The following is a 56,968-nucleotide window of genomic DNA, read 5'->3' on the forward strand; positions in this document are numbered from 1 at the left end:
CCCCCATGCTAAGTATATCCACTCAATGTTAAAGGAAGAAGCCTTGGATCTGATCGTGTATTTGTGGAGCGACGAGAACAGTATGAGAAGTAGTACAAATATGACCAAATAACCAACTTTTTTATTTCCTCCCCTGCGGGCAGACATTTGCAGCACCAGCTTCATCTACCGTTAAGCATGTAGTAGATGGTTCTTAGTGGAATACCAAGCTCCCTACTTATCTCTTTTGGGCTCTTTCCCTGAGCCATGAGCTCTCTGATTCTGAGAAGAACAGCTTCGTCATACTTTCTCGGCCTGCCTCTCGATTTTTTGATCGGTACTACCTCAATACCCATCTGTCTTAGTGCTCTTATAACTCTTTTTGAGACCTTTGGGTACAGGCTTGGGGGGCAGCCTATGAGTTTTACGTTTGGAGCATTTTCCAAGATTCTCACAAGTATTTCTTTTGTGGGTCTCAGGTTTATATAAACTTCCCTCACATTCTCATTAAGGAGCTCATCTATTTTTCTCAGCAACTCCTCGTTGTTTCTCGCAGTTATCTCAACCCTCACAACCTCTCACCCCTGGAGAAGCTCCAAAAACCTCTTTGCTTTGTCGCTCTTTGGCATAAACTTCTCAAACTTCTCTAAGTTAGTAAAGAGGGACTTATGAAGACCAGAAAGGACAAGCTTTCTGATAGCTTCAACAAGCCTATCCAGATCCAATTCGAGGAGCTCTGCAACTTTTTTCTCATCAAATGGGCTTACACCATACAGTATTGCCCCACCAAGCAGGTAGTTCGGTATGTTTGAGATCTCGCTTCTCTTTCCGCTGAGCATCTTTTCAATTTCGCATTTCTGAATTATCATCATGCTCCCGAATCCGGTTCTGAACTCCTTTTCTTTCATAAACGGCAGGTCAAAGATTGAATAATGACAGTCAATGCAGAGCTTTATGTCAGGATACAACCCAAGGCTTTCCCTTTCTTTTTCTGAAGTTAAAAAGTAGTACCTGAAGAGGTCAAGCCCCAAAAGCTCTGGCCCCTTTTCAGGGTCGAATGCAGCATAGGCAAGAGCCAGATTATCAACAGTATAGTGGTTGTTGATAAGGACGCCTTTCGTTTTCACATAACTTAAAACTCTCCAGCGGAAGCGTTTTCCAAACCTTTTTCTAAGCTCACTTTCTATATCTGCATCCGTAGGAATATCAAGCCTTGTCTTTCTCAACCTGCCCTTATCCCAGTACTCCACCTCAATTCTGAAGCTCTTCTTCCTTACAACTCCTTTTTCCCTCAGCTTTGATTTTATGAGCTTAAATGCTTCTCTAACTTCTACATTCTCCTGCCCAAGAAGCCTTAAAACATCTCCAGAATATGCTAAGTGAGGCAGCACGTCAATTCTTCCCAGGACTGTAGGTTTTTTAACTACTTTTATCTTTTTGATCTCTTCGTGTTTTCTAATTGTTTTTGGATCAATCTCCCTGTTTCCAAGGTAAAACGAATAGTTCGCTGAGATCAAAGCCAGTGCCATTTTGTGCGCTACTATTGCACTCCTCAGCCTCTCAAGAGCCAGAATCCTGTTGTGCTTCTTTTTGTACAGCCATCTTATGTGGGGATCCTTTTCCTTCTTGTCTATCCCTCTAACTGAAGGCACGGTTTCTCCAACCCTTCTTGAGAGCTCTTCCTCGAACTCTCTCAGAATCTCAAGGTTTCTGTTAAGGTAGAAAACAAGAACGGGAATATCGAGATTTTCAAATAACCCCATCATATCAATTCCAATATCGTCCAAAATCTTGTTCACCTGAGCGACCAGCTCCTCTGTGGTCGTCATGGCAGCAACTCCTCGTTCGCAATTTTTTCAGGCAGGTACTTCTTGGCGACGAACTCTAAGCTTTTGTTAGCCAAAGCCTGCTGTTCTATCCTAACGCCCCACTGTAAGGCAAGCTTTAATTGTCTCTGCCACTCCTTGGTTTGGAACCACGGATAGTTCATTTCTTCGATGATCCTCTTGTAATCTCCTGTTGGGCCGCCTTTCTTATTCGGCGGAATTCCCTTGAGCTTTTCTGTAACGTTCTCTAAGCCATATTTCTTGATGTCATCCATGGTCATCCCGACGAACTTAGCCTCAGGTGTTGCAAGCTTCTCGCTGAGATAAGCGAGATTAATTGAACCCTGCTTTATTGTTGAATAGATATACCAGCCGTAAGGGTCTCCATCTGTGAAGACTATGATTGGCAAGCCTTCTTCATAATGCAGACGGTGGATTAATCTTCTCACACCTCTTGAAGCCTGTCCTTGAGTTGCAATGATCAAAGCTCTCTCCTTCTTCGGGAACTTTTCTTCAATCAGACGGTCTGCCATAGCCGCTGTCTCTACAACTAAAGCGTAGTCAACGTTTATATCAACGAACTGAATGTGTTCAACTGTTCCTGGAACAGCCCAGCCACCCATACCGAGCTTTGAGGTGTTAAATTCATCTTCGCCGTCTCTGATTGTTATATCTCCATAAACGTAACCTCTTCTATCTGCTGTCAGGTGCATTTCTTCTCTTAGAACACCAAGCATCCTCTCTAAGTCTTCGATAACTGGGTCGCTCTCGCTCTGGTCTTCAAATGTGTTTTCCTTAGTCCCTGGAATTGTGTGCTTGTTGGCATAGTAGGCTTCTCTCAAGCTCGCGTGCTTTCCTTCACTCACCAATCTTTTTACGTAAGCTGCTATTAGCAGGGTCTGCATGAACTTTCTCGCATGGGCGACGTTGAGAAAGTACCTCCTTGAGAGCTTGTTCCCCATCCTGATGACTCTCTTGACCTCATCAAAGTAAACGTTGTTAAGTCCCCTTGTTGGGATATCAAGGTAAGGGTTCTTTCCTTGTCTGACCTCTTCGAGGATTTCTTTTCCAAGCTCTTCCAATTTACGGAGAACTTTCTGTGGATCATATGCAAAGCGTTCCTTCGGCATTTCACGCTTCAGCATCTGCTTCAACCTCCGCTGGCTGTTCTAATGCTTCCTCAACAGTTTCAAACTTCCTTTCAATCAGGCTGATGAAGTATTCCTTAACTTTCTCCTCAGGCTCACCTGTTAAAATGCTTAAAGCTCTCGCTATTTCGGGAACATACTTCTGAAGTGTTTTCTTTCTCTTAACCTGATACAGCTTTCTGTGTTTGCCGCTTAAATATGTCTGCAGTCTTCTTGCGGCTTCCATTATAGCCAATCTTATCTCCTCATAAATTTCATCTTCATTGGCTATGCTCTGCTTCCCTGTTGAGGTGTAAGGAACGTGGACGCTGATGACATTGATTAGAAGTGTTAGAGGTGCCCTATCCAAATCTTCAACCTTATACCGCTTCCAGTCTATGCTCCTTGCTGCTGTTGTTGTTACACATGCACCTGCATCGAATAAGAGCGGAACCCTGTTGGCGTATCTGAGCAGATTAAATGAGCTTTCAAGCTCACCGCCATATGCTAAGCCAATTTCAACTTGGAATGGGATACCGCCGCGGTAAACTTTGGGCGGTCTCGTAACTGCTGTGACAAACTCTGGCTTGAGGATTCCCGTGAGACCTTTAACGATGTTTTCCTCCCCAATTGGTCTCAAGCCGTGGGTTGGTGGTGCTAAGAACTTAATGTACTTAAATGCTTCAACTATTTCTTCAGCCTCATGCCAAGTGAGCTTCTCTGGGGGTTTATCCATAAGCTTTTGGACCTCTCTGATTACTTTCTTCGCCCTCCTACCATAGCTCCTCAGAATTAAATCCACTTCGCCCTTAGCTAATCTCTCAAAGAGCTCATCTTTTATTCTCTTGTCCTCTTCTCTATTAATGAGCCTGATTGCGGCTATGTACTTGATGAGCTCATCTATCTTCCTATCGCTGATTCTTGAGAACTCAGAAATCAAAAACCTTTTTACAGTGTTTTTTCTTGTTCTCTTTGCCATTCTGTAGACATCATCTGTCATGACTCCCCTTGGATGCGGCTTCATCTCTACGGGAGGTTTTGGAACTTCTTCACTTGAGCGTGGGAAGACAATAAGCTTCCCATCAGGTTCAATTAACTCAATGTGAGCGTGGGGATTTGCTATAGCAGTGAGCTTGAGATACCAGAAGACACCCTGCTTTGAGCGAACATACTTAACGTTCTTGACCTCCAGCTCTATTCTTGTTCCCCTCCAGCCTGTTGGATTTGGATGCTTAATCTTCTTGACGATTTTACCCTCATTCTTTTCAACATCAATCTTAACCCATGCCTCTATTATCTCGTCTCCACCCGTTGAAGTTATTACACGTGTTGCCTTTCCGCTTGTAATTTGAGCAAACATCACTGCACCGCTGATGCCTATACCTTGCTGACCTCTGCTCTGTATATTTCTGTGAGCCTTTGTACCGGCAAGCATCTTTCCAAAAACGTGAGTTATGAATTTCTCCGGAATCCCGGGACCGTTGTCCTCAACGATTATCTTGTAGTGCTCCTTTCCGAGCTCCTCTATTTCTACTCTCACATAAGGCAGAATTCCTGCTTCCTCACATGCATCTAAAGAATTCGTGACAGCTTCATGAACCACTGTCGTAAGTGAGCGAATCTTCCCAGTGTAACCTAACATTGCGGCGTTTCTTCTGAAGAATTCGCTGACGCTCTGAATTTTAAATTCTTTAAAGAGTTCTTTAGCCTTTGCCATAATAAACGCCTCCTTCAAGCTCCAAATCCTTCTTTCTTCTTTCCAGATACTTATACACCGTTCCGTGAGGGGAACCCTTCGCCAGCTTTTCTATGGCAGTTTTGGCAATCTCAACTTGAATAGGGTTCCCGATGATAGCAACTGTTTTACCGTAAACACTAATATCAGCACCGCTCATTTCCTCAATGATTTCCCTTGTCCTGCCTTTCCTACCAATAATCCTCCCTCTGATTCTTGGCAGGGCATTCTTTTCGTTTCCGATGATTATGTCGCTTAAGTTAATTATCTCAAGAACTTCACCTTCGTTGAACAAGCGGAAAGCTCTCTCGGGTGAAAATCCCCTACCAATAGCCATTACAACATCTCTTGCTTTCCATACTGCTAATGGATCGTCTGTTTTTTCAGTTGAGCTTATGAAAACTTCACCAGTTTCACTATCTACTTCAATTTTGGTCTTTGTAATCTCCTCGATCTTCTTTTTGATTGAGCCTTTCTTTCCAATGAGAACTCCAATTCTCTCTTTAGGAATTCTCACAAATTCTTCCTGCTCGCCGAAGGCTTCATAATCTATGCTCTCCCCAAACTCACTTCTTCTCTCCCCTTCTTTATCAACATATTCATACTTTTTAACCAGCTTATCAAACTCATCTCCCATATCAATCACCTGTCAGCTCTTTGAACTTCTCCTCAAGATCATCAACAGCAACCCCTTTCCTACCGAAGTAATTGATGATATTCCTCAAATCACGATGCAGCAGAGTTAAGCTCATCCTGTTTCTCTTCACAGTTGCCTGAGACCAGTCAATTATTACAGGCTTTTCCCAAATTAAGATATTATACTCGCTTAAATCGCCGTGAACCATATCCCCTCTCTTCCAGAGCCTCTCTATTGCACTCATCGAGAACTCATAAAGCTCTTCGAAGTCTCTCTTTTCCAGTACCTTCTCCACATCTTTTAAGCGCGGTGCAGGAGTTTCATCTCCAATGAACTCCATTATTAAGATGTTGTTGCGGAAAGCAATTGGCTCTGGGGCTCTAACAGCATATTTCATTGCTCTCTGCAGATTCTTGAACTCTCTCCTTGTCCAGATAAAGACGAGCTTTCTTATGTCCTTGGGAAGGTAGCCAACCCTTGGATCAGCTGCTAAATACTCCCAGATTCTTCTGAATTCCGTTGTGTAGGTGCGGTAGATTTTAACTGCTATCTTGTTGCCTTTGCTGTCAGTTCCCATGAATACATTTGCCTCTTTACCTGTTGAGATCACTCCAAGGAGCTGCTCTATTTTGCCCCTTCTGTGAAAGTAGCTTAAGGTTTCAACGGTTGTTTTGTCAAATACCTCGCTGAAAACTTTGAACAATTCGCTGTCCTTTTCCCTACGCTCGTCTAATCCAAGTATCTCTGCAATCTCCCTATCAAATCTCTCCATAGAACATCACAGCGTTAATCCACCGGTTAAAAACTCCTGACTTATCTTTCCTTTTCTTATAAGCCAATCGACTTGGGTTCTTGTATATCTATATACAATATCGCCTCTCTTGTCCGTTTGCACAGGCCAGGGCTGGACTATCACCAAGTCCCCGACCTTAATCCACATCCTCCTCTTAAGCCTTCCGGGAATTCTGCATCTCCTGATTTTTCCGTCTTCGCATCTAACATCCATCCATCCAGCTCCTAAAGCCTGTTCAACAACCCCAAAGAGCTGGTTTCCTTCCGGAAGGGGAACCCTGATAACCTCATCCCCTTCAACTTTTCTATTATCTCTTCTGGGTCTTGCCATGAGCATCACCTCCAGTGATTAAAACTTATGCATTTATAAGCATAAGCTTTGCAAAAATTTTCCACAGAAACATAGATGCGAGACTTTAAAAATTTTTGCATGCATAAAATTGGACATAAGAATAGGGAATAGAATTCATTCTCCAAAGATCTTCTCGATCATCCACTTTTCATCGAACTCTTTTAGGTCATCATACCCCTGCCCAATGCCCACAAAGAGTATCGGTGCCCCAATTGCATGGCTTATACTTAACGCTGCTCCTCCTCTTGCATCGGCATCAAGTTTTGTAAGAATTACCCCATCGATCTTCACGGCTTCATTGAACTGCCTCGCTTGTTCAATTATAGCATTTCCTGCCAGGGCATCGCCAACGAAGATTACCAAGTCAGGCTTTGTAACCCTAACAATCTTTTTCATTTCATCCATAAGGTTCCTGTTCAGCTCGTTTCTTCCAGCAGTATCGATCAAAACAACATCAATGCCCCTCGCTTTTGCGTGCTGGATTGCATCGTAAGCCACAGCAGCTGGATCAGCGCCATAGCGGTGCTTAATTACCCTAACGCCAACCCTCCTTGCATGCTCCTCTACCTGCTCAATTGCTCCAGCTCTAAATGTATCACTTGCCGCTATCACTACACTTAAGCCGTGTTTCTTGAGCCAATGAGCAAGCTTGGCTATAGTTGTTGTCTTTCCAGAGCCATTAAACCCAACAAACACTATGACAAAGGGCTTCTCTTTCTTGGATTTTATCATTTCAAGAAGGTTGATTTTTCTTTCGGGTGTAAGAACTTCAAGAACAGCTTTCCTTACAGCGTCTTCGACGATCTTTTTCTTATCAGTCCCAATCTTGACTTTTTGCCCAACCAACTGTTTCTTGATTTTCTCCTTCAGCTCTTCGACGACCTCCAATGCAACATCTGCCTCTAAAAGCTCCAGTTCTAAATCCCATAGTGCCTCTTCAACGTCTTTTTCCTTTATTTCAGTTTGAGCAACCTTATCAACAAATGAGCTTAACTTCTCTTTAAGCTTTCCAAACATATTTCACCACCAGAACTGAATTGGGTGGGAGGTTTATAAGGACTATGGATTAGGTTAATCGGCTGTCGGCGATAGCTGGTGTCATCACTTCTCAGTTCCGAAACCGCTCGTCATCCAGCATATACATACTTGTTCCAAACTTTTTTAAGGGTTTGTATAACTTAGTTATAAAATTTCACAAAAGAGTTATAAACATTATGCGAGGAGTCTATGACGGTGAGCATTATGAATGGAGGGTATGATATAAGACCCACATCTGAAAGAACTTTCACATTCCTAACGCTCTTTGCAATCTGGTTCGGTGCTGGAATAAGCATTGCAGAGTTCTGGGCAGGAGCTTTGCTGACTCCAGCTCTGTCTTTGCTCACAGCAATAGCGGTGATAATAATTGGACATCTAATTGGCAATGCAGTTATGGGGTTAATAGCGATTGAAGGCGAAGAAACCGGAGTTCCAACGATGGTGCTTTCAAGAGGGGCATTAGGAATAAAGGGCTCAGTCCTTCCTTCAATTCTAAACTACCTCCAGCTCATAGGCTGGACTGCAATAATGCTGATCGTTGGAGCAAATGCAATGAATGCCGTCTCGAAGCACTTTGGTTTTGAAAGCTATGCTCTTTGGGTGGTTCTTCTCGGTTTGCTGGTAACTGCATGGACTTACATTGGACCAAAGAACTGGGATAAGCTGGAAAAAGCGGCGGCAGCTTTGCTCCTTGTGCTGAGCATTTGGCTAACTTATGTAACGCTGAAGCAGTTCTCACTCAACGAAATCTTATCAAAGTCCGGAACGGGCGAAATGGGAACGATGCTGGCTCTTGACTTAGTTATTGCAATGCCCCTTTCATGGGCACCCCTTATAGCAGATTATTCAAGATTCGCTAAGGACAAAAGTTCGGCATTCTGGGGAACTTACATAGGCTACTTTATCTCGTCAGTGCTGTTTTACTTCGTTGGAGCGCTGACAAATATGGCAATAGGGGAGAGCGACCCAATTGGGATAATAGCGGCATATGGAATCGGAATTCCCGCAATGCTGATAATAGTGTTCTCCACGGTGACCACGACTTTCCTCGATGTTTATTCAGCGGCAATAACCTACAAGAACATCTCACCAAGAGCAGATGCAAGAAAGCAAGTTCTGCTTGTTGGAGCATTGGGGACTTTGCTGGCTCTGGTATTTCCAGTTGATCAGTATGAAAGCTTTCTTCTGCTAATTGGGGGAGCATTTGTGTCTCTAACCGCAATAATGATAACAGACCACTTCCTCGTCAAGAAAGGGTACAATGCTGAAGAGCTTTTGGATGAAAACGGGAGGTTTGCAGGATACAATGGAAAAGCCCTGATAATCTGGGCGTTGGGATTTGTGTTCTACATGCTGCTTGCAGTTGAAGGGCTGTTTAACATCTACATTCCAGTTTTGAGTGATGTTGGCTTTAAGCTCGGCTCAAGCATTCCAACCTTCGTTTTGGTGAGCGTTCTTTACTATCTATCGGAGAGGTGGTAACATGGAGTGGATAACTAAAGCTTTGGAAAAAGTTAGAAAAAGAAAACCTCTCGTTCAGAACATTACAAACTTTGTAGTGATGAACACAACCGCTAACGTCCTCTTGGCCCTTGGAGCTTCACCTGTGATGGCACATGCCAGAGATGAGCTTGAGGATATGCTGAGGATAGCGGATTCCCTTGTGGTTAATATTGGAACCCTCGATGAGCATTGGATTTCCTCAATGGAAAAAGCTGTTAAAATTGCCAGTGAGTTGAAAAAGCCCATAGTTCTTGACCCAGTTGGAGCTGGAGCCACTAAGCTGAGAACCGAAACAGCTCTAAAACTCCTTGAGATAGGCAGTATAACGATCCTCCGCGGCAATTTTGGTGAAATAGCGGCTTTACTTGGTGAACATGGAAAAACAAGAGGTGTTGATTCAGCAGCATATGAAAAGGATAGAGCTAAAGAATTGGCTTTCATTGCGGCAAGGGAGTTCAACACTGTTGTGGCTGTTACTGGGCCCGTTGATTATGTGAGCGATGGCAAGGGAGTTTACGCAGTATATAACGGCAGTGAGATGTTAGGGAGGATCACGGGAACAGGGTGTATGGTCACTGCAATAACCGGTGCCTTTGCAGCTGTTGAAGAACCTCTGAGAGCTGCTGTATCCGCCTTGGTAGTCTTTGGAATCGCGGCTGAGAAAGCCTATGAGGAAGCCAAATACCCGGGGAGTTTCCATGTAAAGATCTATGACTGGCTCTACAGAATAGACGGGGAGTTAATAATTGAACGGGCGAAGGTGAGGAAAGTTGAACCTTAGGAAAAGGCTCAGGCTTTATGTTATTACTGATAGAAGGCTCAGGGACGAGATAGAAACTGTGAATGCTGCACTGGAAGGAGGGGCGACTGCAATACAGATGAGGATCAAAAATGCACCGACTGGGGAGATGATAAGAGTTGGAAAAGAGCTCAGGAAGATAACAAAAGAATACGACGCACTGTTTTTTGTTGATGACAGGCTTGATGTGGCTTTAGCAGTTGATGCAGATGGCGTTCAGCTCGGTCCAGAAGACATGCCAGTTTATATAGCCAGAGAGCTTGCTCCAAACTTAATTATCGGGGCTTCAGTCTACAGTGTGGAGGAAGCTTTGAAAGCAGAAAAAGAAAAAGCCGATTACCTCGGCGCTGGCTCAGTCTTCCCAACAAAAACAAAGAAAGATGCCAGGGTTCTGGGTTTGGAGGGATTAAAAAAAGTAGTTGAATCAGTAAAAATCCCGGTTGTTGCGATAGGTGGGATAAACCACGAAAATGTTAGAAAAGTTCTGGAGATTGGTGTTGATGGGATAGCGGTTATCTCTGCCATAGTTGGTGCTGAGGACGTGAAAAAGGCAGCTGAAGAAATGAGGAGGATAATTGATGAATATCTGGGAGGTGAGTAGTGTGGATGAGAGGAAGTATGTAAAAACAGCTCTAACGATAGCAGGGAGCGATAGTGGGGGAGGCGCTGGCATTGAGGCTGATCTTAAAACTTTTTCGGCCTTTGGAGTTCATGGCTTGGTGGCAATAACCTCTGTCACAGCTCAAAACACTCAAGAGGTTAGAGCGATTTATGATGTATCTCCAGAGGTTGTGGCAAAGCAGATTGAGGCGGTTGCAGATGATATTGGAGTTGATGCGGCTAAGACAGGAATGCTGAGCAGCGCTGAGATAATAAAGGCTGTCGCAAAGACTGTGGAGAAGTATGAATTCCCACTTGTGGTTGATCCAGTGATGATCGCTAAGAGCGGAGCTCCTCTTTTGAGAGAAGATGCAGTGGATGCCCTTATCGAATATGTGATACCTTTGGCAGCACTTGTAACGCCAAATAAGCCAGAAGCTGAAAAGCTGAGCGGTATTAAAATTGAAACTCTCGAGGATGCAAAAAAAGCTGCAAAGATTATTGTTGAAGAGCTGGGAGCGAAAGCGGCAATAGTGAAAGGCGGGCACTTAAATCTCAGTGAAGCCGTTGATGTGCTGTATTATGATGGGAAGTTTAGGGAATACAGAGCTCCTTTTGTTGAAGGCTGCACTCATGGAACCGGTTGCTCATTCTCAGCGGCGATAACTGCAAACTTAGCAAAGGGGAAGCGCTTAGAGGAAGCAATTAAGGTTGCAAAAGAGTTCATAACAATGGGCATCTTTTATGGTGCAAGAATTGGGAAAGGACACTGCCCAGTTAATCAAAACGCCTGGATTGAAATTCCAGCGGAGAAATGGCGGGTCTATGAAAGCCTAACAAAAGCTGTAAGGGAGCTCGAGAGAATCGGAGACAGAATTTTACCCCATGTACCAGAAGTAGGCATGAACTTTGTTTATGCGTTACCAAGGCTTTATGCAAGAACCCCCAAAGACGTGGCTGGGGTTAAGGGGCGTATTGTAAGATTTGGAAATACAGTAAAAGCAGTTGGCAGTGTAGAATTTGGAGCATCAGGCTATCTGGCAAGGGCAGTCTTAAAGTTCATGGGGTTTTATCCGGAGATTAGAAGTGCCCTTAATTTAAGATACAGCGAGGAATTGATAAAGAAAGCCCAAAAAAATGGATTTAGAATTTCATTCTGTGATAGACGGGGAGAGCTGGAAAAAATAAAGGTTAAAGAAGAAGCGACAATTCCCCGAGACATTGAAACAGCAATAGAAAGGCTGAGTGAAAGACCGGACATAATATGTCCTCTTGGCAATTGGGAAGGGAAAGCACTGATATTGATATTTGGGGAATCCCCAGAGGATGTGCTGAGGAAACTCAAAATTATTCTATGACCTTCTCACATAGCTTTTCTTCTCAACTACCCTTCCTTCTTCGAACTTGTAGACATCAATCCTCTCAAATCCGAGTGTTTCTCTTTTGTATGCGATTAGATAATCGATTAATTCTTTAATTCCATAACGAAGCACGGAATCTTTCATGTATTTAGTCTCATAGATTAAAATCAGCTTATCATTGTGCTCACTTATCCATTCATAAACTCTTGCTCTTTCATTTTTTGGTCGAGAGAGGAGATTGTATATTAAATACCCATCAAATTCCATTCCTTTATTTAAACGTCCTATGAAAACATTCCCTGGATATTTTACATCGAAAGGTAGGTGCTCTGCCAAGAACATCATCCCATTTGAAAGCCAAGCATTAAGGAAAATTTTGGTAATTTTTCTGGCATCTCCAGTGATCAATATTACCCCTTTACTTAAGTGTGCTATTTCCCTCAGCATGTAATGAAATGTGAGAGATGCTTAATAAATTTTTCGAAAAATTTTCGAAAAACCTAACAAAATACACCACAAAGTATATATTTGCATGTGCGGTTCTTCATGAGTGAAACAACTTTGCAGGGGGTTACGACATGAAGAGGTCAGTGCTTGCTTTGTTTTTAATCGGTGTTTTGGCATTTAGTGTAGTTGCCAGTGGATGTATCGGTGGTGAAAAAACAACAACACCTACACAAACTCAATCATCTCCAGCAGCCTCCTCACCTGCACAGACAACAACAGAAGAGAAGCCGAAGCTTAAAGGTGCCATTGCTGTGGTTTATGACATTGGTGGTAGAGGAGATCTAAGCTTTAACGACATGGCGTACATGGGTGCATCAAAAGCAGCAAAAGACTTTGGTCTTGAACTTAAAGAAGTCCAGAGCAAGTCTGAAAGTGATTACTTGCCAAATCTCAGGCTACTTGCCCAGAGCGGTAAGTATGATCTAATCATAGCGGTTGGTTTCATGATGACTGATGCCGTCAAGCAGGTGGCAGATGAGTTCCCCAACCAGAAGTTCGCCATAGTAGATGGATTCATTCCGGACAAACCAAACGTTGTTAGCATTCTGTTCAAGGAGAATGAGGGTTCCGCGCTGGCAGGTGCACTTGCTGGGCTTATCGCTGCAAATGACGGCAAGGATAAAGTAGGTATTGTTCTTGGTATTGAAATCCCAGTTCTCTACAAGTTCGAAGGCGGTTACAGATTTGGAATCAAGTGGGCCGAGGATTACTACAAGAAGAAGACCGGAAAAGACGTTAACATTGAAGTTCTGTACACCTACACAGGCTCATTCACCGACCCAGCAAAAGGTAAGACCGCTGCCCAGGCTCAGCTCGGACAGGGTGCATGGGTTATCTACCAAGTCGCTGGTGCTGTAGGATTGGGTGTCTTTGATGCCGTCAGTGAGTACCTCAAGAGCCAAGGAAAAGAGATGGGACCACCATTTGCCATTGGTGTCGACTCAGCACAGGACTGGATCAAGCCAGGAGTAATCATTGCATCAATGATGAAGAGAGTTGATGTCGGTGTCTACAAGGCAGTTGAGATGGTCGTTAAGGGCAAATGGAAAGGAGGAATCATGGAGCTTGGCTTGGCTGATGGCGGTGTAGGCTTAAGCACAATTGATGACGTTAAGGCAATGTTCAACTCACTTCCAGAGGACGTTAAGAAGAAGAAGCTTGAGGAGCTTGGCTTGAAGAGCGAGGATGAGCTCTTTGCAAAACTTGAGCAGACAAGAAAGCAGGTCCCAGACTGGATCTGGCAGGCAGTGGATGAGCTGAAGCAAAAGATAATCAGTGGCGAAATAGTAGTTCCAAAGGCATTCAACAAAGAACAAATTGAAGCTATTAGAAACGCCAAGACTTGGCAGGAAATGGAAGAACTCGCTAAGAAGTGGGAGAAGAGCTCTTGATTTCTTTTCTCTTTTTCTTGGAGGTGAGCTTATGGAGGAAGTTCCCATCATAGACATGAAAGGCATTGTTAAAATCTACCCGGATGGAACTAAGGCTTTGAAAGGTGTAGATTTTTCAGTTAAGCAGGGTGAGATTCACGGTCTTTTGGGTGAGAATGGGGCTGGTAAAACAACTTTGATGAAAATTTTATCGGGAATGCTCCCACCAACAGAGGGTAAAATCTATGTTAAGGGTAGGGAAGTTCAATTTAAGAGCCCCGCTGATGCTCTTGCAAATGGTATTGGTATGGTTCATCAGCACTTTACCCTTGTTGAGGTTTTTGATGCTCTCCACAACATAATCCTCGGGATGGAGGGACACGGGCATTTTTCAAAAATAGATGTAGATAATGCCAGGAAAAAGCTTCAAAAGCTTATGGATGAATTGAACTTTCAAGTTCCCCTTGATGTTCCAGTTGAAAATCTCCCTGTTGGTGTTCAGCAGAGGATTGAGATCTTAAAAGTTTTGTACAGGAATGTTGATGTTCTTATACTGGATGAGCCAACTGCTGTGCTAACTCCTATTGAGGTTAGGGAGTTGTTTGATGTCTTGAGAACACTTAAAGAACAAGGAAAGACGATTATATTCATCAGCCACAAGCTCAGAGAAGTTATGGAAATAACCGACAGAGTCACCGTCCTCAGAAAGGGAGAAGTTATCGGAACAGTTAATACAAGCGAAGCAACCCCTCAGCTCTTGGCAAGGATGATGGTTGGCAGAGATGTCGTGCTGAGAATCCAAAAGCCCCCAAAAGAACCAGGGGAGCCCATTCTAAGAGTAGAGGACTTATGGGTGAAGGGAGACAGAGGAGAAGACGCCGTCAAGGGACTAAGCTTTGAAGTTAGGGCGGGAGAGATATTCGGAATAGCCGGTGTTGAAGGCAATGGCCAGACAGAGCTTATCGAAGCAATAACCGGACTGAGAAAAATTGAAAAGGGGAAAATAATTCTGAACGGAAAAGACATCACAGGCAGACCTCCAAAAGAGCTCTACAACCTTGGTGTAGCACATATTCCGGAGGATAGAACACATATGGGACTCATACTTGACATGACTGTTGCAGAAAATGCCGTTCTTGGACTGCACTGGAGGGAGGAGTTCACAGGGATACTAAACTCTATCAGGTGGAGCAATGTCAAGGAGCATGCTAAAAAGCTTATTGAGAAGTTTGACATAGTCGCTCCCGGTGTTGATGCACCTGTCAAAAGCTTAAGCGGTGGGAATCAGCAGAAGCTCATAGTTGCGAGAGAGGTCAGTAAAAATCCTGAATTAATAGTGGCATCCCAGCCAACCAGGGGAGTTGATGTTGCATCAACCGAGTACATCAGGAACTACCTTGTTAAGCTTAGAAATGAGAACAAAGCTGTCCTGCTTGTCTCTGCAGATCTGGATGAAGTTCTCCAGCTGAGCGATAGGATGGCTATAATGTATGAGGGTCAGTTCGTTGGCATAGTGAAGCCTGAAGAGGTAACAGAAGAACAGATTGGACTTATGATGGGAGGTATCAAAGATGAAAGCTGATAAGCTGTCAAACATTATAAAACCCCTACTTGAAAGCCTCATTGCAATCATTATTGGGGTTGTTATTGGAGCAGTGGTACTGAAGGTTTCCGGCTACAGTCCAGTGGAGGCATACGTTGCTCTTGTTAAAGGCGCTGTGGGATCTATTTACGGATGGTCGATGACGCTCAGCTCGGCCACCCCCATAATTCTCACTGGTTTAACTTTTGCAATAAGTGCCAGAACTGGAATATTCAACATAGGTGCTGAAGGTACAGTATATTTCGGTGCAATAGCGGCAATAGTCTTCACAAACATGTTTGCAAATCCTGTTCTGGGCTTGATAGGTGGAATAATTGCAGGGATACTGTGGGCTTTGCCAGCAGCACTCCTAAAAGTGTACAGGGGGGTCCACGAAGTCATATCCACTATCATGCTGAACTGGATTGCATTTTATACAGCATTGTATCTCGTTTTAGGGCCCTTAGCAAATCCAAATGACCCCAATAAAACCCTTGAAGTTCCTACAAGTGCGAGATTGCCGTTGCTGATGAAGGGAAGCGAGCTTTCACTTGCCTTTATCATTGCAATAGTGGCAGCGATCATAACTTACTACATCCTGTGGCATACGGTTCTTGGCTTTGAGCTGAGAGCAAGCGGGTACAATGAAAGGGCAGCACAATACGGTGGAATAAACCCAAAAAGGGCTATAATCTGGTCATTTGTCATCGGTGGAATAATGAGCGGACTTGCCGGGGCTACTGAAGTCATGGGGAGACCTCCAAGCTATGCTATAAGTCAGGGAATGGCAAACATATACGGGTACGGTTTCGATGGAATAGGTGTTTCTCTGGTTGGAAGAAATCATCCAATTGGCATAATCTTCAGCGGTATATTCTTTGGTGCACTTAAAGCTGGAGCAACATATATGCAGATAGATGCAGGGGTTCCACTTGAAATGGTTAAAGTTGTTCAGGGTATAATTGTTGTTGCCGTGGCAGTTCCGGGACTGTGGGACTTGGTTAAGAAGGTGGTGAGAAGATGATTGACATGGTGGTATCAATCCTCCTCGGTTCATTAACGGCAATGGTTCCAACTAGTTCTAACAAGTACCGGTGCAGTTGTAAGTGAAAGGGCTGGAGTTGTCAACATTGGATATGAGGGAATACTCCTCATGGCAGCCCTTTTTGGAGCAATGTTTGCAGAAACAAGCGGCAATGCATGGATAGGCCTTTTAGGCGGGGCTTTTATTGGCATGCTTCTTGGCATGCTTCATGGTGCTATAACCGTTTATTTAAAGGGAGATCACATAATTCCAGGTATCGGCGTTAATATCCTCGCTCTTGGTGTAGTTGCCTTCGGAATTCCAGCAATATGGGGAACAGCAGGACAGCATCAAGTCCCCACCAACTTCAGGATTCAGCCTCTCATAAATACCCAATACGGCAGCTTGAGTCCAATGATCCCCATAACCTTTGCAATAGTGTTCATCACCCACTGGGTTCTCTTCAACACACCTCTTGGCCTTAGGATTAGGGCAGTCGGTGAGAATCCAGAGGCAGCGGATGCCCTTGGTGTTAACGTTGAGAGGTATAGATTCTTGGCAACAGTCTATGGAGCAACTTTAGCTGGACTTGGAGGAGCTTATTTAAGCGTGGACTGGCTTGGAGTTGTTACAAAGGAGATTTCATCGGGTAGAGGTTTCATAGCATTAGCTAACATGGTGTTCAGCGGATGGAACCCAGTCAGGGCATTGATTGGAGGATTTATCTTCGGATTCTTCGACAACCTTTCAGTATGGGTCAGGACAAATCCAGCCATATCCCAGATAATACCGTGGCAGTTCGTTGCAACACTGCCATACATAGTGACAATAATCATTGTTGCAGGAATAATCGGAAAGGTAAGGCCACCGAAGTGGGATGGAAGGCCATACAAGAGAGAGTAGCTTTATCTTTTCTTTCTTCCTTTAGTTTGGATTATTTTGAGTAGCAAAATAATCGGAAGCAGTATTGCCACCAAAAATAGGAGATAGTTTCTTGTATATTGTTTACTGGTCTGGATAGTTGAAGTGTTGAGTGTTTTTGACGTGATACCCACTTCATGTGTTTCCGAAATAGGTTCTTTTTTAACCCCTTTCAGCGGTGAGCTCTTGCAAAATATGACATCTTTTCTCTCCAAGAATGCCCCCATAAGGTCGTCTGACAAATCCTTAAACGTTCCATTATATAGAACTATATTCTGAACTCCCCACAGCACTATGCCGTGTCTTAGAGGAGTCATATGAACACGATAGAGTTTAACAGGCAGCTTTAAAGATTTTAGGAAACCGCTGACTTTAATCAGATGAGTTCCGTTTGACAGATACAGTTCTCCTTTCCAAAAAGTATAATCAAAGACGTCAGTCCCTTTAAACTCTCCAAGCAGCTTCTTACTGGATGTGAAAACTTTATAGGAGCAGCTCACTTTTATTCCGTATATGCAACTCTGAGCAACGACTGTCCCATTAATATAATAATACACAGTCCGATCTTTGGGCTCGAAAAGAACCCTGAGTTCCCTATTGTAAGCGTATATTCCTCTAAATGGAGAATTCGGTGCATAAATTCCATGCGAGCGATAACCCAGAATAATGCTGTCATTCTTGTAGTCGAGTGGAATTAAGAAACGATGAAATTCTGCAATCTTAGTGAGGTTCCATCTGTAAACCGTCGTGTTGAACTTGTAAATGGGAGGCTCTTCCTTGTTTTTCCACTCCATACTCATGTACTTAGCGTGCACTATCAGCAGAGATTCATTGAGATAAGTAACAGCGACTTCATTGTTGTTCCTTCTCTCAAAGGGCAGCTTATGGAATGCCCTCCCATCAAAAACATAAACTCTTTTAAATGCTTTTTTGTCAAGAAAAACAGGATAAGGGCCAGCCTTATACCAAAAATAAAGGGTTTCATTGACTACAGCGATGCCTTTCAGTTTATCACCCTCTAAGACATAAGCCTGAGTAGTGGTCCCGTTCACTGCAATCAAAATTCTCCCACCAGTATAGATTCCCTTAAATGGAAGGTTGTATATGCACGAGCCGTTGTAGATATGAGAGTAGCCTTTGTAGTTGTTGATGATGTAAAACCTTCCAAACTGTCCCAGCGGATAAAAGAACCTCCCGACATACTTAAAGCTTCCATTGTAATGAAACAGCTCGTCATGTCCCTCAGAAGGGGTAAGATAGACAAGGAATGTATCCCCCCAAGCCTTAATATTAGAAATATGATAGTAAACCGGCTTAGGCTTTTCACAAAGGGCTTCAAGTTTTTGAGTTAGATCTACAAGTTCTCCGTTTTGGTACTTTAAAAGTGCTGAGTCTCCGTCTTTTATGTAGCGTAAGAGGACCAGGTATCTCTTTGTGGGAATTATCGCATAGAGGCCGAATTTGTCGTTGAGCGGAATCTCTGTTGTGGTGTTGTCTTTTACAATCACAAGCTTTCTGTCTCTTTCATATTCAACATAAGCAACGCTACCATTGAAAGGAGCAGGCTGTGGAGTGAGCCAATGCTCCATCATTTCGGTATAATAGTATATGCTCAAGTCAGTGTCAGCTACTCCTTTCAGCCAGATTATTTTGCTTTCAACTACAAGCGCTGGAGTTCCGGAGAAGCGAGAGAATGCTGAGACGAATTTAGTTGAAACCAGCTTGAGACTTCTGTTTTCAAGCTTATACAGATGCCACCAGTCCAAGCCGCCTCCCCCAAGATACCAGCTCTGATTCCACCCGTAAACCTTTAGGGGATACCTAAACTCAGTAGTGTTCAAAATGAGCTTTTCATCTGTAAAGTTCCATATATACACGGCATTCCAAAGTGTTCTGTTCACATATCCTCTATAAACGATGAGTACGTGAGTTCCGTTGAAGGAAAAGTCTGCAAAGTCAGCATTTTTTGAAAAATGGTATATTTTCCCTTCTTTTATTGCATAAACCCCTCCTCTATCACCATATCTGTAAACTAAAAACCACACCCCGTTTCCATAAAACACGTGATTAAACTCTTCCTTAATTACAATGGGTTCTGAAATTGTTCTCTTGAATAAATCAAAGAAGTAAATATGGTTGGTTCGTGGAAAACCATTGCGAGTTATGTGCACTATCATTACAGTTGACCCGTTTGAATACACCCTAACAAAGTTGTACCGTGTATTAGCACTTACATTCAATGAGAGCAACTTTTCTCTTTCATCAGCAGTGTATCTATAGAGCTCAAATGTTTTGGGGGCTCCTTTTTCATCTCTAACTATTCCCTCCAAAATCCAGCCGTTGTTCCAGAACAAAGGTGTTAAACCATTCAGATTTATCTCTTTAAATTTCTCTCCATCATACAGGAACCAGCTCAGCTTTCCCGCTCTATAGCAACCACCCATAGAGTAGCAGTCTGTAAGATGCTGATAACCAGCCAGAATCAATGCTTGATTTTCTCCTGGAATTACTGAAGCAATGGAAAATACAACTTTCCCCTCTTGGGCATGTATCTTTGGTGAAGGAAATAGGGCAAAAAGTATTATAATAAGAAGTATTCTTAACTTAGTTCCAGCCATTTTTGTCATGTAAACGCTTCTGCTGTGAAAAATTTAAACATTTCGCAACAGTTTATTTTAGCGAGTTAGAACTTAGTTAATCCTTAATCAAAGCTCCAACTGCCATCCCCAGCGAAATTCCAACGACCAATGAGAGAATAATATATGTAACATTAATGTTTTCTGCTTTTGTAGTTTGCTGAATGGGTGTTGTTTTATGGTTCAGCACATCCACTATGGCTTTGGAGTTTTCAATCAGAACTTCGGTATAGGGCTTGTTAACCCAGATTGTTGTTATGTCAGCTAAGGGCTTTCCAGACCTTTGAGCAAGTTCAATAGCAGCATTCTTTAGAGCCTCTGGACTTTTAGAGGAGTAAGCTATAAAATCTACAGCATTTGCTGTTTTTAACATTTCGTCAACACTTTTAGCAGGAACCTCTGCTTCAGGCTTTATAGATGCGACAGCCTTTACCCCAAGCCACTCAAGGGCATACTGCTGAGAGGGCAATTCGATAATGGCAGTTGAGTTCTCGGCCAAAGCTTTATACGCTTTAACTATTGCCAGAACTTTTGTTTCAAACCTCTCATACTGTCTCACATAGAGCTCTCGATTCTGCGGATATCTTTCTGATAATGCTTCAGCTGTAGCTTTTGCAATTGCCAGAGCATTGTATGGGTCAAGCCATATCCCATGTGGGTTGTTTTTATTATTGTACCATCTTTCAGGCAGAAATCTGAAGCCGTATTTCCTGTAATCCTCTGCAAACAGCACATCTGCGTTTATTGTTCCTTCTTCCTTAAGTTGCTTCATCTTCTGCTCTGCTGGTAGATGCCCGTTGGCTGTTACAACAACATCCGCCTTTTTGATGAGCTCAATCTGCTCAGGGGTAAGCTGGTACTGGTGAGGATCAGCTCCGGGCGGGACAATGTAAACGACATCTACAGAGTCCCCAAATACCTCTTTTATTATCTCCGCTAAGGGAGGTATGCTTGCGACTATAAGAGGCTTTTCAGCACTCACCTCGGGAGATAATAGTGAAGTGAGGATGAGTATGAGGATTAGTGACTTCGCCCTCATTTTTAGGTCACCCTAAAATCATTAATCTGTTTAGCTTTAAAACCTTGTGCAAATTTTTAAAGATAGGTTCAAAATCCTTATGGGTGGAGATCTGTGAGGAAGCTTTTGATTTTCTTAATTTTTGTGATTCTCACTTCTCCAGTCTATTCGTATCAGTATCAAACAGACAAGGTTTATGTTGAGATAGATCCAAATGAGGAGCTCTTGAGCATCGTTTATTACCTCGCTTTCGGGGCTGATGAGTTCGTCATACCCCATTATGACTACATCCAAGATGTTGAGACATATTTTGCCAGTTATAAGAACCATACTGCAGTTCAAATGCTGAGGCAATACTTCAGCGATGCAGAGACAATTCCTCAAAGGGATTACAAGCTTTTTGTCCTCGATGCGTATATCCTTCAATTTTCAAATCCTCCAGAAATGAAGAGGATTTATACAGGATGGCAGGACTCAGATTTGGACAAAATCATCGATGCTCTAAGGACATTTGCTCAGGATACGAACTTCATGGAGTTCTTTAAGGCACATGAAAGATATTACAAGCGAGATTTGGAAGTGTATACTTCTGCTATTCAGCTCTTGCCTCCAGATGAATTCATGAAGCAGTACATGAACCTAACAAATACCAGATTTGAATTCCATCTGCCGTACTTGGTGTGCATCCACGGGCACAGCTTTTATGCAGAGGACAATGGCGCCGAGATTTATGGCTCCGGTGGGATGCCGCCTCTTGTAAGAAGGGCTCCCCCGAGAACTTTATGGAGCTTAGAAAGGGCCAAGGATACCATATTTGGTCTTCCCCTTAATGCCGTCTATGTAAATAACAGGAAATTTGATGAGCTTTGGATTTTGGACTTTATCTACCATGAGCTTGGACATGACATCACCAGCGAGAAACTTGATGAGTATTACAGCTCTGAAGTTGAACCCCTCCACTATCTTGAGGACACAATAGAGGAGGATATGCCATATCTGGCGACTTATGATATCCACTTCTGGTTTGACACCATGATGATTTATGAGAGCTTTGCCGATGCTTGGGCATATTTCGCACTAAGCCATATAGACAAGGATTATGCCGAGTGGAACCTCCAAATGCAGAGGGCATGGGGTGAATTCTGGCAGGATTACATGATAAAGCTTTATCAAAAATACACAGCCCTAAGCATAAAAGAAAACCGGAGTTTTAGTGAATACATCCCCCTGATACTCAGGGAGCTTGCTGAAAAAGTCTCCCCTGAAAATACCAAGGAAATTTACGAGAAAAACGTTCTTGTAACACCCCTAAGAGCCTTGGATGATGTTGTCAAAGATGGAGGAGTAATAATTGTCTACGGCACTCAAAATCCAGATAAGAGAGGGTCTGAATATGATAGAGAAACTGCAGAGATAGTGAAAAATTATCTCAAAACATTTTACTCACAGTGGCATGAAGACATTAAAATTGAAGTCAAAGCTGATGTAAATATGACGAATGAGGACTTAAAGAAAGACTTAATCCTCATAGGTGGTCCTGTCAGCAATAAGGTCGTGCAACAGTTTGAGGAATATTTTCCATTGAGATTCGTCTACAAAAATGGTGCCTGGATTTTAGAGAAAAACCCAGAGTTCGGAAGTGTTAGGACATTTCTCATAACTCCGGATAATATAAAAGAAATCCCCTTCATGGAACTCTCCTACAGCTCACCTCAGACATCCCTATTGCTCGCCATAAGAAATCCCCTGAAAAAAGATAATTACATAATCTGGATTGCCGGTGCAGACAGGTATTCAACGAGAAGATACAGAAATCCAACCTATTATCTGGTCAGCTATGAAATTTATGATGGAGAAAAGATAGAGGATGGATTCTACGTTCAGCCGTTGCTTTCATCGTAACTCTCTCCATCCCCTCCTCCTTTGTTTTCCCCATTGTTGTCACTCTTTATGTACGGCTTCCCAATTGCAATGCTGAAGCCTTTGAATGAATCATCTTTTTTGTGGAACTCAATTGCTAAGGGCAAATCGTTGTCGTCATTTATGACAATCCTAACTATCCTTGCCCGTGAATGATCATTTAGATAATCCTCTTTCAGCTGCTCATAGTTGTCGATAGCATTGTTTATGCTCTCTTCGTGCATTTCATAAATTTCCCTTGAATAATTGCTGTGGTTTTTGATGGCTTCTATGGTTTTCTTCTTGTCCAAGATACCACAACCTCAAGGTTTGAGCCAGAATTCTCCTTCCTTCTTAAATATTTTTCTCTTCTCTGCTATGCTCAAAGCATGTTCAAGTCTTTCCTTTGGAACCTCAATACCATGAAGCTCCCTGAAAAGAGCTATGATTTCAGCTGTAGTGAGCCTTTCCCTCTCCTCAAAGAGGTTGTTTGTCAGGTTTATCATGTCTTCAACAAAATTCCATGGGAATACAATCCAGGCCCAGTCGATCTCCTCTCCGTAGTAATCGGGTCTGAACTTTGATGTCTTTATCACCAATAGGGTTGCGGCTTTAACCTCAGCTGGACTCTTGCTTTCAACATAGCTTTTAGCCAGAGTCAAGCTTTCCCCTGTGTCAGCTATGTCATCGACAATTAGGACTTTCTTTCCTTCAAAAGGATACTCTGTTCCATACTTTAACTTGGCCTTTCCATCTGGTGTTGCTGTAATTCCCCAGTGCTCAACTTTGATGCTCACTAAGTCTTTGATGCCGAGATAATCACAGTACAGCCTTGCTGGAACCCAGCCACCTCTTGCAAGCCCGACTACAACATCTGGCTTCCAGCCTTCCTCAAGAATTTTTTGAGCCCCTCCCTTTGCCCATCTCTCAATATCATCCCAAGAAGCGAGATATGCTGGAAACTTCTTCATGATTTCCCTTAACGGCGTTAATGAATTGGGCATATTTAAATGTTTCCATGAGAAAAATGAAATGAAAAAATCACTTTTTAAGCAGGTTCATTGCAACTTCTGCATAAATTTTGGGGAGCAGTTCAAGAGAATCAACGTCTGCATATTCATTAGGTCCATGAACATTTCCTCCTCTCGGTCCAAAATCTATGGACTCAACACCATAGGGAGTGAAATACCTCGAATCTGATGCTCCGGCACCTTCAACAGGTTTGGCTTTCTCTCCAAAGCTTTCTAAGGTCTTCATCATTGCCCTAACAAGCTTTGAATCTGGTGGTGTAAATAGGTATCCCGCCTTTTCATTGTGTCTAACAGTCAGCTTTGCATTTGGAATGTTAAACTCTAAAATTTCCTTGAGCACTTTTTCTATCTGCCCAGAGGAGTGGCTCATTGCCCTTATATCAAGTCTGAGCCTGTGAACTCCATTTTCAAATGAATATAAGTTGGGAGTTACTGAAACTCCAAAGTCGCTGTATCTTTCAGCACTTATAGGAGCTCTAACCAACGGAACTATGCTCTTTAAAAGCTCTGTTAAGCCCAGATCAGCCTCGACTTCTTCCCCACTCTCGCATGGCTCTACATATGTGAGCTCAACTCTGCTTGGCAGAACATTTGACTTCAGGAATTTACCCTCTAATTTCACAGCAAAGACATCGCTGTTTCTCAGGAAGTGAGAAAGGGCAACCATTGGATGCATATCAACCCCGGGCATGAAATAAGCGGCATGTCTTGTTTGAAGTACAGGCGTGTTTATGGTGAATGACCTTTTCATCACTTTGCCTCTAATTGTAATTTTCTGCTGGGGTATTTCAATTACAGCTCCAAACCCCTTTCTTCTCCTGATTATTGGGTTCATTCCAGCCCCATCGGCGTTGATTAGATATTGCGGAAGCTTATTCTCTTCCTTCAGCTTCTCTGCTATGTGCATTGCCAATTTGCCGCCAATCTCCTCATCTCCAGTAAAAGCAAAAATTACCCTTCCACCGAGCCTTTTTGTTGAAAGCTCCCTTAAAGCAAGCATTATCCCAGCTACATTGCCTTTGTCATCTGCACTCCCCCTTCCATAGGCTTTGTTCCCAACTACAGTCAGCTTGAACGGATCGGTCTTCCACTCCTCTACATTCACTGGAACGACATCAAAGTGCGCCATGAACATGATTTTCGGAGTACCTTCTCCAATTTCACCATAGACTGCATAGTACCCATCTTTCTCAATTATCTCGCTCTCTATTCCCCAGGAATTTAAAGTATCTCTGATGAATTTCGGACACTCTTTGTCTGGCTTCTTTCCTTTGGCTGGGTCATTTACGGTTTCAAACTCAATCAGCTGGGACAATAATTCCATCATTTTTAGCACCGTTAAGATTTCCATCGAAATGATATTTAACCTTTTAGCTCAAAGTTTTAAAAGGAACATCTGTAAATTAAAGCGGGGAGGTGGAAAAATGGAGCCAAGACCAATGATACTTGATGACAACCCAGAAATCATGCCCGGTGGAGAAGATGACGTTGGAGAAGAGGCTGAAACTGTGGAGCAGTTCTTTGCAAAGAGCCAGGGAAACACACTGTATTTCTCATATGCAACAACCCATGCCAAAATAACCATTGGAATCAGCCACGACAGCGCAACTCTTGAAGAGATGGTAAAAGCTGCGAAAGAGCTAATAAATGAGTTTAGAAAGAAAAAAGAGTAACTTTATGTCTCTTTTTTCCTGTAGAGGGTTAACGACACAGAGTTGTTCTCAAATTTTATCTCTGCTCTGTCTGTCATCATGCCAATAACCGAAAGCTCCGTGTCTTCTTCAACTTCCCCAACAAGCGTCCAGTAGTACTCACTGATTTCATCATGTTTTGGCAGAGATAGAAGCTTGGTAAGCTCCTTTACGAGGGGATCGTCCCTGTTTATCCTGTCAACGTGCAAGTGTATTCTAAAGGCATCACCTTCATCCTCAATGTGAATGCTCAGCTTTTTTGCCCCATGACGGAGGCAGAAGGTTACCAGCTCATCAACGATTTTTGCTATCTTTTTGGGCTCCTCATCCATTTTCATGCCTCCTTTCCGAATGCTCTGAGTATTGGAACGAGAATTGTAGCAACGATACCTCCAGAAAACCCGTTGTTGTACAGGTTTATTCCCCCATGGAGATAACCTACGTTAAGGACGACAAACATGTGCAGCATTCCTGCAGCTATCCCTGCCAAAGCTCCAAAAGATCCGGCTATTGGAGCCAGCGTTGTTCCAAAGAGTGCAGTTATTGCCAACACCGTTGGATGGATGTTTTTAAATATCAGGATTTCTCCAAGGAAAATGCCAAGAATGACTGGAAGCGAGTTGAGTGGATGCTTTCCAAATGCTGAAAAGCCAACAAGAGTTAGAAGGCCAGCCACAACAGGACCGTTAACTGGACTTTTCGCTAATGCAACCACAGCCAAACCCATCAGCCCCATGATCCCCATATTGATCAGTGAAACCTCAAAACCTTCAAGCTGAACAAAATCTGTGACAATTCTTCCGTTGAGTTTCATTATCCTTCCGTATCCCTTAAAACTTCTGCCGTTTAGGTAAACTCCTAAGAACAGGAGAAATAAAAAGAATGCGCTGAGGAGGACCTTCAGCTCAAGATTGTATTCGCTGCTCAATATAAACTGCTTTTCTGGTTCAATTCCCAGACCCCTCTTCACTGCCATTAATACTCCCCCAAGAAGTCCGCCCGTGAACCCTATGTTGTACAAGTTGTATCCATCGTGAACCCTGAGCATGTGGGCTGAGAGAGGTGGCATTATGAAACCCACGATTACTCCGCCAAGAAATCCAACAATGAACCCTAATTTACCCAAGGAGGGGCTTATGAGGAGCTCAGTTACAAGGGGCGCAAGTGTTGTGGCAAACATCATAATTAGAATGACGCTCTTGAAGGATGTTCCTTTGTATCGGGTGTACAAGTAGCCACCAACGTATATTGGCCAGACATTTATTATGTTCTTCCCCATAAAGGCAAACCCGGCTATTGTCAGTACCGCCGCAATTATTGGGCCTGTGGGCTCGATTTTGAGTCGATAGAGCAGATACACATTAGCTAAAGTTAGGAGGGCTGAATTTATCAGCGTTGCACCTATGCCGCCGACCGCCAAGTAGTCCACAAGGAGCACATCAGAATGGAGGACTATGGCTTTGAGACCTTTAATCATGTTTTCTGGGGTGTCAAGCAAAAATGCAGCAACGATCATTAGAAGCGGGAGCGTTAAAAGAATATAAAACCTGGGGGATAACCTGTTCATTGAAGTGTTTCCTCCTATGAGTTGTGGAGATGGTAATTCAGTTGTTCAGATATTTAAACATTTATCCTCTTCCAAATTGTGCCCTGTGGAGTGTCTTCAAGCTGAATGCCGAGCTCTCTAAGCTCCGCTCTAATTTTATCCGCCAAAGCATAGTTTTTCTGCTTTCTCAACTCAGCTCTAACTTGGATTAACAGCTCAATCAGTTCTTTTTCTTTTGTCTCCTTCGTCTCTTTGAAGTATTCCTCAAAGATCCCAAAGACCTCGCCGACCATCTTGAAGAACTCAAGGGCTTTTCTCAGGACGCTTTCCTTTGGCTTTTTCACCTTTGCTAAGTACTTGTTCACAGCGTTTGCCACTTCAAATATCGGCTTCATGGCTTCAGCTGTGTTAAAGTCATCGTCCATTGCTTCATAGAACCTTTTCTTAGCTTCTCTAATCACTTCATAGAGTTCAAACTCCTCTTTGCTCCATTTGAATGGTATCTCCGCTTTTTCAAGGGCAATTCTGATGTTTTCAATTGTGTTGTAAAGCTTTTCAAGGTTGTTCTTTGCGTGCTGTATCCCTTCTTCCGTGTAGTCAAGAGGTGAGCGGTAGTGCTTCTGCAGAACAAAGAACCTTATAACCTCCGGGGAGTATCTCTGTAGAAGCTCCCTTATCGTGACAAAATTTCCTAAGCTTTTGCTCATCTTCTCTCCTTTGACCATAACGAAACCTGTATGGAGCCAGTACCTAACCCATTCCTTACCCGTGCATGCTTCCGTCTGTGCTATCTCGTTTTCATGGTGCGGGAATATTAGGTCATTTCCGCCGCCATGAATGTCAAACTGCTCTCCCAGATACTTGGTGCTCATTGTTGAACACTCAATGTGCCATCCCGGTCTTCCCTCGCCCCATGGCGAATCCCACTTTGGTTCTCCAGGCTTGGCTTTCTTCCAGAGGGCGAAATCCTCTGGATTCCTCTTCCCTTCACCGGGCTCAACCCTTGCTCCTTTTCTGAGCTCTTCAAGCTTTATTCCACTGAGCTTCCCATAATCTTTAAATTTCTGAACCTCAAAGTAGACCCCATCGCTCCCCTCATATGCGTAGCCTTTCTCTTCAAGATTCTTTACGAATTCAATTATGTCTTGAATGTGCTCTGTAACTCTTGGATAAATATCAGCCGGCTTAACTTTCAACGCCTTCATGTCCTCAAGGAAATACTTCAGGAATTTCTCAGCCAATTCCTTTGGATCTTCGCCCGTCTCCTGAGCTCTTCTGATGATTTTGTCATCTATGTCTGTAAAGTTCATGACCATCAAGACAGAGTAGCCCTTATGCTCCAGATAACGCCTTATGACATCAAAAGCAATATACGTCCTCGCATGTCCTAAATGAGTATAATCGTAAACAGTTGGGCCGCAAACGTACATCCTGACTTCTCCTTCTCTCAGAGGTTTGAATTCCTCCTTCTGCTTTGTAAGAGTATTGTACACTTTCACCTTTATCACCTGAAGAAGATTTTTGCTTGGGTTTTATTAGACTATCGTTGGAGGCAAGTGCAAAGCTTAAAAACCCACCCTCCCAATTTAAACCAGCTTAAAAAACAGGAGGTCATGCTCATGAAAGTGGGAAAGGGAGATGTTGTAAGACTTCATTACATTGGAAAAGTCAAAGAGACTGGGGAGATTTTTGACACAACGTATGAAGAAGTTGCAAAGGAGGCTGGAATTTACAGCGAAAAGGGCATCTATGGCCCAGTGCCAATTGCAATTGGCGCTGGTCATGTCCTCAAAGGGCTTGACGAACAGCTTGAAGGTCTCGAGGTGGGAAAGAAGTATGTAATTGAAGTTTCCCCGGAGAAAGCATTTGGAAGAAGAGATCCTAAGCTCATCAAAACCTTCACCCTTGGTCAGTTTAGAAGGCAGGGAATCATGCCATTTCCTGGATTAGAGGTTGAAATTGAGACTGAAAGTGGGAAGAAGCTTAAAGGAAGGGTTTTGAGTGTTTCAAGTGGAAGAGTTAGGGTTGACTTCAATCATCCCCTTGCAGGAAAGACGATCGTGTATGAAGTTGAGATCGTGGAAAAGATTGAAGATCCAATTGAGAAAGTCAAAGCATTGATTGAGCTGAGACTTCCAATGGTTGATCTCAGCAAAGTCAAGATTGAAGTCGGGGAGAAAGATGTAAAGATAGATTTCAGCGATGTTGAGATTGATAAAAACACGCTTATCCTTGGAGAAATCATCCTTGAGAGCGATCTCAAGTTCATTGGATATGAGCAGGTTGAATTTAAGCCCACAATTGATGATCTTTTGAAGCCTCCAGAGGTAAAAGTTGAAGAAGAGATAGAAAAAGAGGCAAAGGAGCAGAAAAGCGGAGAAGAGGCAGCTGAAGAAAGCAAAGAGGAAGCAGAAGAAAAGACTGAAGAAGTTAAAGAAAGTGTGGAGAAGACAGAAGAAGAGGAAACTACCGAAGTTAAAGAGGAGAAAGAAGAGGCTAAAGAGGAAGCCAAAGAATGAGAGTATTTCTTCTTTACTTAGTTTCTTTGATTTTTATTATCCTCAACTGGCATCTGGGTAAAAATATCTACGAATGGGCATTCTATGACATTCTATTTTATGTAATCTTGCCTCTAACTGCGGCTTACCTTTTGGGGTTCAAACCTAATAAGTTGGGATTTAAGATTGGCAAAAGAGAAGGCTACATCTGGGCATTTGCCCTTTTCATAGCAACTTTGCCGCTGAGCATTTATGCATCAAGAATAGAGAGCTTCCGGAGCTTTTACCCGATTTTTAGCTACTCCTCTTGGGGTGATTTTATCTTTAAGGAGCTGTTGATAGGAGCAATAATGTTCGCGCATGAAGCGTTTTATAGGGGAATTTTGCTGTTTTCGCTGGCAGAAAAAAACGAATGGCTTGGGATTTTGCTCCAGAACATCCCCTATACCTTAATTCACATAGGAAAACCGACACTGGAGATTCCATACTCCTTCATTGCGGGCATAATATTCGCGAAAATGGATTTGAAAAGTGAAAGCTTTCTGCCGAGTTTTCTTTTACACTGGATTGGAGCTGTGGCTTTTGATGTCCTCTGTATCATATGAGCCTGAGCTCTATGTTTCCATTCACTGTAGAGACTTTGACTGAATACTTTCCAGAACCAAGCTGTGCGCTGAAGCTTTTTGGTCCAAATTTTCCCACCAAAGAAGTCGCAATGTTATCAAAGCCCTCTGTTAGTATTCTTCCATTTGTTGTACTTGCTGAGATCATTGCATCAGCTTTTTTTGGAAGCAGAAATTTTATCGACCCGTTTACGGTCGAGATTTTCACATCGTTTCTAACAGCTTTCAATACAGCTTTTATTGGACCGTTCACATTTCCAACTTTGCTGACCTCCACATTTTCAAGCTCAATTGACTCATTTACGTTGCCGATTTTAAGAACTCCCTTAACATTTGAAATTGAGATTCTGCCGTTTACACTGCCAACTTTCTTTACTTCAACGGTTTTTGGAACAAGGATGTCAAAGTTCACCGAACTTCCACCCAAGCTGATGCCAAAGGTTTTCTTATGCTTAGCCTCGATTTTTAGAACATTCCCTTCCTTCTTGACTTTGATTTTTGGCTCTGATGCAAAAAGGCTCCATTTCTTCTCCGCTCTCATTTTTATTGTATCACCATCGTAGCCTTTTATCTTGATGTGTCCGTTCACATTGCTGATAACAAGCCTTAATCCTTCGGTTACCTCATACTCCCTCTCAACTATCTCAATCATCCTGCCCACCATTACTGTATTGCATGCTCAAAGGAAAAGTAAGATATGGTCAGGAGTGAGCACTTCCCTCACTGACTCTAACTGTGCCGTAGCCAACAAAGAGCACCTTATCTGGATCAAGGGCTTTAACGACCTCAGGTCTGTGGGTAATTATCACCGCTGTAATGCCTGCCTCACGAATTATTTCGCTGACCTTCTTTGCAACCCTCATAGCGGTTAGTGTATCAAGGTGAGCGGCAAATTCGTCCATAAGTAATAGATTTGGTTTCTCTGCAAGCAGGGATGCAATCTTAGCCCTCTCCTTCTGTCCCGTGGAAAGCTCACTAAACTTTGCTCTGTAAAGCACAGCATCACTCAAGCCAGAGCGGTTTAAAACTTCAACTGCTGCATTTAAATCCCTAATTTTTCTGTAAATGTACTCCAGTATGCTCTCCGAACCAAAGGATGGTTCAAATTCGCCTGGAATCATGACCGAAACCTTAACGTTTTCTGGCACTTCAATTTCTCCGCCTGTTGGTCTGTACTTCTCTTCCCAGTACCCTTTAGCCGCTCCAAGGATTAAGCGTAAAAGAGTTGTCTTTCCGGCTCCGCTTGCTCCAACTACCACGATCAACTCTTTTGGCTTGATTTCAAAGTTTAGATTTCTCAGGACGGGTCTCTGAATGACTCTATGTCTCACTCCAAAAGCCTTCAAAAGCTCCTGAATTTCCTCAGGAAGGCCTCTTATGTCAAGCTCGCTCTCGAAGACCTTGCTTACATTTTTGAAAACTATTGAGCCTTTTAACGGCTCAACTTTTCCATAGCTCGGCCTCCACAGTTTTCCGTCTTTAGGAGCGTATGGATCATCCTTTAAAAAGCGCTCTATGTATTCTTCAGCCTCATCAGTCAGCGGATAAAAGAGGACAGGTCTTCCACTTGCTGTTTCCCATAAAAACTTAAAGCCAACTTTTTCAAAGAAGGGGTTATAGCGAGCCATCTGGGCTATGGTTTCAACGACGTGCTTTCTCTTCCTCATTTCTGGAATTCTTCTTTCTTTAATCCATTCCAATGCAGCTTTAACGCTTAATTGGCCAAGCCCATCGGAGCGGTAGTCTGGATGGACAACAACCCTTGCAATTCTCGCTCCAGCAGTGTTGCTCTCTCTCAAAGCCTGCCATTTTGCTTTCTCCCAGAGCATCGAGCGGGCGACTTTTTTAGGATATTTCTTCTTGAGCTCTTCATAAAGCTCCTTCAGAATTCTCTCCGGCCAGAATGCCGGATGGAACCACTCCTCTGGAAAAACCTTCTCACGAATGTTCTTCTCTATTTCACCGTTTGGTAAGCGACGGTGCATCAGTGGAATTGGCGGATCAACTCTAACGTAAGCCAAGATTCTTGGCTCATACTCCTCTCTGTTCTCGAGCTCAAGGATTAAGAAGCGTGATGCCGGGGTTGAACCTTTAATCTCCAAGATGTGAACATCTTCGCTCCCGCAGACCGGACACTTCTGCTTCGTATTCGCCTCAAATACGTGTCCGTTCTCGCATCTCCAGAGCGCAACTTTCTCCTTCTGAGATGCATAATGATACTGCTCAAGCTCCGCTATTGCCTCAAAGTCGCTCTCATAAGTTGCTTCCCTCGCCTTAATCTTGTAGGTATAGAGCAGCTCACCGGTTAACGGGGAATAGCGCTTTGCTTCATACTCCCTCTCCCACAGTGGCCAAACTTTAATTTTGTCCCCCTGATAGAATTTGTAAAGCTCATAGTCATCGAAATCAAGAATTTTCTCACCTTTTTTGACTTTTGGCTTCTCTTTAACATGGATTTCAACTTCATCTCCAGTTACAAACCACTGAGCAACGCCGCTCATGTAAAGCTTGTATCTTTCCCCCTTAGCCTCAACTTCAAGAATTCCAAACCATCGATGCTTGAAGCGTGGAATTTCACTACCAACGACTTTACCTCTAAGAATCATTGTTACCACCATTGGTAAATTGACGGAGAAATTAATAACTGTTCCCATGCCGACTATGTTTGAAAACAGCGATCATTAAGAACTATTCCCCTCTGTCGTGTAAAACCTCATCAATAACCTTTTTCAAAAGCCTAAGAAATGCGATAGTCTCTCTGGCACCTTTGTCTGTTATTTCAATGAATGTCCTTGGTCTGTCTGCAAATCCTTTGAATATCCTAACGTAGCCTTCTCTTTCAAGCTTTTTCAAATGTGATTCAAGGTTTCCGGGAGTCAGGTTCAAAGCTTTTTGAAGCTCTGCAAAGCTGACCCTCCGCCTCGGTAAAAGGTAAAGGGCTATTGACAATCTGACCGGAGAGCCGAGGATGTGGTTCTTGGTTATCTCCTCAAGCACTCAGACCACCTTAAAAGTTCTCCAGAGATGTATGAACGAAACCAGCGAATAGCTGAGTATTATGAGTGCGTTTACGAATGTCCAATCTGGCTTGAGAAATGCGGCAAGCGTTATTGCTGGAATTGCCATGCTCCATTGGGAAAAACTGAAAGCCATGCCAAGGTTTCCAAGCCCTATGATAGCAGCGAAACCCCTCACATCTCTGAAGAATGCCCATATTATAACTCCTAAAATCCATCCGCTCAACCACATCCATCCTCTGAAGCTTGAATCCTTGTGAATTTCTGGATTAAGCTGGATGAACTTCTTCCATGCAACTCCCATCACATATACCACACCTATGAATACTGTGGGCCAGTAAAAGATGGTAAGTCTTTCAAGACCCAAAGCGGAAAGCGTAAGATATCCTCCCATGGCTATGAGCCATGCAATGTATATTATGGCAATGTAGATATGCCAACTTGCAATAAGCTTTTTCTCAACACTCTCAAGGGCTTCCTTGATGCCTTCCATACTCCTCACCCCACTAAAAGTTATGGGCTTTGGGTATTTAAAGGGGAACAAAACTTTGCACTGCAAACTACCAAACTTTTTAATGCTAGACACCATATTCCAATGGTGGTTTAAATGGAAGACCCTTATCTCTGGATGGAGAATCTGAATGATAGGAGAGTTCTAAAGTTCATTGAAGAGGAAAACAAGCGCTTTAGGGAATTCATTGGGGATTTGCCAGAAAAGCTGATTGACGATGTGAGAAATTACTACTACCTTCCCAGCATCTGGGAAGCTCAAATCACAAAGAGAGGAACATTTGTGAAGATAAACGAAGCAGGGAGACAGCTCATAAAACTCCTCGAGACTGGGGAAATTATAGTTGATTCCAAAAAGCTTGAAGAAGAGCTTGGTGATGAGGTTCTCCTTCAAGGATTTACAGTTGACAGAGATGGGAAAAGATTAGCCTACAACTTCTCAATTGGAGGGGCTGATGAGGGGGTAACAAGGATAGTTGATCCTAAAACTGGAGAAATCATAGAGGAGATAGAGCCATCCTTGTGGAATATCGTTTTCCTTGATGATGGCCATTATTTTGCCCGCTTCTACCGAAAAGAAAAGACCCCCGATGGCATGGAGCCGCCAGCGGAGAGAATTTTTCTGAAGAAAGGGGAAGATGAAATAATGGTATTTGGTGAGGGGTTTGGTTCAGGATACTTCATGAATCTGCACAAGAGCACAGATGGAAAGTGGGCAATGCTGACGGTTACATTCGGCTGGAACAAAGCCGATATTTATCTTGGCCCGATTGATGAGCCAGAAAAGTGGAGGAAGGTTTATTCAAGCGATGTTCCAGCACATCCGATAGATGTCATCAATGGAAAGCTCTACATCTACACACGCAAAGGAAAGGGTTTCGGAAAGGTTATTGCAATCGAAAATGGCAAAGTTGAAGAAATAATCCCCGAAGATGAGTTTCTACTTGAGTGGGCGGTTATTGTCAATGATAAAATACTTGCTGGCTATTTGGTTCATGCCTCCTCGAAGCTCAAGGTGTTTACACTTGATGGGAAGCTTATAGAGGAGATAAGCTTTGAGATGCCCGCACAAGTTTACCCCCTTGACACTGATGGAGAGCAGGTTTTGCTCAGATACGAGAGCTTTACAGTTCCATACAGGCTTTACCGCTTTAGAGACAAGCTTGGACTGATTGATGAGGTCAAAGTTGAAGGAGAATTTGAAGTCAGTGAAGATTTTGCAACCTCAAAAGATGGAACAAGGGTTCATTATTTCATGGTCAAGAAGAAAGGAACAAAAAGCGATAAAGCTTGGGTTTTTGGATATGGTGGCTTTAACATTGCCTTGCTCCCACGGTTCGTTCCTCAGGTGGTTCCCTTCATTGAGCGCGGTGGAACTTTTGTGATGGCAAACTTAAGAGGTGGGAGCGAATACGGTGAGGAGTGGCACCGTCAAGGAATGAGGGAGAACAAGCAGAACGTCTTTGATGACTTCATAGCTGTCTTAGAGAAGCTCAAGAGAGGGGGGTATAAAGTTGCCGCTTGGGGAAGGAGCAACGGAGGGCTTTTGGTTTCAGCGGTTTTGGTTCAGAGACCAGATATTATTGATGCCGCTTTAATTGGATATCCCGTTATAGACATGCTGAGGTTTTATAAACTCTACATCGGAAGCGTTTGGATTCCAGAATATGGGAATCCAGATGACCCAAAGGACAAAGAGTTTCTGCTGAAGTATTCGCCCTATCACAATGTAAAGCCTCAAAAATATCCGCCGACGCTAATTTACACGGGTTTACATGATGATAGAGTTCATCCTGCACATGCGCTCAAATTCACTAAGAAGCTGAAAGATGTCGGTGCTCCTGTTTATCTGCGCGTTGAGACAAAGAGCGGACATATGGGGGCTTCGCCAGAGACAAGGATAAAAGAACTGGCAGATTTATTGGCGTTTGTGGTTAAGGTGCTTGGTTGAGATCAAAGCCTCTCTTTTCTGTCACTTTTTACTGTGATTTCTTATTCAATCCAAAGCCTCAGGATGAAAAGATTTAGTTAGTGAGAATACTCAAATCACTTTGTGGACAGAAAAAATGAGCTGAGGGCAATAAGGGAAAAACTGTCCGCAAAGGTTGAAGGGCTTTTAAATGCAGAACTCACGTCGGAAAAACCTCCAGAAGCTCAGTCTTTACGCCTTCGCAATCGAGATGATAAAACGGGAGGACTTTGAAAGGCTGGGAGAAGTGAAGAACTTTAGCTTCAATAAATCAACCCAAACAGGAACAGCGGAATTCTGCTGTTTCCAGTGAGCAAGCCATCAGTGGCTATATAGTCCGGCTTTTGGTATCTGCCCTTCCTTTCACCACCCACTTCTATTACCCACTCTCCTACTTGGAAATCAGGCGTTTTCTCACCTCTCTTTCCTTTCAGATAGCAAACCTCACTTACCCAGCGAACGTGATTAATGAAGAACTCCTCTCTGAGGGCACCGATATTCACAGAGAAGCCCTTTTTTGCAAAGAATTTTCTCAGCGGAATTGTGAGGTAGAGCTTTGGCTCCTTTCTGATGCTCTTGCATGCTTGGACTGGATAAATCAGCCCCGCTTTTGATAAATCCTCAACAAGCCTTATCGCCATGTTTTTGGAGATGTCAAGCTCGTTGGCTATTGTTGAGTACTTCACCTCAAAGGGAGCCGACTTTGCCACCAAATAGAGGAGCTTAAATGCATCAGTTTCGTACTTCACATTTATCTCCCTGAGGGACGAAAGATCCTCAAGGATAACCTTTCTGATAGAGTTTTCAAGCGCATCATAGAAGCCGCTCTCAGGGTAGAGCACCCCTCCTTTTCCCATGTATTCTTTCCAGAGAGGATGAAGTTCCATGTACATATTTGTCAGGTCAAATGACTTGGAAAGCACTGTTTTCAAAGATAGCCTCGGAATGCTAAAACCTCTCTTTATGTTAAGCCACTCCCTAAAGGAAGCGGGGGGAAGTTCCTTTAAAACAACCCTACGGGATAGATCAGCGCTTAAGTGTAATATATCGATAGCAGAGGAACCTGAGAAAAATATTCTAACCTCGTGCTCATCGTAAAGAGTTTTTAAGTCCTCAGACCAGTTGGGTTTTCTGTGTATCTCATCAACGAAAATGTTTCTGTAGCCTAATTCTGCGAGAGATTTGACGATTTCATAGATGGAAAACGGTTTAATCAGCGTAGAATCCGCTGAAAAATAAACGCTTTTTTCAGTTTCATTTGCCAGCTGGAGCAACAGGACAGTTTTGCCAACGCCCCTAATGCCTTTAATGCCTATGTAGTACTCTTCATCTATTCTTCTGAGCTCGTTGTACAGAAAGCGTTTTTTAGGAAACTTTCTTACCCACATCATCAGCCTTCTGCTGGTGGATAGAATGGATGTTAGTATCTTCTCCTCCATGTGTTGTTGTTGATTCTCGTTATTTATAAACCTTGTCCTTATGTGAGAACGATATGCATGCATTTTGTTTTTATGTAGAGACAAAATGTTGTGTTATTAAAACTGACCGCGGTGATGTTTCTCTTTAGTTATGCATAACCACTACATTGTGGAACTGCGGGTTTGTCATGAGCTTCTTTTCTCCAGCTCCTTCTTCAGCCTTAAGTACTCTTCATGGGCTTTCTGCCTTCTTTTTTCTTCTGCCATTCATAAATTGAGGCAAAAACAAAGCTAACCCCAAAAGCAGCAGAGAGTTGATACAGCAATTCGCTGTTTATTGGGAGGACATCTTCATCGTCGGGAATTTTATCGTGGTCTCTGTCGTAGAGCGGATTCACAAACACATGGTATTCATCGAAAATAAGCTTTCCATTCGGAGAAATCTGAAAGTATCCAATTGGTATATTGTAACGGACGATAACTTTTCCGTTAGTGTCGAGGATTGTAAAGGAATCTGCTTCGCTTAAATAGACATTCCCATTCCTGTCTATGTGAGCGTAAAAGTTGTAAAATGCAACGTTGTCCTTTTTGAAGATGACCTGATTCTTCGGAGACACCTCCTTCGTCCACACTCGGTTGCCGTTCATGTCAAAGAGACCATACCAGTTGCTTCCCCTCATTAAAATGTAGCGACAGTTTGTATCCAGTGCGGATACGTCATTTTCAAGCTTCCAAAGAAAATCTCCGGAGGATGAAAATACCAGTACTTCGTATCTTCTCATGTTTTCACTACTCACTATGATCAGCTTCTCACACGAAAGTATCCTGTAGGGATTTCCCTTAATAGTTTTCTTCCAAAGCAGATTGCCGTTAGTGTCGAGGGCAAAGATATTTTCTTTGTCAATTCCAAAAATTCTGCCATTGGAGTAAGTCAAGGCGAAAGCAGAAATATTCCGCCGCCAGAGAAGCTTTCCATGGAGGGAATACGCAGAGACAAAACTTTGTGTCCGTATCGTTGAGCCTTCTATGCTGAGAATTTTTGACTCACTCACAAACAGGGTGTTGTTGGCAACTGCAAAGGAATACACCTTAAACTCCGTTTTAAACCTCTTTAAAAGCTCTCCTCTCTCTGAAAATATCATAACGGTGCTTCCCTCGTTTGAAAATATGCTCAAATTTGTCTCAACTACCACAAGCCTGTCACCATAAAACTTGCCTCTAATCATCCCGCCATTGGTGAATCCATTAAGACTCCAGAGAGGCTCATTTAAATATGCTTGGCTTTTTATGTAGCCATAGTACCCCATGAGGGGGATAAGTGAAAGCAGAATAAAGCCTCCTAAGAAAATCTTCATCCATCTTCTCATTACCACTCCCAGAAATATTGAAAATTCACGCTTAAAAAGTTTATCTCACTCAAGCTCCCCGATCATCGCCATTATCTTCCTATGTAACTGCTTGATCAACTCTCTCCTGTCTTCCATAAGCACAACATCACTTGAACCTATAACTTCAAGGTTGAACGCAAATGGACTCGGCAGCTCATTTTGTTCAAAAACGACTTTTATCTTCCCTTCTCTAATCCAGCTCAAAAATAACTCGGCATTTTCTATGTCCATCTTGTCCTCCATAATCTCACGATAAACCTCTTTGAGAAGCGGGAAGTCTGGATAATTCTTCTTGAGGAGTCTCAACAAGGTCTGGGCATTTAGCTGCTGTCTGCTGAGGCTCTTCTTCCTCCCCATGTATCTCCTCAGAATTAAAAGCCCCCTGTTGGCAACGTGCCTGAATCTCCTCTTCAAAAGCTCCGTGTTGTCCAAAGCTTTCTTAAGGGTTTCCCTTAAATCCCCAAGCTGGAATAAAGCCCTAATATCCTCTTCACTCAATCTTTTCTCTCTTGGCAGAATCAGCATGAAGCCGTTATCGCTTATGGCGATTCCCACGTTGCACCTTTTATTTTTGCTCACGAGGTAAGCAAAAGCCCTGCTCAAAGCTTCATTTGCTCTCCTCCCTATCAGCGTGTGGAAGAAGTACTTCGCCCTTCTCTCCTCTAAAACCTCCTCAACCAGAAGGATTCCATCATCTGGAATTGTTGAATACTTTGCCTGCTCTCTAAAATAGCTCAAAATTGCTTTGGCAGCTTTTTCATCTATTTTGTACTTCTCCATTAGGATTTGCTCTGCTTTGGGGTTGTTTAAGAGTTCTTTAACCTCTTTCCTGAATCTCTGCACGTCTAAAGCCAAATCAAAGCTCAAAGGCAACATTTCAGAGAACCATGCTGGGATCGTTGGCTTTGCCCCTTCTTTAGGCTCCACATAAATTCTATTCCCCCTTGACTTTTTGAACTCGTACGTCCTTCCAGCCAAGACAAAAATATCTCCGGGCATCAAGCGTTCAGCAAACTCCTCCTCAACCGTACCAATGAACCTCTTATCCAGTGTGTAAACTTCGATTTTAGCCTCATCTGGAATTGTACCTGTGTTCATGTAGTAGATTGCCCTTGTCATCCTGCCTCTTCTTCCGAACTTGCCCTCTTTTTCATCGAGCCAGATCTTAGCATAAACCTTTTTCTCCTCAAGTCCAGCATATTCTCCCGCTAAATATCTAAGAACGCTCATGAAATCCTCAAACCTTAGACTGCGATATGGATAAGCCCTCCTCACAAGTTTATAAGCCTCTTCAATACCCCAAACTCTCTCCAGAGCCATGCCGAGAACATGCTGGACAAGAACATCGAGGGGATTCTGCGGAATTTTAATTCTGTCCAATCTCCTATTCCTTGCATTGTATGCCAAAACGGTACATTCAACTAAATCATCCCTATCCAGGACAAGGATAATCCCCTTGCTGACTTCATGCAGTCTGTGACCCGCTCTCCCTATCCTCTGCAGAGCCCTGTTTACACTCTTTGGTGAACCGATTAAAACAACTAAGTCAATGCTTCCGATGTCTATGCCCAACTCAAGCGAGGTTGAGCTATTTTTCGAAATAAAACCATTAACAATGTAGTTTCCAGTTTCAGAGTTCAGAATACCGTAAGCGTCAGTTATGAAAACTGATTCAACGGATTCAATTCTATCAAAGAAAACGTCCCCCTTGGCGAGTTTTCGAAGCTCCTCAATCTCAGGAATTACGCTCTCTATCTTCCTTTCTCTGGCAACCCCCTCGTAAAAATCGAGCAGTTTTACTAAGCTTCTTCTGCTGATTTCACGGGTTCCGAGTTCGACTTTCATGGGGTTATACATCCTCATCTTTTGAAGTCTGTAAGAGCTGATGCCAAGCGCTTCCCGGAGCTCTCTAAGGCGCTTGCCAATTTCTGGAATCACATCGAAATTCGAGTATCCCTGTTCCTCTAATTCTGTTATTCTTTTGAGTTCAAAACGCCAAGGTTTGATTAGCTCTCCAAATTTCCTGAGGTACTCCCCTCCCAATATGGCAATGGTGTAAGACGTTCCTTTCTTTTTTATCTTCCTCCCCTTGAAAGATTGTTGTTCGTTGTAATGCCTTCTCCTGATGGAGGCAACGATTCCGAGCTGGAGCAAAAGATTGCGTATCCCTTCGGCGAACTCGGAGTTGAACGTAATGAAGCCTGCAGAATACACACGTCTATTGTCTTTTATCTCAAGGTATCCGTCGCCATCAAAGTAGCCAGAGAGAAACTGAGCCTTGTGCTCTTTTGGAAGGCGGTAGAGTATCTCCGGAAATCTGCCATTGATGGATTTCTTGCCACTGTTGCCCACGAGCCCTTTGAAGAGATGAAGAAGCACGTTAAAAGAAAGCTCAAGGGAGTATGTGCTCTCGTTTTGCTTTCTTATACTTCCTTCGATTCCAAGCGCTTCCTTAGCGAGATTAGCGTAACGCTTGAGCGTCTCCAAATCGCTGGAAAACAGCGTTAATGTGTTGCTTTTCCATGAACCGTCGGCAAGCCAGAAACCAAGCAAACGAGCCAGAGCAGGTGTGAATCTCTTTGGCAGTTCGTACTTGTTCTTGTCTGAGGTTATTTTCACAACGTTGCTTTCTTCAATGCTCATGCCCACTTCTTTGAGAATCAGCTTTAGTTTTTCCCACCTAAACGGATACCTCCCTCTGAGCTGTTTTGACAGATAGTCCCTGCTCGTGCCTATCCATTCTGCAAATGCTTTAATTGAGCCGAATTTAGCTTGAATGTTCTTCTTAAGCTCCTTTAGAAAGTCCATTTGGAGATGTAAGTACGCCGAATCAGGTAGGATTTCAAAAATTGGTACTTCTTCATCTGGACTTGGCAACTTGCGCAGGATTCCAATATAGTCTCCGGGTTTAAGCTTCTCTGCTTCAATCCATATGAGTTTTCCATCCTTTATCGTCAGGAACTTATGTTCTCGTGTGGCTTCAACTTCAAAGCCGAGCCTTGTTTTAAGTTTAATTCCCCTCGAATTGTATTCAATCTTATGAATTCCCTCAAACTCTACAAAACAACTCTTTGTTCCTTGAATCCCCACTATCACCTCGTTATTTTTAACTCTATCGATTCTTCTGATCCCCTTTGAAGTAACGACTTTAGAGTGACCTGGAACACATACAACAGCCTTAAGTTCCCCCCTCTTCAGTTTCTCCTCTACTTCAAGTCTAACATCTCTTGAGAGGCTCGAGTGGTGGGCTTCAATTAGTTCCGCATATTTTGGGAACTTTTTCTTAAGATGATAGGCAACCCTCTCAGCACCGCTCCTTGTATTTGTAAAGATGAGCGTTGTCCTGTGCTGCTCAATGAGCTCATCCAAGCGCTTATACAAGGCTTCACTTAGTGTTGTCGCATCTGCATATACCAAATCCCCAACAACGCTTTCTACTTTGATTTCCGTCTTTTTGGCAAAGGAAACATCTACTATTAAACCACTTCTCGGAGTTCCGTCATCGTTGAAGCCGAAAACAAATTTAGCAACCTCTTCGAGGGGATGAATAGTAGCACTGAGACCGATTCTAACGAAATCGCCGGCTAAATTCTGCAGTCTTTCAAGGCTGAGCATTAAATGGGTTCCCCTCTTGTTCTCAGCTAAAGCATGGACTTCATCGACTATGACGTATTTAACCGTCTTTAGCCTCTCGCTGAATTTTGGAGCGTTCAAGGCTATGGCTAAGCTTTCTGGTGTTGTAATCAATATGTGAGGCGGCTTTTTAACCATTTTCTGTTTTTCATAGCTTGAAGTGTCGCTTGTTCTCACTGCTACTCTTATTTCCGGCAGGTCATAGCCCATCTCCTGAGCAACTTCCCTAATCTCTCTGAGGGGCTCCTCTAAGTTCCTTCTAATGTCATTGTTCAAAGCCCTGAGGGGCGAAACATAAAGAACGTAAATTTTATCCTCGAGCTTACCCTCCTTCCCCAATAAAATAAGCTCATTTATGGCAGCAAGAAAAGCTGATAAAGTTTTTCCGCTACCCGTTGGCGAAGAAATGAGAACATTTTCTCCTTTGTGGATCTCAATAACTGCATATCTCTGAGGAGGTGTGAATGTTTCAAACTTTCGTCTAAACCACTCCCTAACCGGATCAACTAATATCTCGTAAATTTCCTCATCGGTGTACTCTCTCTGGGCAAATCTTATCATCGGACTAACCTTTTTAGGTTTGATTTTTAAACCCTTCGGTTGGTCAAATAAACTTTTTAAATCAAAAAACTAAACCTCAATTGGGTGAGTTCATGGAGACCCTAAAGAGAGTTATCGAGGAGTTTAATAAATATCATGGCAGTGAAGCTCAAGCTAAAATTATCAAGGCCGGGAGAGATGAGGTTATCATTGAGTTTGATGGCTCATTCTGTAAAACCTGCGGGCTTTACGATTACTTTGAGGACATAAAGTGGGAAGCAATGAACTTTGGATTGAATATTGAGCCTGTTGAAGTCATAGAAAGCGAGGAAGAGTTTGAGAGGGGAAGATATTTAGTGAAGTATAAACTCAAGAGCGAACAATCTTCTCAACAAGTTCAACAACCTTAGGAACGGCATTTTCAACCTCTCTACTCAATTTCATCCCCAGTTCAACTTCTTTGGCAACTATCCCTATAAAATGAATCTCTGCTTTTGCTAATCTTTCATCCAAAACCATCATCAGCTTTAACCCGTCAATCGCACCCATGAAATGGGCGCTTCTTATCTCAGCTTTAAGCTTCTCAAAGACTTCCTCACCCTTCAGATGAATGATTTTTCCGGGCTCAAATTTTTCACTCAGAATCGCATCAACTATCACAATCTTCTCCTCTCCGTTGTAATAATTTTGGAGCTTAAAAATATCAGTCCCAACCTCAAGGACATTGTATCCTTTTTCTGCTAAAATTCTCCCTATTTTAAGCCCAACACCATCGTCCCTCATGAGCTCATTGCCAAGAGCGAGGATTAGAGTTCTCATAAAACCACCAGAGATAAATTTAGAAAAGAAAATTTAAAGCTTCACGATATGAACTGAACATGAAATGCACGGATCAAAAGCCCTGACAACCATCTCTGAGAGGAGCTTAAGCCTATCTGGGTCGTCTTGATAATGCTTCTCTGCCATCATCCTAACGTGACGCTCCATTATTGCCAAGTTCATTGCAGTTGGAGTTATTATGTCAGCATAGCTGACTCTTCCATTCTTAACTTCAAGGGCATAAACTAACAGTCCTCTCGGTGCTTCAGTGATGCTGACTCCAAAGCCGTCTTTAATCTCAACTGCATCTCTTTCCCTGATTGGCCATCTGGCTAAAGTTTCATCAATTATATCGATAGCCTTCTCCGTGAAGTAAACAAGCTCAAGTGCCTGTGCAAGGTTGTTGGCAAAGCAGTTGTCATATCTGAATAAATCCTTATACTTCTCATAGAGGGCTTTTGCCCTTCCATAGAGCAGATCAGCGTTGTTCACGATTCTTGAAATTGCACCGACCATGAAAGGTTTTCCTTTATAAAAGCTGTGCTTTGCAAAGCTGTGTTCAACAACCCTCTCAACTATCCATTTTTTGTAATCCTCTACCGGAAACTCAAAGCCGTCGCTCACTTTTACATAATCTCCATAAATGCCGTAAATTCCGCCTCTTGGCTTAATTGCCATGTGAACGTTTTCCTTATCCTCAACTTCCCTAAACTGCTCAAGCTTTGCAAACAACTCCACTGTATATTCTGCCAATGGGAGGGTCTCTTTAAGCTCCCTTCTCAATTCTTCAAACTGTGCCCTGCTTGGAAGCTTTCCAAAGCCACCTAAGATAGCGTTCTCCTGATGAATTGCCCTTGAACCGAGGACATCCATGATCTTTGAGCCGATGTTTTTGAGCTTCATTGCGTATTCAATTTCTCTCTTATATCTATCAACCATGCTAAGCGGATCTGGGTAGCCAAGATAATCCGGGAGAACTAAGAGATACAGGTGCAGTGCATGGCTCTCAATCATATCTCCTATGTAGAGCAACTCCCTGAGCTTTTGAATCTCTTCTCTTGGTGTGAATCCAATGGCTTTTTCCGCTGCTTCAAGGGCTGTCAGCTTGTGGGCAGCTGAACAGAAGGAACAGATTCTTGGGTAGACAGCTAAGGCTTCATCAAGCTTCTTTCCGATGGTTATTGCTTCAAAGAACCTTGGACCTTCAATGATGTTAAGCTTCACCTCTTTGACTCCCTCATCTCCCATGACTATCTCTATTCCACCTTTGCCCTCAACTCTCGCTATATGATCAACGGTGATTGGAATATACATCATTCACCCTCCTCAAAAATTTTGTTAACCATTTCCTCGAGCTTTGGATTATGAGCATTGAAAATCCTCATCCTGTCAAGGATTTCCTCCTTTGTGAAGCCTTTCTTCTTGAACTCCCTTGCCAGTGAGTCGAACCATGCAACATCATAACCAACGGCTCCTCTGCATCCTATGCACGCAACGTCATAGGCCGGACACCTTGCATCACAGCCTGCCACTGTAACTGGACCCAGACAGGGTTCACCTTTTTCGATGAGAATGCAGGAGTTGCCTCTCAGTCTGCACTCGACGCATACGGGATAATCAATGTCCTCCGGCCATGACCCCACTAAGAAGGTTCCCAATGCATAGAGAAAGTCTTTCTTTTCTGGTGGGCATCCGTAGAGCTTGTAGTCAACTTTTATAAACTTTTCAACTGGTTCCGCCATCTTTGGCTCAAATTTGACCTTTCCGTCTCCATAGACTGTCTTCCAGAGCTGCTCAAGTTCTTTTTCCTTACCCCAGCTCTGCACTCCGCCATGAACTGCACAGGACCCAACGGCAACTACAATCTTCGCCTTTTCCCTAATTTTTCTAACGAGTTCAACTTCTTCCTCTGTTGAGACGCTTCCCTCAATGAACGCTATATCAACCTCTCTCTCCTCACTGCTATCTCTGCTCAGCATATACCAACACTCGATTTTTGCTTTATCAATGAGCTGAAGTATTTCATCCATCATGGCAAACTGTAGCTGACAACCGTAGCATGATGTGAGAGCGTAAAATCCTATCCTAATCTTCCTGTTTTCCATTTCTCCTCACCTCAGTCGAGCAAGCCTGGTGTTGAAATTATGTCGAAGTATCCAAATACTGGACCATCTTTGCAGATGTACTTCCAAGAAGTGCTTGTTCCAACGTTGCAGTGGCCGCATTTGCCAATTCCGCACTTCATTCTTCTCTCCAACGTGACGAAAATGTTCTCTGGTCTATATCCGTAGTTTATGAGGGATTCAAAGACTGCCTTGTACATTCTTGGGGGCCCACAAATGGCGACAGCTGTCTTCTTTGGGTTTGTATTGGCTTCAACAATGAAGTTCTGAGGCCTACCCTTCAGTCCGGGCCATTCGGGATCTCTTGTAACACTTTGGATGATCTTCACATTTTCAGATTCTGCCAAATCTTTCATTGCCTCAAGTTCCTTGTAGAAGAGAAGATCCTTTCCATAACGAGCTGTGTTGATGAAGGTTATGTTTCCGTACTTCCATCTGTTGTCCATTGCGTAGAGGAAGACGCTCCTAAGAGGGGCAGTACCGAGACCAGCTGCTATCAAAAGCAGATCCATTCCCTCCCACTCATCAACGGGGAATCCATTTCCATAAGGCCCTCTTACCAGAACTGTATCTCCGGGCTGCAATCTGTGAACCACTGTTGTAACTCTCCCAGCTTTTCTTATACAAAGCTCGAAGAATCCCTTTCTCATTGGTGAGGAGCATATGCTTATTGGAACTTCACCAACCCCAGGAATTGTCAGCTGAACAAACTGCCCCGGCTTGAATGTCCAGGTCTCTGCTATCTCAGGATCTTCAAACCTAAAAAGGAACAGCTTTTCTTTATCTGTGAGCTTGTAAACTTTCAAAACCTTGACCTTTTCAAGAGCGTAGGGGTTATCACCATGGACAATTTGGGTGGTGGTCATCATATTCCTTCACCCCTAATATTGCTTGCATAGGCGAATCCTCTCTTTGGAATCTCCTCACTCATTTCAGGAGGACATGATTTCTCTTCAAAACCAAGAATTGTCCTTAGGTTCCTTACGAAGCTTATTCCTGCAGGACAGAAGTATGTGCACCTTCCGCATCCAACACAATAGCTTATGCCAAGCTTTTCATTGTATGCATTCTTGCACAAATAGCGGTTCATAAAACGGGATTTCTTGGTTGGTCTAAAGTTATGTCCCCCAGCAACCAGGCCGTGGCTTCTCAGCTGGCATGAGTCCCATCTTCTAATCCTAACTCCAGTGTCGCCATCAAGATTCGGTATATCTTGAACATCATAACATCTGCATGTTGGACAAGTTAGGTTACAGTTTCCACACCCTAAACAGAGCTCACTCTGCTCATCCCACATCGGGTGCTCCATTTCAAGCTCAAGGAGATAGCGCAGGTTTCCCCAATCTTCATGATATCTGAATGATTGGTGTCTCTTCTTTTCAAAGTCCCTAAAGTTACAGATATCTTGGGTTGTAACCTCCTCAAAGAGCTTTATGTTCTTGTCAACAATTCTGTGTCCCGTTGGAGTGCCGACTCTCACGAGCCATCCATCTGGAAGCTCGTGAAGGAAAAGATCAAATCCGTCATCTGCAAAGTCTGTCTCCCTCAGGTTGCAGAAGCAGTATTCATCTGGCATACAGCTTATTCCTATGATGATACCTTTCTCCCTGCGGATCTTATAGTATTTATCTGGGAATTCATCAAGGTATATCGTGTCCATAATCTTCAGCCCAAAGATGTCACAGGCATGAAGTCCAAAGATCACAAAGGGTTCAACGTTCTCAACAACTTCTTCATATTTAGCCTTTGATATGCTGAACTTAAACATCGTTTCTCTTGGCAGGAAGAAGAACTTCTTAGGTGGCATTATGGTTCTGTTGTAATGGAATTCAATTTTCCTGACATCATCTATCTCTCTGAAGTCATAAAACTTCTCTGAGATTTTTACGGGAGCATACAGCTTACCAAAGTTTTTTAAACGCTCCAGAAATTCGTAAACATTTTCCTGTGGCAGCTTCACATACCTCATAGAGATCCCCTCCCCATGAACATCATTATGCATATGCTCATTTTTGTACCTCCTCAAAGGAAACTACGGTGGGGAATAAAAAAGCCTTTCTAAACCCTTAGCTTGTTAACCAAAGGTTAAAATGTATCTGTTTGCTTCAATCTCCTGTAACTTCTACAAAAATCGCTCTTTGCTGTAGTATATGGTGGAAAAATGAACAGGATAAGTGGCGAAGGACAAATGATGTTCATTGTTGTTCTTAGATATTCCACCTTTGGTTGAGAAAGCTTCGTTTAAAAAACGCTTTTATAGCCTTAGTTGAAGAATGTAAAATGACACGAAGTATTCATTTGGACATAAAAGCACCTTATAGCCCAAATAAGTACTTAATTGAACAAAGTGATGCTGAAATGCTGAGAAGTGAACTGTGTATAGGATGTGCAGCATGTGTAAATGCATGCCCCTTTGATGCTATTGGGATAGTTGACAATAGCAAAAGAGTAATTCACTTCTCTCCAGAAAAATGCGGCAACTGTAGCTTTGAATGCAATGATGTGTGTCCAACAAGGGCAATAGAGAGAAGACCAGATAAAATAACCCTGGAATTTGAATATGCCTTCTGCCTCGAATGTGGCAGAAGATTAATGCGAACTAAGAAAGAGGCAGAATATTATGCTCAACAGTTGCTTAAAATGGGCGAAAAGGTCGAATTTGCATTTATCTGTGATGAATGTAAGATGAAAAAGATTTCCTCTGTCTCTGACAAATACTCAGGCTACCTGATTTAGGGGGTGAAGTTAAATGAAAGGTATGAGGTTCGCTTTCTTATGTAGGGAAAAACCTGAGCCCACGGGAAAAAAAGTGGCAATAATTGGTGCAGGGCCGGCTGGATTAAGTGCTGCTGGGTATTTAGTCTGCCACGGACACGAAGTTCACATATACGATAAGCTACCGGAACCTGGTGGATTGATGCTCTTTGGAATCCCAGAGTTTAGGATACCGATATACAGAGTCAGAAAGGGGTATGAGGAGCTCGAAAATGTATTTGAAGTAAAGTTTTTCCCCAGAACCAAAGTTGCCTTTGGAAACGAGGAGGAGGAAGGAGATGAATTTGTGGAGAATGTTGTAAACTTCAATGAGCTGGTTGAAAAATATGACGCTGTTCTTATAGCGACGGGAACCTGGGAGTCATGGATGCCAAACATTGAGGGTGTCGAGTTGGAGGGGGTCTATCCGGCTTTGGACTATCTCTTCAAAATCAAATCAGCAAAGCTCGGGCACATGAGCTGGGATGAGGTTCCTCCAATTGAAGGAAAACGAGTTATGGTGGTTGGAGCAGGCCATACGGCTGTAGATGCCGCTATGGAGAGCCTACTCCTCGGAGCAGAGAAAGTTTACATGAGCTACAGAAGGACCATAAGGGAAGCTCCTGCCGGTGCTTATGAGATAAACCTCCTTAAGCAGAGGGGAGTTAAGTGGCTCGAACTTACGGTTCCTGTGAGGATTGTTGGTGAGTACGGCAAAGTTGTCGCTGTTGAGTTGCAAAAATGTAAGCTTGGAGAGCCAGACGAAAGCGGAAGGAGAAGACCAATTCCGATTGAAGGCTCAAACTTCCAAATCGATGTGGATTACGTAGTATTTGCAGTTGGGCAGAGGCCAACACCACCCTTTGCTGGAGATGTTGGAATTGCCGTTGACAAGAAGGGCAGAATTGTAGTTGACTCAAGACACATGACAAGCAGGGAGGGAGTGTTCGCTGCTGGTGACGTTGTTATCGGACCATCAAAGGTCGGTAGAGCGGTGTTAGATGGTCTGCTGGCTGCTGAAAGCATGCACATGTGGCTTCTTGGGAGGTGATTAAAATGGCAAGGAGGATTCTTCACGTTGATTACAGTCTCTGTATTGGATGTGAAACCTGTCAAAGTGTTTGTGATTTCCTCCACCATGGAAAACCGAATATAAGGATTTACTACACTGAATCCGGTTTGCCAATCCCAATAAACTGTAGGCACTGTGAGAAAGCCCCATGTATGAACGTATGCCCATCAAATGCTATCTACAAGGACACCGATGGTGCGGTAATCATTGACCCCAAGAAGTGTATTGGCTGTCTGATGTGTCTTGCCGTTTGTCCCTTCGGTGCTCCAAGCTATGAAGCAAGACTTAAGGTGGTCACAAAGTGTGACATGTGTGCTGACAGAAGAAGGGTTGGCTTGGAACCAGCATGCAGTGAAATGTGTCCAGCAGAAGCAATATTCTTTGGAAGACCAGAGGAAGTTGAAGACGAGATCAGAAGGAGAACTGCAGAAAAGATTGCAAGAGAGAGGATCTCCTCCACTGTTATGGAGAGCATTGGAAGAATTCTCTGAAAACATCTATCAGCTTTTCGTTTTCTTCTCTTTTTCTCACACTGAAACGAACATATTCTGGCAGGCCAAAAGAGGTGCAGTCCCTAACTGCTATTCCTTTCCTTCTGAAGAATTCAACTGCTCTCTTTGCATCTCCGACATTTTTTATGAAGAAGTTAGCATCGCTTTTGACATCGAGGGCTCTTTCAATGCGCTCTTTTTCTTTCCAGATTAGAGGCATAGTTTTTTTCAAATGCTTAAACTCATCTTTGATAACGAACTCCAGAAACGCATAGCCTAAAGAGCCAATGCTCCAGGGCATTCTGACGCTTTTAAATGCACTATCAAAGCCAATGACATAGCCAACCCTGATTCCAGGCAAACCGTAGCTCTTCGTGAATGTTCTCAGCTTTACAACGTTCTCCCCTTTCGGGCTTCTGGCATCTTTAACGAAGTCTATGAATGCCTCGTCTAAAACCAGGAGTGAATCTGTATCTTCCACCGCTTGAATTAAAAGCTTGAGTCTTTTTGGCGGGTAAAATTTGCCATCTGGGTTGTTTGGATTGCAGAAGAAAACAATGCTACTCTTTGTAACAAATTCAGCCAGTGCTTCTGGGTTATTTGGGCCTTTGATAACCTCAGCGTTAAAAATTCTCGCAATTCTTTCATATTCCTCATAAGTGTGCTCCGAAATGATAACCCTGCGCTTCTCCCTCATGGCAAGGATGCCGAGGAGATAGAGTGCTTCGGTGATTCCAGCCGTAACTGTTACTTTTTCGTCAATCAAATTCGAAAGTTCCTCTTCAAGCTTTTCCCAATAAATGTAGCGTTTGCTTAAGGCATTAGCACGTTCAAACATCTCATCTACCCATTCTGGAAGGTAGGGATTTAAAGAGGCGGAAAAATCTAACAGTCCCTCCTCTCTTGCACCGCCGTGATGAGTTTTAAATTCAACTGGTTTAAGCATCATATTTCCTCCAACAAGCTGATTACAGCGTTCTTTAGTTCGGGAAGCTGCTTTTTAATAATAACCCAGACTATGCTCAAATCAACGCCAAAATAATGGTGAATGACTACGTTTCTTAATCCAATCACGCGCTTCCATGGAATTTCAGGATGTTGTATCCGTATATTCTCGGGAATGTGTCTGGCGGCTTCTCCAATTATTTCCAGATTTCTCAAAACAGCATCAACAGTTTTTCTGTCTTTTGTAAAGGTTTCGAAATCATATCCCTCTGTATACTCCTCAATCCGTTCAATACTTTCCAGCATGTCTTGAAGAAAAAGCCTGTAGTTCCTCTTAGACATAAACAATGTCCCTCCTAATTTGTTCCCACAACCTTTTTCGGTTCAATGCGGCGTTTTTAGTAATCAAATCAACCCTAATTCCAAGGATTTCCTCAAGATACTCTTTTAGATCTACAATCTCCCAACCAATTGGTCTCTCAAACTCAACGAGAATATCAACATCACTAAGCTCATCAGCTTCTCCTCTTGCATATGAGCCAAAGATTGCAATCTTTTTTACACCAAATCTTTTATGCAGTTCATCTTTATGCCTGCGCAGAATTTCTTCAATCTCCTCAATGGACTTCATCATTACCCCCATTTGTTATTGCACAAAAAATGATTTAACGATTTCGGAAACGAATACAAATGCTATCCATTCTCCGACAACAACCCAATAAATTCTCAAAGCTCTTCTAATATCCTCCAATGCGGGTTCTTTCCCCTCAAATCTATAAACACCTTTTTTCTCAAGCCAAATTCCTAAAACGGCACTCATAGCTGATATTGGCTTATCAGAGTTTAGCTTGAACTTAGCTTTTTTCCAGTATTCTATGACCTTCCCTGGATTAAAAGGCAGGAAAAGCAAAACAGTAATGCGAGCTGGAATGAAGTTGAGCAAATCGTCTAAACGAGCGGCAAACTTGCCGAAATAAAGGTACCGTTCATTTCTGTATCCGATCATGGCATCAAGGGTGTTTACTGCTCTATAAATTAGGGCACCATTCAGTCCAAAGATGAGATAATAGAATAGAGGGGCAACTACGCTGTCCGTCATGTTTTCAGCTAAGCTTTCAATTGCTGCTGAATTTAAATGAGCCCTATCCAGCTTTGATACATCTCTGCTCACAATCCAGCTGACATACTTCCGCTGCTCCTCAATATCCTCACGTATTGTGTTTTTCACGTGCTGGGCGAGGCTTTTGATGGCGAATGAGCTCTTTAGGAGGTAAACGCTCAAAGCAAAACTTATCCATCTATGTAAAAACTCTGGAAGCCTCGAAAGCGCAAAAGCAACCACAATCACAAATAGGGAAGCAAAAGTTCCTGCAACAAAATCTAAAGCTGGACTCCTTCTTTTGTAATCTCTATCAAAAAAACCTATCAGCCTGCCAAACCACACCGTAGGGTGAAGAAAAACGGGAGGCTCACCCAGAGTTAAATCCCAGATGATCGCGAGTATTAATATCCCGAGGTGCTCCATGTTCCGTATCTGGATATTTTGTCCTTTTAACTTTTGGGATTGATCATCATATCTTCTTTTTTCATCAGCAGATCCTCAAGATCAAACACCAGAAAACCATTTTCCAAAAAATGTTCCTTATCTTCAATAGTTCTGGCGATAACCCCTAACCGGAGGCTTCCGGTAAGTGGCAAAAGTTTGGACTTTCTCTCAAGCTTCCTGAGGATTCTTGAGACATCGATTTTTCTTAGGTCGCTCCACTTAACTTCAAACAATGCGATATTTTCTCTGTCATACGCAACAACATCTATTTCCTCCCCCTTATGCCACCATCTGCCTATCCTCAAGGGCTTAAAGCCCAGATTTATCCGCTTAACGAATTCAAGGGCTATCCTCTCATAGGTTTTTCCAACAAGGGATGGGAAGTTCCTTTCCAAATCATCACGCACTAAATCAGGGTTCCCTTCCTCCAGGTATGTGTAGTTGTGATAAACAAATCGGAACCAGAAGTTGAAGAACTCATCAGCTACTCTGTAAGACACTTTCCTTGTCTTTCGTGGGTCTTCGGTGACGGGTACTTCCCTCCTCAAGTATTCGTAATGGTTCGTCAGCTCGCTGAGATACTTGCCAACGGTAAGAAGCTTAAGCCCGGTCTTGTCGCTTATTTCCTTTGGCGTAACATAGCCAAGGCTGACAGCTTCCAGTATCGAGAAGTATGAGCGGTAAAATCTGCCAAACTCAAGCTTAAGTGTATTTAGCCCCTCCTCACGGAGGGGGGCAAGCTCATCAAAAAAGAGGCTGTTGAGAGTTTCAGCCACGTTTCCTGTGTAGTACCTCTTCAAGTAGAGAAGGTATCGAGGCATGCCGCCGAGAGCGGAGTAAAGCTCAACAAAATGATCAAGGGACACGTTAGTAAAGGTGCTAACAAAACCATAAGCGGTCCAGAAGTCAAACGGTCTCAGCTTTATCCATTCATCGACCCTGCCAAAAAGCGGTTCCTTGTTATCCATAAAAATGCGCTTCATCATACCAACGTATGATCCCACCGCAATGAACATAAGATTGGAATTCTCCTTCATGTCCCACAGCTTTTGAAGAGAAGAAAAGAAAGAGGGCTTAACTGAGCGGAAGTTCTGGAACTCATCAAATACAACGATAAGCCTTTGCTCCTTGGAAAAGCTAAGCAAAAATTCAAAGAGCTCTTCAAGGGATGAAAATCTTGGTGTAAAGTAGCTCGGAAGATATTTACCAAGAACTGTTTTTACCTCCTTCGAGTATTCCTCAATCAGCATTGCTTCGTCTTTCTCCCCAACAAAAAAGTAAAGACCGAGCTTATTCTTAAGGAACTCCCTGACAAGCGCTGTTTTTCCCACTCTTCTCCTCCCATAGATGACGACAAAAGTTGAATCCGGATGAGCATAAATTTTTTCAAGCTTCTCAAGCTCAGCCTTCCTATTGTAGAACATATTACTCACCAAGTATATTACTTATTTGGTAATATTTAAGCTTTTCCTTATAACCTCATACTCCTCAAGCATCTCACCATTTGGCTCTCTTAAGCCTCTACGCACATACCAAGCCGGATGTCTCAAATAGACAGCATCAAAGCCAACTCTTTTCAACGCTTTTTCCGCCGTTCTCCCAAGGGCAAAAATGGCTTTAGGCTTAAGAATTTCAAGCTCTTTCTTGAGAAGAGATAGTTCCCGCTCATCAAATCCTTTGAGCTTATTCTCTGGAGGATTGCATTTTACAACATTTGTGATATACACAAAATCAGGATTAATTCCGAGAGAAAAGAGAGCTTTCCTGAGCAGCATTCCGGAAGCATCTCTGTAAAAGCATATTCCAGTATATCCACAGCCTTTCCTTCCTGGAGCTTCTCCAACCAAAACAACCTTTGAACTAACCCAGCCATTGGCAAAAGGCAAGCCCTCAAACCTCTTAACTTTAAGCTGGTATTTGTAGTATTCCTTGTGGCAGAACTTGGTGGGGTTTTTAAGCAGTTCATTGTACAGTCCTACAAGTTTGAGTGCTTTTTGCTTATCTTTCTCGTTTTTAACCAAAAAGCGCTCTTTTGGATTGTAGATAGTCTTAGCATAGATTCCGTAAGTTTTCTCATCTAACGACAGCAAATCCCTCCAGTCCCTCAAAAATAGCGGCATGGTTTTATAGTTCCTTGGATTTATGTAAATGTCGCCGATCTTTTTTAGACGTTTAAATTCCAGCAGCATGAATATAAATCAAAACTCGCATTTATATCAATGATGGTCAAGCTGGACTACTTTACAATCGGCACGAGCAGCCACGTGAGCGGTCTATGCCACAGCATAATTAGGGGAGAGGTCTTCACAACCTGCTCACTCGGCTGTGTTTATTGTTACGCGAGATGGTATCGTAAGGATGGAAGTCCTAAGCCCATTTTTGATGTTTTTAGATTAATCAAAGCCTTAGGAAATCTCGTGGAAGAGAACATTCCAGTAACTCCGGTTAGATTCTCAGCTTTAAGCGATCCATTCCAGCCTCCAGCTAAGATAACACTCAAAGCGCTTAAGTTGGCATACAAGCTCAAAGTACCAGCAATTGTGAATACAAAGCTCTACCCATCAGAAAAGCACCTCAAAGTCCTTGAAGATTTGGCGTCTGAAGGTTTGTTGGTTCTTCAAGTTAGCATAAATGCAGAGAAAGATTCTAAGGAAGTTAGAATCCTTGAACCTTTGGCGAGTCCAATTGAGGAGAGATTAAAGCTGGTGAAAAAAGCAAGTGAAGTCGGAATTCCGAGTGTAGTGAGGATTCAGCCATTAATCCCTGGATTGAGTGATAGGGATGTAGAAAACCTTTTAGATGAAATCGCTTGGGCTGGTGCTAAAATGGTCATAATCGAGTTTCTCAGAATTGAAAGAGAAAATTTTGAGTTCTATAAAAGGCTCTTTTCCACCTATAGTGAAGTTTACAGCGGAGAATGGGGGTCGTATCTGCCGAGGACGCCAAGCGAGGAAGCACCTCTCATTCAAGTTTCCCTCGAGTACAAACTTAAAACTGCAGAATTATTTGCAAAGGAGTCCAAAAGGAGAGGTTTAGCATTTGCAACGTGCAAAGAAGGCATCTTCAATCTTCACGAGCCTAAAACTATTGACTGTTGCGGAATGAGCTTTTTGGAAGTTGAGTGGACAAGGAAGCCGACGCTGTGGGATTTATATCTGGAAGCTTATGAGAAAAGGAAAGCAAGACCTGAGGACTTATGGAAGAGATGCGAGAAAGAAGGACTTTTGTGCGGTGAGCGGTTGAAGTTGTATCCTTCTTGGCTTTCAAAAAGCTTTAAAGCTCATGAAAAGAGACTTAAAAGCATTTTAAGAAAGCCCGAATTGGTCGAGAAGCTTGTTCCTGTCTTAAAATATAGAGAAGGGCATTATGTAATGAATGAATTGATTAATTAAATAATTCTATAATTCCACAATCAAAGACAGCAAAGGATAAAACATCCAAAGCTGCTGTAATTTTTAGGTGATCCTTATGGAAACGAAAAAATGCCCCTTCTGTGGAGGAACCATGATAAAAGGGAAGAGCAAATTTGAGGGACACGCTCAGTATTTCTGGAGGGCCCCATGGAAACATGGTTTAAAAGCGGCTTTTACCGGCACTGTTAAGGCATATCCATGGCTTTGCATTGATTGCGGAGCAATAATTCCCTATGTGGACAAGGCAGAGCTTCAAAAGATTCGTGAAGAGTATGAACAGGTTAAATTGGAGGGCTTAATTTGAGAGGTGTGGCATTCTTTTCAGGAGGCAAAGATGGGCTTTATGCAACGTACTTAGCCGAAAGACAAGGAATTGAAATTCCCTACCTTCTGGCAATGAAAACTACAATCGGCCTATCACCTCACTACGAAAACTTAAGCGAGCTGAAAAAGCTTGCAGATGCAATGAATAAGAAGCTCCTGATCTTCGATATGGCCAAAGGAAGCGAAGCTCTCGCTGAGTTCATAGCATCTCTTGACGTTGATTACATAATCGCTGGGGATGTCCTACTTGAAGATCATTTAAAGTGGGTTGAGTTGCTCGCTGAAAAGAGCGGGACAAGAACTTTAGAACCGCTATGGGGGAGGAACACATTTGAGCTTGCGAAGGAAATAATAAACGCCGGCTTCGAGTACTCAATAATTGCCGTCAATAAGGAAAAGCTCTCAAAGGAGTGGCTCGGCTACACCTTTCGCTCAATTAGAGATTTGGAGCAGTTTTTAAAGGAAAATCCCAATGTTGATCCCGTAGGAGAGTTTGCAGAGTTCCACACTGTGGTTTTAAAGTGTCCGCTATTTGAGAAGAGCTTTGAGCTAAAACCAGAGGAAGTTGAGGAGGGTGAAAGATACTGGTGGCTGAGGTTCAGGCTGGTGAGAGCATGAAAGCTGGAGAAATTCTCCGAAGACTTGAATCAAAAGGCATAACTCTCAAAAAGATGCTCGACACAGCTTTGGAGCTTTACATTGGAGAAGATGTTGAAAGGATTAGGGAGAAGCTCAAGCCTCTGATGCTCCATTATCTCAAAGATGTCAATGTTCAAGCCCTTTTTATGGCGGCATTGCTCCTTGAGGAGAACTTTAAAGTCAAAGGAGATCCAGTTAATTTGGTTGCAGATGAACTGATTGGCATTAACATTGCAGAGTACATCGGTGGAAAGATAGCTCTTTTCAACTTC

57 protein-coding genes and 1 pseudogene (2 of these 58 only partly in view) are annotated in these 56,968 nt (G+C 43.0%); 22 read left to right on the top strand and 36 right to left on the bottom strand.

Annotated features, from left to right (window positions below; translation table 11 throughout):
* The 9 genes from VFC49_RS00615 to ftsY all read right to left on the bottom strand — a co-directional run.
* Positions 1–147, bottom strand: partial view of a DUF4129 domain-containing protein gene (locus tag VFC49_RS00615; protein ID WP_324735735.1) — the 5' portion only. The gene continues 657 nt to the left of window position 1, outside the view; only the first 147 of its 804 coding nucleotides appear in the window; it begins with the start codon at positions 145–147; its stop codon lies beyond the left edge, outside the window.
* A gap of 14 nt (positions 148–161) precedes the next feature.
* Positions 162–551 carry a DUF1699 family protein gene (locus VFC49_RS00620; RefSeq protein WP_324735736.1) on the bottom strand — a complete coding sequence of 130 codons (390 nt, stop codon included), beginning with the start codon at positions 549–551 and terminating at the stop codon, positions 162–164.
* 6 nt (positions 552–557) lie between these two features.
* Positions 558–1,808 (bottom strand): DUF530 family protein, encoded by a 1,251-nt coding sequence (locus VFC49_RS00625; RefSeq protein ID WP_324735737.1) that lies wholly within the window; start codon positions 1,806–1,808, stop codon positions 558–560.
* Positions 1,805–2,950 (bottom strand): DNA topoisomerase IV subunit A, encoded by a 1,146-nt coding sequence (locus tag VFC49_RS00630; RefSeq protein ID WP_324735738.1) that lies wholly within the window; start codon positions 2,948–2,950, stop codon positions 1,805–1,807. Before VFC49_RS00630 ends, VFC49_RS00625 begins: the two co-directional genes overlap by 4 nt.
* The gene (gene top6B, locus VFC49_RS00635) at positions 2,937–4,649 is read right to left on the bottom strand and encodes a DNA topoisomerase VI subunit B (RefSeq protein WP_324735739.1); all 1,713 of its coding nucleotides are present in this window, start codon (positions 4,647–4,649) and stop codon (positions 2,937–2,939) included. Before top6B ends, VFC49_RS00630 begins: the two co-directional genes overlap by 14 nt.
* Positions 4,636–5,304 (bottom strand): KH domain-containing protein, encoded by a 669-nt coding sequence (locus VFC49_RS00640; protein WP_324735740.1) that lies wholly within the window; start codon positions 5,302–5,304, stop codon positions 4,636–4,638. Before VFC49_RS00640 ends, top6B begins: the two co-directional genes overlap by 14 nt.
* 1 nt (position 5,305) lies before the next feature.
* Positions 5,306–6,076 carry a serine protein kinase RIO gene (locus VFC49_RS00645; RefSeq protein WP_324735741.1) on the bottom strand — a complete coding sequence of 257 codons (771 nt, stop codon included), beginning with the start codon at positions 6,074–6,076 and terminating at the stop codon, positions 5,306–5,308.
* A 6-nt stretch (positions 6,077–6,082) separates the two neighbouring features.
* Positions 6,083–6,427 (bottom strand): translation initiation factor eIF-1A, encoded by a 345-nt coding sequence (gene eif1A, locus VFC49_RS00650; protein ID WP_013466777.1) that lies wholly within the window; start codon positions 6,425–6,427, stop codon positions 6,083–6,085.
* Between the two features lie 135 nt (positions 6,428–6,562).
* A complete protein-coding gene (gene ftsY, locus VFC49_RS00655; protein ID WP_324735742.1) occupies positions 6,563–7,465 on the bottom strand; it encodes a signal recognition particle-docking protein FtsY in 903 nt (300 codons plus the stop codon).
* A 225-nt stretch (positions 7,466–7,690) separates the two neighbouring features.
* Here ftsY and cytX point away from each other — a divergent pair, with 225 nt between their 5' ends.
* From cytX to VFC49_RS00675, 4 genes are read left to right on the top strand one after another with little or no spacing between them, the layout of a single operon-like run.
* Complete coding sequence (gene cytX, locus VFC49_RS00660; RefSeq protein ID WP_324736553.1) at positions 7,691–8,968, top strand: putative hydroxymethylpyrimidine transporter CytX; 1,278 nt, start codon at positions 7,691–7,693, stop codon at positions 8,966–8,968.
* Between the two features lies 1 nt (position 8,969).
* The gene (gene thiM, locus VFC49_RS00665) at positions 8,970–9,770 is read left to right on the top strand and encodes a hydroxyethylthiazole kinase (RefSeq protein ID WP_324735743.1); all 801 of its coding nucleotides are present in this window, start codon (positions 8,970–8,972) and stop codon (positions 9,768–9,770) included.
* Positions 9,760–10,389: a thiamine phosphate synthase gene (gene thiE, locus VFC49_RS00670; RefSeq protein WP_324735744.1), complete on the top strand. Its 630-nt coding sequence runs from the start codon at positions 9,760–9,762 to the stop codon at positions 10,387–10,389. The genes thiM and thiE overlap by 11 nt, the downstream gene beginning before the upstream one ends.
* Positions 10,367–11,746, top strand: coding sequence for a bifunctional hydroxymethylpyrimidine kinase/phosphomethylpyrimidine kinase (locus tag VFC49_RS00675; RefSeq protein WP_324735745.1), 1,380 nt, complete (start codon positions 10,367–10,369; stop codon positions 11,744–11,746). Before thiE ends, VFC49_RS00675 begins: the two co-directional genes overlap by 23 nt.
* On the opposite strand, the gene VFC49_RS00680 is transcribed toward VFC49_RS00675, so the two are convergent.
* The gene (locus VFC49_RS00680; protein WP_324735746.1) at positions 11,741–12,196 is read right to left on the bottom strand and encodes a hypothetical protein; all 456 of its coding nucleotides are present in this window, start codon (positions 12,194–12,196) and stop codon (positions 11,741–11,743) included. The two genes, VFC49_RS00675 and VFC49_RS00680, sit on opposite strands and share 6 nt — an antisense overlap.
* 131 nt (positions 12,197–12,327) lie before the next feature.
* Here VFC49_RS00680 and VFC49_RS00685 point away from each other — a divergent pair, with 131 nt between their 5' ends.
* The 4 genes and pseudogenes from VFC49_RS00685 (at position 12,328) to VFC49_RS00700 (ending at position 17,135) form a co-directional block, all read left to right on the top strand.
* Positions 12,328–13,647: a BMP family ABC transporter substrate-binding protein gene (locus VFC49_RS00685; RefSeq protein ID WP_324735747.1), complete on the top strand. Its 1,320-nt coding sequence runs from the start codon at positions 12,328–12,330 to the stop codon at positions 13,645–13,647.
* A gap of 31 nt (positions 13,648–13,678) precedes the next feature.
* Positions 13,679–15,208, top strand: coding sequence for an ABC transporter ATP-binding protein (locus VFC49_RS00690; protein ID WP_324735748.1), 1,530 nt, complete (start codon positions 13,679–13,681; stop codon positions 15,206–15,208).
* Complete coding sequence (locus tag VFC49_RS00695; protein ID WP_324735749.1) at positions 15,198–16,232, top strand: ABC transporter permease; 1,035 nt, start codon at positions 15,198–15,200, stop codon at positions 16,230–16,232. Before VFC49_RS00690 ends, VFC49_RS00695 begins: the two co-directional genes overlap by 11 nt.
* Positions 16,229–17,135, top strand: a pseudogene (locus VFC49_RS00700) (ABC transporter permease). The gene VFC49_RS00695 and the pseudogene VFC49_RS00700 overlap by 4 nt, the downstream one beginning before the upstream one ends.
* Before the next feature lie 2 nt (positions 17,136–17,137).
* Here the strand turns inward: VFC49_RS00700 and VFC49_RS00705 are convergent.
* Both VFC49_RS00705 and VFC49_RS00710 read right to left on the bottom strand, forming a co-directional pair.
* Positions 17,138–19,780, bottom strand: a complete 2,643-nt coding sequence (locus VFC49_RS00705; protein WP_324735750.1) for a hypothetical protein — start codon at positions 19,778–19,780, stop codon at positions 17,138–17,140.
* 67 nt (positions 19,781–19,847) lie between these two features.
* On the bottom strand, positions 19,848–20,828 hold the full coding sequence (locus VFC49_RS00710) for a metal ABC transporter solute-binding protein, Zn/Mn family (protein WP_324735751.1): 981 nt from the start codon (positions 20,826–20,828) through the stop codon (positions 19,848–19,850).
* A 93-nt stretch (positions 20,829–20,921) separates the two neighbouring features.
* Between VFC49_RS00710 and VFC49_RS00715 the strand changes: the two genes are divergently transcribed.
* Positions 20,922–22,709 (top strand): DUF4932 domain-containing protein, encoded by a 1,788-nt coding sequence (locus VFC49_RS00715; protein WP_324735752.1) that lies wholly within the window; start codon positions 20,922–20,924, stop codon positions 22,707–22,709.
* On the opposite strand, the gene VFC49_RS00720 is transcribed toward VFC49_RS00715, so the two are convergent.
* From VFC49_RS00720 to VFC49_RS00730, 3 genes are all read right to left on the bottom strand, one after another.
* On the bottom strand, positions 22,688–23,017 hold the full coding sequence (locus VFC49_RS00720; protein ID WP_324735753.1) for a hypothetical protein: 330 nt from the start codon (positions 23,015–23,017) through the stop codon (positions 22,688–22,690). The two genes, VFC49_RS00715 and VFC49_RS00720, sit on opposite strands and share 22 nt — an antisense overlap.
* Positions 23,018–23,029: 12 nt before the next feature.
* Positions 23,030–23,677: a phosphoribosyltransferase gene (locus VFC49_RS00725; RefSeq protein WP_324735754.1), complete on the bottom strand. Its 648-nt coding sequence runs from the start codon at positions 23,675–23,677 to the stop codon at positions 23,030–23,032.
* A 70-nt stretch (positions 23,678–23,747) separates the two neighbouring features.
* Positions 23,748–25,064, bottom strand: a complete 1,317-nt coding sequence (locus VFC49_RS00730; RefSeq protein WP_324735755.1) for a M20/M25/M40 family metallo-hydrolase — start codon at positions 25,062–25,064, stop codon at positions 23,748–23,750.
* A 97-nt stretch (positions 25,065–25,161) separates the two neighbouring features.
* On the opposite strand from VFC49_RS00730, the gene VFC49_RS00735 reads away from it, so the two are divergent.
* Positions 25,162–25,410 carry a hypothetical protein gene (locus VFC49_RS00735; RefSeq protein ID WP_013466794.1) on the top strand — a complete coding sequence of 83 codons (249 nt, stop codon included), beginning with the start codon at positions 25,162–25,164 and terminating at the stop codon, positions 25,408–25,410.
* A gap of 2 nt (positions 25,411–25,412) precedes the next feature.
* Here the strand turns inward: VFC49_RS00735 and VFC49_RS00740 are convergent, their stop codons facing one another.
* The 3 genes from VFC49_RS00740 to cysS all read right to left on the bottom strand — a co-directional run bounded on the left by VFC49_RS00740 (position 25,413) and on the right by cysS (position 28,479).
* A complete protein-coding gene (locus tag VFC49_RS00740; RefSeq protein ID WP_324735756.1) occupies positions 25,413–25,766 on the bottom strand; it encodes a hypothetical protein in 354 nt (117 codons plus the stop codon).
* A complete protein-coding gene (locus tag VFC49_RS00745) occupies positions 25,763–26,944 on the bottom strand; it encodes a DUF1576 domain-containing protein (RefSeq protein ID WP_324735757.1) in 1,182 nt (393 codons plus the stop codon). The genes VFC49_RS00740 and VFC49_RS00745 overlap by 4 nt, the downstream gene beginning before the upstream one ends.
* A gap of 104 nt (positions 26,945–27,048) precedes the next feature.
* On the bottom strand, positions 27,049–28,479 hold the full coding sequence (gene cysS, locus VFC49_RS00750) for a cysteine--tRNA ligase (protein ID WP_324736554.1): 1,431 nt from the start codon (positions 28,477–28,479) through the stop codon (positions 27,049–27,051).
* A 108-nt stretch (positions 28,480–28,587) separates the two neighbouring features.
* Between cysS and VFC49_RS00755 the strand changes: the two genes are divergently transcribed.
* On the top strand, positions 28,588–29,493 hold the full coding sequence (locus VFC49_RS00755) for a peptidylprolyl isomerase (protein ID WP_324735758.1): 906 nt from the start codon (positions 28,588–28,590) through the stop codon (positions 29,491–29,493).
* Positions 29,490–30,077: a CPBP family archaeomyxosortase MrtA gene (gene mrtA / locus VFC49_RS00760; protein WP_324735759.1), complete on the top strand. Its 588-nt coding sequence runs from the start codon at positions 29,490–29,492 to the stop codon at positions 30,075–30,077. Before VFC49_RS00755 ends, mrtA begins: the two co-directional genes overlap by 4 nt.
* Here the strand turns inward: mrtA and VFC49_RS00765 are convergent.
* The 4 genes from VFC49_RS00765 to VFC49_RS00780 form a co-directional block, all read right to left on the bottom strand.
* Positions 30,070–30,747 carry a DUF4097 family beta strand repeat-containing protein gene (locus VFC49_RS00765; RefSeq protein WP_324735760.1) on the bottom strand — a complete coding sequence of 226 codons (678 nt, stop codon included), beginning with the start codon at positions 30,745–30,747 and terminating at the stop codon, positions 30,070–30,072. The two genes, mrtA and VFC49_RS00765, sit on opposite strands and share 8 nt — an antisense overlap.
* Positions 30,748–30,796: 49 nt before the next feature.
* Positions 30,797–32,701 (bottom strand): GNAT family N-acetyltransferase, encoded by a 1,905-nt coding sequence (locus tag VFC49_RS00770; protein WP_324735761.1) that lies wholly within the window; start codon positions 32,699–32,701, stop codon positions 30,797–30,799.
* An 82-nt stretch (positions 32,702–32,783) separates the two neighbouring features.
* The gene (locus VFC49_RS00775; protein ID WP_324735762.1) at positions 32,784–33,092 is read right to left on the bottom strand and encodes a transcriptional regulator; all 309 of its coding nucleotides are present in this window, start codon (positions 33,090–33,092) and stop codon (positions 32,784–32,786) included.
* Positions 33,093–33,605, bottom strand: a complete 513-nt coding sequence (locus tag VFC49_RS00780) for a hypothetical protein (RefSeq protein WP_324735763.1) — start codon at positions 33,603–33,605, stop codon at positions 33,093–33,095.
* Between the two features lie 114 nt (positions 33,606–33,719).
* On the opposite strand from VFC49_RS00780, the gene VFC49_RS00785 reads away from it, so the two are divergent.
* A complete protein-coding gene (locus VFC49_RS00785) occupies positions 33,720–35,573 on the top strand; it encodes a prolyl oligopeptidase family serine peptidase (RefSeq protein ID WP_324735764.1) in 1,854 nt (617 codons plus the stop codon).
* A gap of 102 nt (positions 35,574–35,675) precedes the next feature.
* A complete protein-coding gene (locus tag VFC49_RS00790) occupies positions 35,676–35,825 on the top strand; it encodes a hypothetical protein (RefSeq protein ID WP_324735765.1) in 150 nt (49 codons plus the stop codon).
* Positions 35,826–35,854: 29 nt separating this feature from the next.
* Here VFC49_RS00790 and VFC49_RS00795 read toward each other — a convergent pair whose 3' ends face one another.
* The 3 genes from VFC49_RS00795 to VFC49_RS00805 form a co-directional block, all read right to left on the bottom strand.
* Positions 35,855–37,030 carry an ATP-binding protein gene (locus VFC49_RS00795; protein ID WP_324735766.1) on the bottom strand — a complete coding sequence of 392 codons (1,176 nt, stop codon included), beginning with the start codon at positions 37,028–37,030 and terminating at the stop codon, positions 35,855–35,857.
* Positions 37,031–37,230: 200 nt separating this feature from the next.
* The gene (locus VFC49_RS00800) at positions 37,231–38,382 is read right to left on the bottom strand and encodes a hypothetical protein (RefSeq protein ID WP_324735767.1); all 1,152 of its coding nucleotides are present in this window, start codon (positions 38,380–38,382) and stop codon (positions 37,231–37,233) included.
* A gap of 39 nt (positions 38,383–38,421) precedes the next feature.
* The gene (locus VFC49_RS00805) at positions 38,422–42,591 is read right to left on the bottom strand and encodes a DEAD/DEAH box helicase (RefSeq protein WP_324735769.1); all 4,170 of its coding nucleotides are present in this window, start codon (positions 42,589–42,591) and stop codon (positions 38,422–38,424) included.
* A gap of 92 nt (positions 42,592–42,683) precedes the next feature.
* On the opposite strand from VFC49_RS00805, the gene VFC49_RS00810 reads away from it, so the two are divergent.
* Positions 42,684–42,980, top strand: coding sequence for a hypothetical protein (locus tag VFC49_RS00810; RefSeq protein WP_324735770.1), 297 nt, complete (start codon positions 42,684–42,686; stop codon positions 42,978–42,980).
* Here the strand turns inward: VFC49_RS00810 and VFC49_RS00815 are convergent.
* From VFC49_RS00815 to hydB, 5 genes are read right to left on the bottom strand one after another with little or no spacing between them, the layout of a single operon-like run.
* Positions 42,940–43,389: a hydrogenase maturation protease gene (locus tag VFC49_RS00815; protein WP_324735771.1), complete on the bottom strand. Its 450-nt coding sequence runs from the start codon at positions 43,387–43,389 to the stop codon at positions 42,940–42,942. The genes VFC49_RS00810 and VFC49_RS00815 overlap by 41 nt on opposite strands.
* Positions 43,390–43,422: 33 nt before the next feature.
* Complete coding sequence (gene hydA, locus VFC49_RS00820) at positions 43,423–44,703, bottom strand: NADPH-dependent hydrogenase/sulfhydrogenase 1 subunit alpha (protein ID WP_324736555.1); 1,281 nt, start codon at positions 44,701–44,703, stop codon at positions 43,423–43,425.
* Complete coding sequence (gene hydD, locus VFC49_RS00825; RefSeq protein WP_324735772.1) at positions 44,703–45,494, bottom strand: NADPH-dependent hydrogenase/sulfhydrogenase 1 subunit delta; 792 nt, start codon at positions 45,492–45,494, stop codon at positions 44,703–44,705. The genes hydA and hydD overlap by 1 nt, the downstream gene beginning before the upstream one ends.
* Before the next feature lie 11 nt (positions 45,495–45,505).
* The gene (hydG, locus tag VFC49_RS00830; protein WP_013466813.1) at positions 45,506–46,381 is read right to left on the bottom strand and encodes an NADPH-dependent hydrogenase/sulfhydrogenase 1 subunit gamma; all 876 of its coding nucleotides are present in this window, start codon (positions 46,379–46,381) and stop codon (positions 45,506–45,508) included.
* Positions 46,378–47,481, bottom strand: a complete 1,104-nt coding sequence (hydB, locus tag VFC49_RS00835; protein ID WP_324735773.1) for an NADPH-dependent hydrogenase/sulfhydrogenase 1 subunit beta — start codon at positions 47,479–47,481, stop codon at positions 46,378–46,380. The genes hydG and hydB overlap by 4 nt, the downstream gene beginning before the upstream one ends.
* A gap of 311 nt (positions 47,482–47,792) precedes the next feature.
* On the opposite strand from hydB, the gene VFC49_RS00840 reads away from it, so the two are divergent.
* Genes VFC49_RS00840 through VFC49_RS00850 form a run of 3 tightly spaced genes read left to right on the top strand, consistent with a single transcriptional unit; the run spans position 47,793 to position 49,829 of the window.
* Positions 47,793–48,248 carry a 4Fe-4S dicluster domain-containing protein gene (locus VFC49_RS00840; protein WP_324735774.1) on the top strand — a complete coding sequence of 152 codons (456 nt, stop codon included), beginning with the start codon at positions 47,793–47,795 and terminating at the stop codon, positions 48,246–48,248.
* A 13-nt stretch (positions 48,249–48,261) separates the two neighbouring features.
* Positions 48,262–49,317 carry an FAD-dependent oxidoreductase gene (locus VFC49_RS00845; protein WP_324735775.1) on the top strand — a complete coding sequence of 352 codons (1,056 nt, stop codon included), beginning with the start codon at positions 48,262–48,264 and terminating at the stop codon, positions 49,315–49,317.
* A gap of 5 nt (positions 49,318–49,322) precedes the next feature.
* Positions 49,323–49,829 (top strand): 4Fe-4S dicluster domain-containing protein, encoded by a 507-nt coding sequence (locus VFC49_RS00850; protein ID WP_324735776.1) that lies wholly within the window; start codon positions 49,323–49,325, stop codon positions 49,827–49,829.
* Here VFC49_RS00850 and VFC49_RS00855 read toward each other — a convergent pair.
* From VFC49_RS00855 to VFC49_RS00880, 6 genes are read right to left on the bottom strand one after another with little or no spacing between them, the layout of a single operon-like run.
* Positions 49,801–50,775 carry an aminotransferase class I/II-fold pyridoxal phosphate-dependent enzyme gene (locus tag VFC49_RS00855; RefSeq protein WP_324736556.1) on the bottom strand — a complete coding sequence of 325 codons (975 nt, stop codon included), beginning with the start codon at positions 50,773–50,775 and terminating at the stop codon, positions 49,801–49,803. The genes VFC49_RS00850 and VFC49_RS00855 overlap by 29 nt on opposite strands.
* Positions 50,775–51,116, bottom strand: a complete 342-nt coding sequence (locus VFC49_RS00860) for a DUF86 domain-containing protein (RefSeq protein WP_324736557.1) — start codon at positions 51,114–51,116, stop codon at positions 50,775–50,777. Before VFC49_RS00860 ends, VFC49_RS00855 begins: the two co-directional genes overlap by 1 nt.
* Positions 51,109–51,417 carry a nucleotidyltransferase family protein gene (locus tag VFC49_RS00865; protein WP_324735777.1) on the bottom strand — a complete coding sequence of 103 codons (309 nt, stop codon included), beginning with the start codon at positions 51,415–51,417 and terminating at the stop codon, positions 51,109–51,111. The genes VFC49_RS00860 and VFC49_RS00865 overlap by 8 nt, the downstream gene beginning before the upstream one ends.
* Positions 51,418–51,420: 3 nt before the next feature.
* Complete coding sequence (gene cbiB, locus VFC49_RS00870) at positions 51,421–52,299, bottom strand: adenosylcobinamide-phosphate synthase CbiB (protein ID WP_324735778.1); 879 nt, start codon at positions 52,297–52,299, stop codon at positions 51,421–51,423.
* Between the two features lie 26 nt (positions 52,300–52,325).
* On the bottom strand, positions 52,326–53,744 hold the full coding sequence (locus VFC49_RS00875; protein WP_324736558.1) for an ATP-binding protein: 1,419 nt from the start codon (positions 53,742–53,744) through the stop codon (positions 52,326–52,328).
* Positions 53,745–53,765: 21 nt separating this feature from the next.
* Positions 53,766–54,509, bottom strand: coding sequence for a uracil-DNA glycosylase family protein (locus tag VFC49_RS00880; protein ID WP_324735780.1), 744 nt, complete (start codon positions 54,507–54,509; stop codon positions 53,766–53,768).
* 30 nt (positions 54,510–54,539) lie between these two features.
* Here VFC49_RS00880 and VFC49_RS00885 point away from each other — a divergent pair, with 30 nt between their 5' ends.
* From VFC49_RS00885 to cobZ, 4 genes are all read left to right on the top strand, one after another.
* The gene (locus tag VFC49_RS00885; protein ID WP_324735781.1) at positions 54,540–55,712 is read left to right on the top strand and encodes a radical SAM protein; all 1,173 of its coding nucleotides are present in this window, start codon (positions 54,540–54,542) and stop codon (positions 55,710–55,712) included.
* A gap of 76 nt (positions 55,713–55,788) precedes the next feature.
* Positions 55,789–56,037 (top strand): hypothetical protein, encoded by a 249-nt coding sequence (locus VFC49_RS00890; protein WP_324735782.1) that lies wholly within the window; start codon positions 55,789–55,791, stop codon positions 56,035–56,037.
* Complete coding sequence (locus VFC49_RS00895) at positions 56,034–56,675, top strand: ATP pyrophosphatase (RefSeq protein WP_324735783.1); 642 nt, start codon at positions 56,034–56,036, stop codon at positions 56,673–56,675. Before VFC49_RS00890 ends, VFC49_RS00895 begins: the two co-directional genes overlap by 4 nt.
* Positions 56,672–56,968, top strand: partial view of an alpha-ribazole phosphatase CobZ gene (gene cobZ, locus VFC49_RS00900; RefSeq protein ID WP_324736559.1) — the 5' portion only. It continues 150 nt past the right edge of the window; the window shows 297 of its 447 coding nt (coding positions 1–297); its start codon is at positions 56,672–56,674; its stop codon lies beyond the right edge, outside the window. The genes VFC49_RS00895 and cobZ overlap by 4 nt, the downstream gene beginning before the upstream one ends.

The organism is Thermococcus sp. SY098, from assembly GCF_035621495.1.
Taxonomy (GTDB): Archaea; Methanobacteriota_B; Thermococci; order Thermococcales; family Thermococcaceae; genus Thermococcus_B.

Coding starts and splice junctions, on each gene's coding strand:
- VFC49_RS00625 (WP_324735737.1), bottom strand. CDS start 1,808: ATGACGACCACAGAGGAGCTGGTCGCTCAGGTGAACAAGATTTTGGAC.
- VFC49_RS00630 (WP_324735738.1), bottom strand. CDS start 2,950: ATGCTGAAGCGTGAAATGCCGAAGGAACGCTTTGCATATGATCCACAG.
- top6B (WP_324735739.1), bottom strand. CDS start 4,649: ATGGCAAAGGCTAAAGAACTCTTTAAAGAATTTAAAATTCAGAGCGTC.
- VFC49_RS00640 (WP_324735740.1), bottom strand. CDS start 5,304: ATGGGAGATGAGTTTGATAAGCTGGTTAAAAAGTATGAATATGTTGAT.
- VFC49_RS00645 (WP_324735741.1), bottom strand. CDS start 6,076: ATGGAGAGATTTGATAGGGAGATTGCAGAGATACTTGGATTAGACGAG.
- eif1A (WP_013466777.1), bottom strand. CDS start 6,427: ATGGCAAGACCCAGAAGAGATAATAGAAAAGTTGAAGGGGATGAGGTT.
- ftsY (WP_324735742.1), bottom strand. CDS start 7,465: ATGTTTGGAAAGCTTAAAGAGAAGTTAAGCTCATTTGTTGATAAGGTT.
- cytX (WP_324736553.1), top strand. CDS start 7,691: ATGAATGGAGGGTATGATATAAGACCCACATCTGAAAGAACTTTCACA.
- thiM (WP_324735743.1), top strand. CDS start 8,970: ATGGAGTGGATAACTAAAGCTTTGGAAAAAGTTAGAAAAAGAAAACCT.
- VFC49_RS00675 (WP_324735745.1), top strand. CDS start 10,367: ATGAATATCTGGGAGGTGAGTAGTGTGGATGAGAGGAAGTATGTAAAA.
- VFC49_RS00680 (WP_324735746.1), bottom strand. CDS start 12,196: ATGCTGAGGGAAATAGCACACTTAAGTAAAGGGGTAATATTGATCACT.
- VFC49_RS00685 (WP_324735747.1), top strand. CDS start 12,328: ATGAAGAGGTCAGTGCTTGCTTTGTTTTTAATCGGTGTTTTGGCATTT.
- VFC49_RS00690 (WP_324735748.1), top strand. CDS start 13,679: ATGGAGGAAGTTCCCATCATAGACATGAAAGGCATTGTTAAAATCTAC.
- VFC49_RS00695 (WP_324735749.1), top strand. CDS start 15,198: ATGAAAGCTGATAAGCTGTCAAACATTATAAAACCCCTACTTGAAAGC.
- VFC49_RS00705 (WP_324735750.1), bottom strand. CDS start 19,780: ATGACAAAAATGGCTGGAACTAAGTTAAGAATACTTCTTATTATAATA.
- VFC49_RS00710 (WP_324735751.1), bottom strand. CDS start 20,828: ATGAGGGCGAAGTCACTAATCCTCATACTCATCCTCACTTCACTATTA.
- VFC49_RS00725 (WP_324735754.1), bottom strand. CDS start 23,677: ATGAAGAAGTTTCCAGCATATCTCGCTTCTTGGGATGATATTGAGAGA.
- VFC49_RS00730 (WP_324735755.1), bottom strand. CDS start 25,064: ATGATGGAATTATTGTCCCAGCTGATTGAGTTTGAAACCGTAAATGAC.
- VFC49_RS00735 (WP_013466794.1), top strand. CDS start 25,162: ATGGAGCCAAGACCAATGATACTTGATGACAACCCAGAAATCATGCCC.
- VFC49_RS00740 (WP_324735756.1), bottom strand. CDS start 25,766: ATGAAAATGGATGAGGAGCCCAAAAAGATAGCAAAAATCGTTGATGAG.
- VFC49_RS00745 (WP_324735757.1), bottom strand. CDS start 26,944: ATGATCGTTGCTGCATTTTTGCTTGACACCCCAGAAAACATGATTAAA.
- VFC49_RS00755 (WP_324735758.1), top strand. CDS start 28,588: ATGCTCATGAAAGTGGGAAAGGGAGATGTTGTAAGACTTCATTACATT.
- mrtA (WP_324735759.1), top strand. CDS start 29,490: ATGAGAGTATTTCTTCTTTACTTAGTTTCTTTGATTTTTATTATCCTC.
- VFC49_RS00765 (WP_324735760.1), bottom strand. CDS start 30,747: ATGATTGAGATAGTTGAGAGGGAGTATGAGGTAACCGAAGGATTAAGG.
- VFC49_RS00770 (WP_324735761.1), bottom strand. CDS start 32,701: ATGATTCTTAGAGGTAAAGTCGTTGGTAGTGAAATTCCACGCTTCAAG.
- VFC49_RS00780 (WP_324735763.1), bottom strand. CDS start 33,605: ATGGAAGGCATCAAGGAAGCCCTTGAGAGTGTTGAGAAAAAGCTTATT.
- VFC49_RS00785 (WP_324735764.1), top strand. CDS start 33,720: ATGGAAGACCCTTATCTCTGGATGGAGAATCTGAATGATAGGAGAGTT.
- VFC49_RS00795 (WP_324735766.1), bottom strand. CDS start 37,030: ATGGAGGAGAAGATACTAACATCCATTCTATCCACCAGCAGAAGGCTG.
- VFC49_RS00805 (WP_324735769.1), bottom strand. CDS start 42,591: ATGATAAGATTTGCCCAGAGAGAGTACACCGATGAGGAAATTTACGAG.
- VFC49_RS00810 (WP_324735770.1), top strand. CDS start 42,684: ATGGAGACCCTAAAGAGAGTTATCGAGGAGTTTAATAAATATCATGGC.
- VFC49_RS00815 (WP_324735771.1), bottom strand. CDS start 43,389: ATGAGAACTCTAATCCTCGCTCTTGGCAATGAGCTCATGAGGGACGAT.
- hydA (WP_324736555.1), bottom strand. CDS start 44,703: ATGTATATTCCAATCACCGTTGATCATATAGCGAGAGTTGAGGGCAAA.
- hydD (WP_324735772.1), bottom strand. CDS start 45,494: ATGGAAAACAGGAAGATTAGGATAGGATTTTACGCTCTCACATCATGC.
- hydG (WP_013466813.1), bottom strand. CDS start 46,381: ATGATGACCACCACCCAAATTGTCCATGGTGATAACCCCTACGCTCTT.
- hydB (WP_324735773.1), bottom strand. CDS start 47,481: ATGAGGTATGTGAAGCTGCCACAGGAAAATGTTTACGAATTTCTGGAG.
- VFC49_RS00840 (WP_324735774.1), top strand. CDS start 47,793: ATGACACGAAGTATTCATTTGGACATAAAAGCACCTTATAGCCCAAAT.
- VFC49_RS00845 (WP_324735775.1), top strand. CDS start 48,262: ATGAAAGGTATGAGGTTCGCTTTCTTATGTAGGGAAAAACCTGAGCCC.
- VFC49_RS00850 (WP_324735776.1), top strand. CDS start 49,323: ATGGCAAGGAGGATTCTTCACGTTGATTACAGTCTCTGTATTGGATGT.
- VFC49_RS00855 (WP_324736556.1), bottom strand. CDS start 50,775: ATGCTTAAACCAGTTGAATTTAAAACTCATCACGGCGGTGCAAGAGAG.
- VFC49_RS00860 (WP_324736557.1), bottom strand. CDS start 51,116: ATGTCTAAGAGGAACTACAGGCTTTTTCTTCAAGACATGCTGGAAAGT.
- VFC49_RS00865 (WP_324735777.1), bottom strand. CDS start 51,417: ATGGGGGTAATGATGAAGTCCATTGAGGAGATTGAAGAAATTCTGCGC.
- cbiB (WP_324735778.1), bottom strand. CDS start 52,299: ATGGAGCACCTCGGGATATTAATACTCGCGATCATCTGGGATTTAACT.
- VFC49_RS00875 (WP_324736558.1), bottom strand. CDS start 53,744: ATGTTCTACAATAGGAAGGCTGAGCTTGAGAAGCTTGAAAAAATTTAT.
- VFC49_RS00880 (WP_324735780.1), bottom strand. CDS start 54,509: ATGCTGCTGGAATTTAAACGTCTAAAAAAGATCGGCGACATTTACATA.
- VFC49_RS00885 (WP_324735781.1), top strand. CDS start 54,540: ATGATGGTCAAGCTGGACTACTTTACAATCGGCACGAGCAGCCACGTG.
- VFC49_RS00890 (WP_324735782.1), top strand. CDS start 55,789: ATGGAAACGAAAAAATGCCCCTTCTGTGGAGGAACCATGATAAAAGGG.